A 56493-nucleotide genomic window follows, 5' to 3' on the forward strand; every position below is an offset into this window, starting at 1 on the left:
CGATCGTGTAGGTGGGGTCGCGCACGAGCCGCACGGCGAGCATGAGGGCGAAGGCGTGCGTCAGCACGAGTCCCACGGTCGTGACCCAGATGATGACGACGAGGTCGAACTTCGAGTGCGGCTCGTGGTCGTTGCCCGCCATGAGCGCGCCGAGCAGCGCCAGGCACACCGTGAGGCCCATGACGTCGACCTCGCGCCGCATGGCCGGCTGGCCGATGGTCTGCGTGAGCCGGGCCGGCGAGGTTCGCGGCACGAGCACCTCCCCGGAGTGCGTGGGCGTGCTGTCGGGTGGGCGCCGACTGCCCGCGAAGGGCGAGCACCATGGTCCGGCCTGGTTGATCTCTCCACTTCACCCCTGCCGGGTGAAGTGGCGGGAGCCCCCCGTGGCCGGACAATCACCCATGAGACGTCGCTCCGCCCTGCTCCTCGCCCTCGCCATCGCTGTGCCGGGCCTGGCGGCATGCAGCGGTGACGGCTCGATCACGCTCCCGACGGCGAGGCCCAGCATCAGCCTGCCCTCGACGATGCCGAGCGTCAGCGTCAGCGTGCCGTCGGTGCCCGCCATCACGCTGCCGACGGTCACGCGGTCGACCGAGCCGGAGGCGACGGTGACCGAGACGCCCGAGCCGCCGCCCACCCAGACGGTGACGCAGACCGAGACGGCCACCGCGACCGTGACCCAGACCGCGACCCCCGAGCCCCCGGCCCCCACCGTGACCGAGACGCCCGTCGAGACCCCGACCGAGCCGCCGACCGAGACGGTCACGCAGACCGAGACGGTCACCGAGACCGCGACCCCGACTGCCACCACGTCCGAGCCCGTGGAGGCCGCCCCCGAGACCACCCCGGCCGCGGGCGAGTCGACGACGTGGTGGCCGTGGCTGCTGCTCGCCCTGCTCGCCATCGCCGGACTCGTCTGGTGGCTGTTGCGCCGCCGCGCCGCCCAGCAGGTGCTCGACGAGTGGGACGCCAAGCTCGAGGAGAGCCGCCGTGAGGCGACCTGGGTCGAGGAGTCGCTCGTCACCCAGGTGCTCTCGATGCCGACGACGGCCGAGGCCACCCAGGTCTGGACCGCCGCCCGGCCGCGGCTGCTCGCGATGGACGAGGGCCTGCTGGCCCTCGAGGGCAGCGCCCCCGACGAGCGGCGGCTCGCCGCGGCGGCCGCCCTGCGGGTGCGACTCGCGCGGCTCGTCGAGGCGGTCGGGGCCGACACCGCTGCTGACCCGGACGCGGACCCCGACGACTTCAGGGCACGGCGCGCGGCGATCGACGCCGCACGCCGCGACCTGCGCGCCGTCCTCACCCCGACCTCGACGGCGGGCGCCACCCCGGACGCCGGGTCGGGCCCCGCCCCCGCCTGACGCGGCGGCACACCTCCTCCACAAAAGTCTGAAAGCGATGTCGATCGGGCGCCCTGCCGATCGTGGAGAGGTCACCAGCCACCAGACAGGAGAACTGACATGCGTTACATCGTCATCCTCAGGGGTGTGCGCCCCGCCGGACCCCCACCCGACGGGCTCATGGAGGCCGTCATGCAGCTCGGTGCGGACGCCACGGCAGCCGGTGCCCTGCTCGACAACGGCGGGCTCGCCCCGAGCGCGGCCGGGGCTCGCGTGTCCGTCGCCGGCGGCGAGCTGAGCGTCATGGACGGACCCTTCGCCGAGGCCAAGGAATACATCAGCTACGCCATCTACGACGTGCACGCCAAGCAGGAGGCGGTCGAGTGGGCGTCGCGCTTCATGCGGCTGCATGCCGACCGCTGGCCCGGGTGGGAGGGCGAGTCCGAGGTGGTCAAGATCTTCGGGCCGGAGGACTTCGCACCGCCCGCGTGACGCGATCGCGCACCGCTGACGCGGTCAGACGCAGCGGTATGCCGTCCGGCCCGCCGCCGCTAGGCATTGACCCTCCCCGACGTGGTCGGGGAGGGTCGGGCCTGTGACGGAGAGCGGGGCGGCCACGAGCGAGACCGAGGCGGCCCGCCGCGCCGTCGAGGCGGTGTGGCACATCGAGTCGGCACGCCTCGTGGCGGGACTCGCGCGGGTGACGCGCGATCTGGGCCTCGCGGAGGACATGGCCCAGGACGCCCTCGTTGCGGCGCTGGAGCAGTGGCCGGTCAGCGGCATCCCGCCGAACCCGGCCGGATGGCTCATGACGACGGCCAAGCGCCGGGCCATCGACGCCCACCGCCGCGACGAGACCTTCGAGCGCAAGGCGGCCCTGCTCGGAGCAGACGGTCCGTCCGGCCACGGGCGGGGAGGCGGGGTCGACTCCGACGAGGTGCTCGACGCGCTGGACGACCACATCGGTGACGACCTGCTGCGACTGGTCTTCACCTCGTGCCACCCGGCGTTGTCGCTCGAGTCGCGGGTCGCCCTCACGCTGCGGTGCCTCGCGGGGCTGTCGACCGACGAGATCGCCCGCGCCTTCCTCGTGCCCGAGGCGACGGCAGCCCAGCGCATCGTGCGGGCCAAGCGCACGTTCAAGGAGCGGGGCATCACCTTCGAGCTGCCCTCACCCGAGCAGCTGGCGGAGCGACTGTCGTCGGTGCTCGAGGTCGTCTACCTCGTCTTCAACGAGGGCTACTCCGCCACCGCGGGGGAGCAGTGGGTGCGGCCCGAGCTCTGCTCGGAGGCGATGCGGCTGGGACGGCTGCTGGCCGGTCTGGTGCCCGACGAGCCCGAGGTGCACGGCCTGCTCGCTCTCATGGAGCTGCAGGCCTCTCGCCTCCCGGCACGGGTCGGTCCGGCGGGTGAGGCCGTGCTGCTGCCAGACCAGGACCGGCGGCGCTGGGATCGCCTCCTCGTCCGTCGGGGGCTCGAGGCGCTGGCACGAGCGGAGTCACTGCCGGGCCCGATCGGCCCCTACACGCTGCAGGCCGGCATCGCTGCCTGCCACGCACGGGCGGGTCGGGCCGCGGACACCGACTGGGCTCGCATCGCCGGCCTCTATGCGGTGCTCGCTGGGGTGTGGATCTCGCCCGTCGTCGAGCTCAATCGTGCTGTGGCCGTGGGCTTCTCGGACGGACCCGAGGCCGGGTTGGCCGTCCTCGACACCGCTGCGGCGTCCGGCCAGCTCGACCGCTACCCGCACCTGCACAGCGTGCGCGGCGACCTGCTCGCGCGTGCGGGCCGAGCCGCCGAGGCCGCCGACGCCTTCGGGTTCGCCGCGGAGCTCACCCGCAACGAGAGCGAGCGGGACCTCTTCCTCGGCCGGGCGGCATACCTGCGCGGTGCGGCGAGCCCGTAGCGGCAGTCACGAGCCGTAGTCGTTGGGGTTGCGCCAGCGCCGCTCGAAGGGGAGGCGCCACGTGAAGGGCGCGACGAGCTGGTGGATCTGGTTGGGACCCCACGTGCCCGGGTCGTAGGGACGCACGGTGGGCGGGTTGTCGAGCAGCGGCTGCGAGATCTCCCACAGGCGCTCGATGCCGTCGGCCGAGGTGAAGAGCGTGCGGTCGCCGCGTGCGGCGTCGTAGATGAGGCGCTCGTAGGCCTCGAGGACGGCGCCGGCCCAGTTGGTCTCCTGCATGGAGAACTGCATCGAGAGCTTGTCGAGCTTCATGCCCGGCCCGGGCCGCTTGCCGTAGAAGGACAGCGACATGCGTGCCTTGTCGGCCAGGTCGAAGGTCAGGTGGTCGGGCCCGTTGTCGCCGACACCCGAGCCCAGGGGGAACATCGAGCGCGGCGGCTCCTTGAAGGCGATCGAGATGATGCGCGCGCCCTCCGCGAGCCGCTTGCCGGTGCGCAGGTAGAACGGCACCCCGGCCCATCGCCAGTTGTCGACGAAGCACTTGAGCGCGACGAAGGTCTCGGTCTGGCTCTCCGGCTTGACGCCCGGCTCGTCGCGGTAGCCGACGTACTGCCCGCGCACGACGTCGTGCGGCTCGATCGGCGACATCGAGCGGAAGACCTTGTTCTTCTCCTCACTGATGGCATAGGGCTCGAGGGCCGTCGGCGGCTCCATCGCGGTGAAGGCGAGCACCTGGAAGAGGTGGGTGACGACCATGTCGCGGTAGGCGCCGGTGCTCTCGTAGAAGTCGGCCCGTTGGGCGAGGCCGAGGGTCTCGGGCACGTCGATCTGGATGTGGTCGATGTGGTTGCGGTGCCAGATCGGCTCGAAGAGGCCGTTGGCGAAGCGGAAGGCGAGGATGTTCTGGGCCGCCTCCTTGCCGAGGAAGTGGTCGATGCGGAAGATCTGCTCCTCGGCGAAGACCTCGTGCAGCTCGGCGTTGAGGGCCCGGGCGCTCGCCAGGTCGGTGCCGAAGGGCTTCTCCATGATGATGCGGCTGCGCTCGACGAGCCCCGCCTCGGCGAGCTGGTGCACGACCGCGAGGGCGGCCTTGGGCGGCACCGACAGGTAGTGCAGTCGCCACGCGTCGGCGCCGAGGATCGCCTCGGACTCGGCGACGGCCTCGCGGATGCCGTGCGGTCCGGCGCTGCCGGGCACCCAGTGGATGCGCGACGCGAACTCCCGAAGGTCGTCGTCGCTGACCTCGTGGCTGCTGTGCTCGCGCACCGACGCGAACACGAGCTCGAGGAACTCCTCGCGGCTCAGGTCGTCGAGCGAGGTGGCCACGACGCGCAGCCCCTCGATGAGCTGCGACTCGTGCAGGTGCAGCAGGCCCGGCAGGAGCTTGCGCTTGGCGAGGTCACCGGTGGCACCGAAGAGGACGACGGTCGTGGCTGGCATGGGCCCAGCGTTGCGTAGATGAGGCCCGTCCGGAAGGAGCCCACGCAGCGGACGACGATCCGGCCGAGTCGGCGCGTCCGCGGCGTCGGTCGTGGGAGGCTCGACCCATGGCCCGCGGACCCGCCCCCGCCGATGGCACCGAGCCGCCGCACGGGTTGCTCGGCCGGATCGACCACGCCCGGGCTCGCGCCGAGGAGGCGGCGGCCCGCTACCGCGAGCTTGCGCGACGCGACCCCGTCTATGCCCTGCCGATCGTCGCGGTCACGACCTACGTCGCCCGCCAGGGGATGCTCCTGGCGAGCGCGATCGCCTTCCGCACCTTCCTCTGGTTGATGCCGCTCGCGTTGCTCAGCGCGGGACTGCTCACCGGCATCGGTCGCAGCTCGCCCTTCATCGCGGAACGCGCCCAGAGCACGACGGGCGTCACCGCGGTCGCGCGCCAACAGGTGGTCGCCGCGCTGCAGGACGGCGGGCAGTCCTGGTGGGTGGCCGTCGTCATCGGGCTGTTCGGCTTCCTCTGGACCACCCGAACCCTGATGCGCAACCTCATCCAGGCCACCGCCCACGTCTGGGACGCTCCCACCCGGCGTCAGCCCCAGCGCCAGGTGATCATCTCCTCGCTCGTCTTCGCCGGGGCCTGGCTGGCGCTGTTCTTCGCCGCCGGACTCGTCTCCGTGCTCGACGTCGTCCCTGCCGGGCTCGTTGCCACCTTCGCGATCCAGGTCACGCTGAGCACGCTCGTGTGGCTCGTCATCTCGCTCCGGTTGCCCGACCGGCGTCGGTCGTGGACGGACCTGCTGCCCGGCTGCCTCCTCTTCGGGCTCGGGCTCTCGCTCATGCAGCTCGTGGGTCGTATCTACCTGCCGGCCCGCTTCGAGCACTCGTCGGAGCTCTACGGCTCGCTCGGCGTGGCTGCGGTCATCCTCGTGTGGCTGCTCCTGCTGGGCCACCTGACGGTGATCTCGGCCCTCGTCAACCGGGTCTGGCTCGACTACCGCATCGACCGCGAGCAGCAGGCGGCAGCCGCGACACAGTCGTCGGACGTCGGCGGCGACGCGGTCACAGCGCCTGCACCGTCACCCGGCCCCGGTCGACCGACCACACCTGCGTGAGGCGTATGCCGTCGCGCAGGCTCGCGTCGTGAGTGACCACGAGCACCGTCCCCCCGAAGGCCGCCACCGCGGCCTCGAGCTGCTCGATCGCGGCGACGTCGAGGTGGTTGGTGGGCTCGTCGAGCACGAGCACGTTGACCTCGCGGCCCTGGAAGAGCGCCATCAGCGCGCGCGTGCGCTCGCCCATCGAGAGACTGCGGGCCGGGCGCGCGACGTGCTCGGAGCCCAGCCCGAACTTCGCGAGCAGGGTGCGAACGTCGGCGATCGGCCACTCGCGACCCGAGCCGGCGTCATGGCCCGGTGGAGGGCCGAGCTCGCGTCGCACGACGTCGAGCACCGGGTCGTCGACGTCGAGCAGTCGGCGCTGCTGGTCGACGACGCCCACCGACACGCGGCTGCCGAGAGAGTGCCGGCCCGAAGTCAGGGGCAGGTCCCCGAGCAGCGCGGCGAGCAGGGTCGTCTTGCCACTGCCGTTGTCACCGATGACGGCGATGCGCTCGCCGCGGCCCACGACGAGGCTCACCGGCCCGAGCCGGAAGTCCGCTCGCTCGACGACCGCCTCGGACAGCGTCGCGACGACGTCGGACGAGGGCCGTCCCTCGGTGATCGCGTAGCGCAGCTGCCACTCCTTGCGTGGTGCGTCGACGGCGTCGAGTCGTCCTGCCGCGCGCTCGAGGCGGGCGCCCTTGGCGGCCTGGCGGTCGGCGCGGGCCTTGTGCCTCTCGCGGAGGTGCTTGTCGGGCTCCTTGCCCATCGCGACGTTGCGCCGCCCCTTGGCGGCCCAGTCGCGGCGCTGCTGCGACTGGGCGAGCAGCGAGTCGCGCTCGGCGGCATATCCCTCGTAGGCCTCCCAGGCGTGGGCCCGCTCGAGCGTGCGCTGGTCGACGTAGTCGCTCCACGAGCCGGTGTAGTGCCCGATGCGGCCCTGGGCCAGGTCGAGCTCGACGACGCTGGTTGCGACGGTGTCGAGGAAGGCGCGGTCGTGGCTCGCGATGAGCACCGGCCCGTCGTGCGACCGCACGAAGTCGGCCATGAGGTCGAGCCCGCGCGCGTCGAGGTCGTTGGTCGGCTCGTCGAGCAGCAGCACGTCGTAGTGGCTGAGCAGCACGGCCACGAGGCTGGCCCGGGCCGCCTGACCCCCCGAGAGCGTGCCGATCGGTCGGGACGGGTGGACGTCCAGACCCACCCGGGCGGCGACCTCGGGCAGGCGCTCGTCGAGGTCGGCTGCTCCGAGTGCCAGCCACCGCTCGAGGGCGGCGGCGTAGCGGTCTTCGGCACCCGGCATACCGGAAGAGATTGCGGCAGAAGCGATCTCGAGCTCCACGTCGGCTGCCTCGACGCCGGTGCGGCGGCGGGCATAGACGAGCAGCGTCTCCGACGCGTCGGGCAGCACCTGCGGGAGCCAGGCGATCGTGGCGTCCTGTGGGGCGAGGCGGACCGAGCCGGCCTCGGCCGACAGCTCGCCGACGATGGTGCGCATCAGCGTCGACTTGCCCGAGCCGTTGGGCCCGACGACGGCGGTGACGTCGCCGTCGGACAGGGTCAGGTCGAGGCCGGTGAAGAGGCTGCGTGCGCCGAAGGCGACGCCGAGCCCGGTGATGGTGAGGGTGGAAGACACGAGGGGTCCTGGATGGTCGGCGGATCCGCGCGGGTGACGTCAGGCGTCAGCGGCGCGGGCGGGCACGAGGCATCAGGAGATCCACACGGTGACGAGGCTAGGCGGGCCACCGGGTGCTCGTCCACCCGATAAACCCGACACCCCTCGTGCGATCGAAAGAGCAATCCGTCCCCTGCGCGGGCACCCTGGCGTGGGTGGAGCGGGGGACGGATTGCTCTCTCGATCAGGTGGGCCTAGCTCAGAGCGGCGGACGCGTCGGCCACGGGGTGATGACCGCGTTGTTGTCGCCGAAGTAGGCGGTGTAGTCGACGTGCGGGATCTCCTCGTGCCAGATCATCCGGTCGGTGCTCCAGACCGAGCCGGTGGCCAGGCCCTGCAGCAGCTCGCTGGCACCGATGACGTTCTGGCGGATCGCCTTGCCGCGCGCCTTCTGCCCGATGCTGCCGGGGCTCGTGTTGCCCGAGGTCTCGAAGAAGACCATCGGGTGCGAGTGCCCGGTCGGGTTGAGGTTGCCCCAGTTGAGGCCGAGCATGACGGCCGACGAGACGCCGCCCTTGATGTCGATCTCGTAGGTGCCGACCTGGTAGCGGTCGACCTCGACGAAGCCGTAGCGCTGGAGCGAGGTGTAGACGAGCCCCTGCGCCTGACGGGTCTGCCGGTCGTAGAGGCCGCCCATCACCGTCGGCAGGGTCGGGCCGCTCGGGGCGAGCGAGATGCCGAGCGACATCGTGACGACGTCACCGTCGGTGTCACGCTTGAGACCCTGGTGGTGGATGTCGAGACCGAAGGCCGGCTTGACCTGCGTCCAGTAGGTGTACCAGGCCACGGACTCCGCGGCGACGAAGGCGGTCGGCGCCCAGTCGCGGTTGAGGTCGATGCGGCGCTCGGTGCCGTCCTGGAGCACGGTCTGACGGATGTTGAGCTCCGTGCCGTCGGGGTTGTACATCGGGATGACGTGCAGCGTCAGCGCCTCGCGGATCGCGCGGTAGCCCGCCGCGCCGTTCGAGCCGACCGCCGAGAGCAGCGTGAGCAGGGTGTCGACGCCGTAGGGCTCGTTGCCGTGGATGCGGCCCTGCAGCCACACGTGCTTCGGGCCGGTGCCGACGGTCGCGACGTAGAGGTCGCGCCCGGCCTCGGAGACGCCGGGCGAGATCCCGATCTCGCGCAGGGTCTTGACCGTGACCCCGTAGCGCGAGCTGCGCTCGATGCGACCCAGCTCGCGGATCATGTCGTCGTAGCCGATGGTGGCCTGGATCGGGACGTTCGGCCCCGGGTCGGGGAAGGTGCCCGCCGCCGACGCGGGTCGGCTGGCCAGCAGCGGCACGGCCGCGACGCCGGCGGCGAGCACGGCGCGTCTGGACAGGGCGGAGCGGGTGGACGGATTCATGTGAGTCTCCTGGCGTAGTCCTACGTGTCGGAGCTTTCGATCCTGCCAGCCGACGGCCTCCAGAAGCTCGAAGCGATAGGCCCTATTTGTGCCGTGGACAAACCGGTGCAGCGGGTCGGGTTGCGCGGGTCGCTCAGGGTCGCGACCCCGACTGACGTCAGGGTCGCGGGCGCCCGAGGTCGGGGTCGGAATCAGGCTCATGACGGATGTGCGCGACCCCCGCCGGACGGGAGGGTGTCACCCATGATCACTGTGGAGCGACTCACGAAGAAGTACGGCCCGTTCACGGCCGTCGACGACGTCTCGTTCGAGGCGAAGGCCGGGCTCGTCACCGGCTTCCTCGGACCCAACGGTGCCGGCAAGACGACCGCGATGCGGATCATGTCCGGCCTCACCCCCGCGACCTCGGGCACGGCAACCGTGCTCGGCAAGCCGTATGCCGCCCTGCCGAACCCGGGCCGCCACGTCGGCCTCCTGCTCGACGCCTCGGCGCAGCACGCGGGCCGCACGGGCCGTGAGGTGCTGACCCTCGGCGCGATCCTCATGGGCGTCGGCCGCCAGCGCGTCGACGAGATGATCGAGCTCGTCGGCCTCACCGACAAGGAGGCGGGGCGGCGGGTGCGCAACTACTCGCTCGGCATGCGCCAGCGGCTCGGCATCGCGCACGCCCTGCTCGGCGACCCGGAGGTGCTCATCCTCGACGAGCCGGCCAACGGCCTCGACCCGGCCGGCATCCGCTGGATGCGCGACCTGCTCCGCGGCTACGCCAACGAGGGCGGCACGGTGCTGCTCAGCTCGCACCTGCTCAACGAGATCGAGCGCGTCGCCGACGAGATCGTCGTCATCGGGCACGGGCGGATCGTCGCCCAGGGCACGAAGGACTCGCTCCTCGCCGGAGCCGGCACCCAGGTGCGCTCCACCGACGACGACGCGCTCGTGGCTGCGCTCGCGGCGGAGTCGATCGTCGCCGAGCGCACCCCCACCGGCGCGCTCACCGTCGAGGCCGAGCCGCTCGCTGTCGGCCGGGTCGCCGCGGCCCACCAGATCGTCCTGACCGAACTACGCGGCGGTGACAGCCGGGGTCTCGAGGAGATGTTCCTCAACCTCACGGCGAGCTCCGCCCGAGAGGAGGTGGCGGCATGACCGCCACGACCACGACCACGCCCCGACCGGGGCCGGTCTCGAAGTCCGCCGAGTCGGCCCTGCCGGCCCACGCCACGGTGCCGAACCGCATCCCCGGACCGCGCCCGACCGGTGGCGTGCCCTTCGGCCGCCTCGTCCACGTCGAGCTGCGCAAGATGCTCGACACCCGGGCGGGCCGCTGGCTGCTCATCGGCATCGCGGCCATCATCGCGATCGCCCTGACCATCATGTTCTTCGACAACGGCGGGGAGCACCCGTTCGGCATGTACCTCCAGGCCACGACGATGCCGATGGCCCTGATCCTGCCCGTCGTCGGCATCCTCGCCGTCACGTCGGAGTGGAGCCAGCGCACCGCGCTCGTGACGTTCGGGCTGGAGCCGCGTCGGCCGCGGGTCGCGTGGTCCAAGACGGTCGCAGCGCTGCTCATCGGCCTCGCTGCCTTCGCGCTGTCGCTCGTGCTGGCGGGCATCGCGCACCAGGCGGCGATCACCTTCCGCGGCATCACCGGCGACTGGACGATCGACGGCCTGGTCCTGCTCGGCGCCGGCGGCTACGTGCTGCTCGGCATGGCGCAGGGTCTGGCGTTCGGCATGCTGCTGAAGAACACCCCCGCCGCCATCGTGCTCTTCTTCATCCTGCCGACCGCGTGGTCGATCCTCGGCTCGATGGTCTCGTGGCTGCGCGACGCCGCCGTCTGGCTCGACATGAACCAGACGATGCAGCCGCTCTTCGAGGGCTCGCTGACGGGGGAGCAGTGGGCGCACCTCGGCACCTCGGTCGCCGTCTGGGTGGTCCTGCCGCTGGCGGTCGGCATCTGGCGCCTCAGCCGCTCCGAGGTGAAGTAGCCGCCCCACTCCCTCCCCCCGTCGAGTGGCCACACTTCGTCGTGTCGCCCAGGTCGAGGGGCCACAGTTCGTCGTGTCGCGCAGGTCGAGAGGCCATAGCGCCCGACAGGATGTGGCCTCTCGACCTGCCGAGAGCGGCACGGAGTGGCCTTTCGACGGTCCACAGACAGAGGTATGCCGTGTGCCTGACGGGGGCACACGGCATACCTCTGCGTCGTGCTGGGTGTGACCGGGTGGACCGGCGCAGCCGCGTCAGTGGGCGGCGTTGGTGACCGTCTCGCGGATGGGCTCCTTGACGACCTTGGCGTCGTCGGCGTCGCCGCCCGGGTTGGGGGCGCCGAGGCCCGCGCGCACGTGCTCCTCGATGGCCTGGCCGGTCGCCGCGTCGACGCTCTTCCAGTAGTCGAAGGCCCGCTCGAGCACCGGCGACTTCACGCCACCGAGCAGGTGGCCCGCGACGGTCTCGACGAACATCTCGCGCTGCGCGTCGTCCCAGACGTCGCGCACGAGGGCGCCGGCCTGGCTGAAGTCGTCGTCGTCGGGGCGCAGCGTGTATGCCTGCCGCACCATGGCGCCGTCGGTCTCCCAACCGTCCTCGACGTCACCGACCGTGTCGGCGTAGCCACGTCCCTCGCTGTTGGGGGCGTAGACGGGGGCGTCGCCGTTGTGGTCGTAGGCCATCGGGCCGTCCTGCGTGTAGGTGTTGAGACCCTCGACGCGGGGACGGTTGACCGGCAGCTGCAGGTAGTTCGGGCCGATGCGGTAGCGGTGCGTGTCGCTGTAGGCGAAGACGCGACCGAGCAGCATCTTGTCGGGCGAGAAGCCGATGCCCGGCACGACCGCCGACGGCTCGAAGGCAGCCTGCTCGACCTGCGCGAAGAAGTTGTCGGGGTTGCGGTTGAGGGTCATCGTGCCGACCTTGATCAGCGGGTAGTCGCTGTGCGGCCACACCTTCGTCAGGTCGAACGGGTTGAGGTGGTAGGTCTTCGCGTCCTCGTAGGGCATCGCCTGGATCGACAGGGTCCAGCTCGGGAAGTCGCCCGCGTCGATGGCGTCGTGCAGGTCGCGGCGGTGGTGGTCGGCGTCCTGGCCGGCGATGCGCTCGGCCTCGGCGCCGGTGAGTCCCTCGACGCCCTGGTTGGAGTGGAAGTGGTACTTGATCCAGTGCTTCTCACCGGCCTCGTTGATCCAGAGGAAGGTGTGGCTGCCGTAGCCGTTCATGTGGCGGAACGTCTTGGGGATGCCGCGGTCGCCCATGAGGTAGGTGACCTGGTGGGCCGACTCGGGGTTGAGGCTCCAGAAGTCCCACTGCATGTGGTTGTCGCGCAGGCCCGAGCCGCCGCGGCGCTTCTGGCTGCGGATGAAGTGCGGGAACTTCATCGTGTCGCGCACGAAGAAGACGGGCGTGTTGTTGCCGACGAGGTCGTAGTTGCCCTCGGTCGTGTAGAACTTCAGCGCGAAGCCGCGCGGGTCGCGCCACGTGTCGGGGCTGCCCTGCTCACCAGCGACCGTCGAGAAGCGCGCGAGCATCTCGGTCGAGACGCCCTGCTGGAAGAGCGCGGCCTTGGTGTAGCGCGACACGTCCTCGGTCGTCTCGAAGACACCGAAGGCGCCGGAGCCCTTGGCGTGCACGTTGCGCTCCGGGATGCGCTCGCGGTTGAAGTGCGCCATCTGGTTGAGGAAGTGGTGGTCGTGGAGCAGGATCGGCCCGTCGGGACCGATGGTGAGCGAGTTGCGGTCGCTCTGCGCAGGCGCACCGGTCTCGGTGTGCGAGCCGAGCTCGGCCTCCTTGCTCGGTGCGGTCTCGATGGACTGGGTGGTGTCCGTCATCTCTGCTCCTTCGTCGTCTTCGCTGGCGTCGTGCTCGTGCGCTTCGTCGTGCTCGTGGTGGGAAGGTCGAGGGGGTATGCCGCGTGGTCGGGACCGCGGCCTTCTCCAGTCCCCTACCCGCTTGCGGCCCAGGGTCCTCTCCAACCAAGCACTCAATCTGGAATGGGTCAAGGAAATGGCCGGCCGACCTGTCGCTGGGGTGCGGGGCGACCTAGGGTCGAGGAATGAGGTGGGGAGGCGTGGGCGCCGGCCTCGTCGTGGCGGCGGCCCTGGTCGGGTGCACGAGCAGCACGGGCGATGAGCCTGCGGCTGGCGCCGGCGGTGCGCCGGCGAGTGCGCCGGCGAGTGCGGCCGCGGAGGCCAGTGCTGCGGCGGGGGATCGGGGTGCAGAGGCCCTTGGGACGAGCGCTGCGGCGGCAGGCGCTGCAGCGGACCCGGCCGCGGTGCCGAGCGCGACCCTGACCCCGATCGACCCCGGACCGCCGCCGACGCTGACGGTGCCCCCGCGGATGCCGGGCGAGGTGGCTCGGGTCGTCGTCACGCGAAGCGGCGCGGGCAAGGCCTTCCGCAACGAGCGGGGTGAGCCGGCCGCCGAGGGCCGCACCTACACCGTGGAGGTCGCGTGCGCGGCGGGTCGGCCGTCGACGGGCACGAGCTATGCGGTCTACGACGCGGCGCCCGGCACGTGGGGTCATGGGGAGCCGCTCTACTCGCGGCCCTTCCCGTGCGACGGGCAGGTGCAGCGCACCGTCAACCTCGGCCTTCCCGCGGGGTCCGTGCAGATCGACGTGCGGGGGCTGCCCGCCGACGCCGTCGCGGCCTACGCCGTCATCCGCCCCGAGTAGTCGACCGGCCACGCCACCCGCCTCGAGTGGGGGGTCGCGGATCTCGGTCGTGGGCGGCGACGGGGCGCCGATAGGCTGACCGCGTGATCGACATCAAGCTCGTGCGCGACGAACCCGACCGGGTCCGCGCCTCGCAAACGGCCCGTGGAGAGGACCCGGGGATCGTCGACGCGATCCTCGCTGCCGACGAGCGCCGCCGATCGTCCCTCGGTGACTTCGAGGCCCTGCGCGCCGAGCAGAAGACCGTCAGCAAGGCGGTCGGCGCCGCGATGGGCGCCTTCCAGAAGGCGAAGAAGGCCGGTGCGCCCGACGCCGAGCACCTCGAGAAGGTGGCGCACGAGGCCCGCTCGCACGCGGGGACCCTCAGCGAGCAGGTCAAGTCGCTCGAGGCCGACGCCGACCAGGCCACGGCGGAGCTCGACCGTCTGCTGCGCACGGTCGGCAACGTCATCATCGACGGCGTGCCGGTCGGCGGCGAGGACGACTACGTCGTGCTCGAGACCGTCGGTGAGCCACGCGACTTCGCGGCCGAGGGCTTCGAGCCGCTCGACCACCTCGCTCTCGGTGAGCGACTCGGTGCCATCGACATGGAGCGCGGCGCCAAGGTCGGCGGCGCGCGCTTCTACTACCTGACCGGTGTCGGCGCGCTGCTCGAGCTCGCCCTGCTCAACATGGCGATCGCCCAGGCGACCGCCGCGGGCTTCACGCCGATGATCACGCCGACGCTGGCGCGCACCGAGATCATGGCTGGCGCTGGCTTCATCGATGCCCACGACGAAGAGGTCTACAAGCTCAAAGACGACGAGCTCTACCTCACCGGCACCTCGGAGGTGGCGCTCGCCGGCTTCCACGCCGACGAGATCATCGACCTGTCGGCCGGTCCCAAGAGGTATGCCGGGTGGTCGGCCTGCTATCGCCGCGAGGCCGGGTCGCACGGCAAGGACACCCGCGGCATCATCCGCGTGCACCAGTTCCACAAGGTCGAGATGTTCAGCTACTGCCGGCCCGAGGACGCCGAGGCCGAGCACCAGCGGCTCCTCGCCTGGGAGCGCGAGATGCTGGCCAAGATCGAGGTGCCCTACCGCATCATCGACACCGCAGCCGGCGACCTCGGCGGTCCCGCGGCGCGCAAGTTCGACTGCGAGGCCTGGGTGCCGACGCAGGGCAAGTATCGCGAGCTGACCTCGACGTCGAACTGCACGACCTACCAGGCGCGCCGACTGGGCACCCGCGAGCGCGACCCCAACGGCTCGGGCACCCGGGCCGTCGCCACACTCAACGGCACGCTCGGCACGACGCGCTGGCTCGTCGCCATCCTCGAGAACCACCAGCAGGCCGATGGCTCGGTGCGGGTCCCCGAGGCCCTGCGCCCCTTCCTCGGCCTCGACGTCCTGACGCCCCTGACCTGAGCTCCCACCCCCCGCCAATCGAAAGAGCAATCCGTCGCACTTCGCGGGGCCCGCTGGGTCGCTGGGACGGGCGACGGATTGCTCTTTCGATTGGCCCTGTGGCGTGCGTCAGGTGTGGCTGGGCACCCGGTCGTAGGTGACCCCGACCTGACGGGTGACCTCGTCGAGGGCGAGCATCGCCGTGACGACCGACTCGGGCGGGTGCAGCGGAGAGTTGAGCAGGCCGTCACCGATGCACCTCGCCGCCTCGAGCGCTGAGTGAAAGAGGGCTCCGTGGCCGATCGGCTCCGGATCGGTCCACGTCACGGCGCGAGACCCGTCGGCAGACCTCACGATCACGTCGCCCGGCTGGAAGAACGGCCCCGGCAGGGTCAGGGTCGCTGCTGTGCCGGCGATCGTCGCACTCGTCGGAGTGCGCGAGCGCAGCGTCGTGTGCAGCACGCTCGTCGCTCCGCCGGCATGGGTGAGGAGCATCGCTGTCTGTCCGTTGACGCCTGACTCGGTCATCTCACCCGATGCCTGCACCCGCGAGGCTGGACCGAGCACCCAGGTCGCGAGAGTCGTCAGATAGCTGCCGAGGTCGAGCAGCGCGCCGCCGGCCATCGAGGGCTCGAGGATGCGGTGCGGTGGGTCGAAGTGCTCGCCGTGATCGGCGAGGACGGTGCGCACGTCACCGAGCAGGCCCGCCTCGAGCACCTGCCGCACGACGTCGGCGCGCGGGAGGAAGAGTGTCCACATCGCCTCCATGCAGAAGACGCCAGCGGCTGAGGCAGCCTTCGAGATCGCTTGTGCCTCAGCAGCATTCATGCCCAAGGGCTTCTCGACGAGCACGTGCTTGCCCGACTCGATGGCAAGGAGCGCACTGGCGAGGTGCACGTGGTGCGGGGTTGCGACGTAGACGATGTCGACCTCAGGGTCCGCGACCAGCGCCTCGTGGGTCCCGTGTGCGTGCTCGGGGCCGGCGCTCGCAGCGAACCTCCGAGCCGAGGCCTCCGATCGTGACCCCACGGCGACGACCCGCTGCGTGGTCGACGCCTGGAGGGCAGCGACGAAGCGCTCGGCGATCCATCCCGTGCCGAGCACCCCCCACCGAAGGCTCGGCACCGAGTCGGGGGACGGACGGCGCGGCGCTGGGAGGGCGTCGGGCAGCAGCAGGGACGACACGGCATACCTCCTCGGTGGGTGAGGTCGTTGGCAGGTCCGCAATCGAAAGAGCAATCCGTCGCACTCTCCTGGGCCCGCAGGGTCGCTGGGAGGGGCGGCGGACGGATTGCTCTTTCGATGGGGGTGGGGTGCGACGAACTGCTCTCTCGATTGGTGGGTCGGTCAGCGCTCGTCGAGCATGACCTCGATGGAGTAGTCCTGGGCGCGGTAGCAGTGGTCGCCGTACTCGACCGCCCCGCCGACGGCGTCGAACGCCACCCGCGTCATCGTGAGCACCGGCTGCGACGGCGTGAGCACGAGGTGCTTGCGCTCGCTCGCCGACGGCGGACGGGCACCGATGCGCTGGTGGGCGACGACGGGCTTGCCGCCCTTGGCGCGCAGCAGCGCATAGAGTCCGTCGCTCTCGAGCTGCTCGCGGGTGATGTCGGAGTAGGCCGGCGGCAGCCAGTTCTGCAGGATCGCGAGGGGGCGGTCACCGTCGCGGCGCAGCCGCAGGAGACGGAGCAGCGGGGTGTCGAGGGGCAGCCCCATCGCGGCCGCGGCCACCTCGTCGGTGACGATCTCGTGAGCCAGCACCTCGGTGTGCGGGTCGCCCGAGCCCTCGCGCCGCAGGTCGTCATAGAGGCTCGTGAGCTCGGCGCGACGGTGGATCTGCCGCCCCGCGACCCGGGTGCCGAGACCCCGGCGTCGCAGCAGCAGTCCCTGCGCGACGAGCTCCTGGATGGCGCGTCGCACCGTCGGCCGGGAGAGGCCGAGCCGGTCGGCCATCGCGACCTCGTTCTCGAACGCGTCTCCCGGCTGCAGGTCGCCCCGCGCGATCGCCGCACTCAGCTGCTCGGCCAGCTGGTGGTAGAGCGGGACGGGGGTCTCCCGGTCGATGCGGACGTCAACGGGGCTGGGCATGGCCGCAGACTAACGACTCCGTCGAGGCGTGACAGGACATTCGGTTGTCAGCACACCTCGATGTGATCATCTCGGGCTCTTGACGACGAGCACCGGCACGTCGGCGTCGAGGATGACGTTCTGCGCGACGCTGCCGAGGAAGGCCTTGCCCATCGGCGAGCGCCGGCGGGCCCCGATGACGAGCAGCGCCGGATCGAGCTCCTTGACGGCTCCGAGCAGGGCCTCCGACACCTGCGAGATCTCGCGCCCGCCCGCGACGAGACGCACGTCCCAGCGCAGGTCGGGCAGCTCGGTCGCCGCGAGGGCGCCCTCGACGGCATCGGAGATGCCGGCCTTGTTGGCCTCGGCGATGTCGTTGTCGAGCGAGTCGACGACGTGGATGACCACGAGGTCGGTGCCCCGGTATGCCGCCTGGCGGGCTCCCTCGGCCAACGCGAGGTCGCTCGAGCTGCGGGTGTGGTGTGCGACGGCGACGCTCATGAGGTCATCACCGCTCAGCCCTGCAGCTCGTGCGACAGCTCCGCCAGCTCGTCGCCGCCGGCCATCTGCCGGGTCAGCTCGTCGAGCTCCACCTCGGAGCGCTTCTTGTCGAGCACCGCCTGGCCGAGCTTGAGGATGACGAAGTGGTTGCCGACGAGGTAGGCGTGGTGCGGGTTGTGGGTGATGAAGACGACGCCGAGGCCGGCGTCGCGGGCGGCAGCCGTGTACTTCAGCACGACTCCCGACTGCTTGACGCCGAGCGCTGCCGTCGGCTCGTCGAGGATGAGCACGCGCGCGCCGAAGTAGACGGCCCGGGCGATCGCGACACACTGGCGCTGGCCACCGGAGAGGGTGCCGATGGGCTGGTTGATGTCCTTGACGACGACCCCCATCTTGCGCAGCTCCTCGTCGGCGATGCGCTTCATGTCGGCGATCCTGAGGGTCGCGAACGGGCCTCTGCCGCTGGTCAGCTCGGAGCCGAGGAAGAAGTTGCGCCACACCTCCATGAGGCTGACGACCGCCAGGTCCTGGTAGACCGTCGCGATGCCGTGGTCGAGCGACTCACGGGGCGAGGAGAAGTGCACCTCCTTGCCGTCGACCTTCATGACACCTTCGTTGTGCGGGTGCAGGCCGGCCATGATCTTGATCAGGGTCGACTTGCCGGCGCCGTTGTCACCGAGCACGCAGGTGACCTCTCCGGCACGCACGGTGAGGTTGACGCCCTTGAGCGCGCGGATCGCGCCGTAGGCCTTGCCGACGTCGCTCATCTGGATGAGCGGCTCTCCCCGGTTGAGGTCCGGGTCGGCGTGTTCTGCGAGGGTGTCGGTCATGTCAGCCCACCTTTCGTGATGTCGAGAGCTTCTTGACGTAGAGGTTGACCATCACGGCGAGCAGGAGCATCACGCCGAGGAAGGCGCGGAACCAGTTGGGGTCCCAGCCGGCATAGACGATGCAGAGGCTCGTCATGCCGAAGATGAAGGCGCCGATGGCCACACCGATGGCGTTGCCGAAGCCGCCGGTGAGCAGGGTGCCACCCACGACGGCCGCGATGATGTAGAGGAACTCGTTGCCGATGCCGTTGCCGGCCTGGAGCGTGTCGAACTTGTAGAGCGTGTGCATGCCGATGAACCAGCCGAGGAACGACACCGTCATGAAGAGGCCGATCTTGACCGCACGGACGGGCACACCGACTGCGCGGGCGGAGTCGGCGTTGCCGCCGACGGCATAGATCCAGTTGCCGATGCGGGTGCGCTGGAGGATGAAGGCCGAGAGGGCGACGAAGAGGAACCACCAGATGACGGTGATCTCGATTGTGACCGTGCCGACCTTGAAGCTCGAGGCGAAGATGGCGTCGAGGGTCTGGTAGCCGTCCATCTGGTTGATGTTCGGCGTCGACACCGATCCGGTGACGAGCTTGGTGACGCCCAGGTTGGCACCCTGCAGCACGAAGAACGTGCCCAGGGTTATGAGGAAGCTCGGTATGCCGGTCCTCACCACCAGATAGCCGTTGAGGAAGCCGATGACGAGGGCGAAGACGAGGCCCAGGATCGCGCCGACCCAGAGGTTGATGCCGAGCTGGTAGCAGAACATCGCGTTGACGAGGCCCGCTGTCGTGACGATGACTCCGGCCGAGAGGTCGAACTCACCGCCGATCATCAGCATGCCCACACCGACGGCGACGATGCCGATGGTGGAGCTCTGGTAGAGCACGGTGAAGAACGACGCCGGCGAGCGGAAGGCGGGGGCGACGATGAGGAAGAAGATGAAGATGACGATGGCTGCGACGAGGGCCCCGACCTCGGGACGTGCGAGCAGCCGGTTCGACCAGCCGAGCGTGACCCGATTCGATGCCTCTGTCGGCGCCGCGGGCGGCGTCGTGACGGTTTGACTCATGGACCTCTCCGATCCGTTGACGTGCGGTCAGTGAAAGCGATGAGGCGGCCGGCCCGTGGGGGTCCGGCCGCCTCGACGGGTCAGCGTGTGTTGTTCTTCGCGAAGGGGAGGATCGCGGCGATGTTCGTCGAATCGACGAACGACGGTCCGGTCAGCACGGCCCGGCCACCACCGATGTCGTTGCCGTTCTTCTTGTTGAGATAGAGCGACTGGATCGCGAGGTAGCCCTGCACGTAGGGCTGCTGGTCGACGGAGAACTGGATCTTGCCGTCCTGGATCGCCTGCGCTGCGTCGACGTTGAGGTCGAAGGTGGCGAGCTTGGCAGAGCTGCCGGCCGCGTCCATCGCCTTGATGGCGTCGAGGGCGATCGGGGCGCCGAGGGTGACGATCCAGTCGATCGAGCTGTCCTGGGCCAGCTTGGCCTGAAGGGCCGAGACGACCGACGGGTCGTCGGCGCCGTTGACCTGGATGTTCTCCGTGGTGGGGATGCCCTTCTTGACACCGGCGCAGCGGGCCTCGAGCGCAACGGAGCCGGCGGCCTGGATGACGCAGAGCACCTTCTTGCCACCTGCTTCGGCGATGCGCTTGCCGGTCGCCTCACCGGCGAGGTTCTCGTCGGAGCCGAAGTACATCTTCGCGCCGACCTGGGTGTACTGGTCGATGCCGGAGTTGAAGGCGACGACGGGGATCGTGGCGTCGTTGGCCGACTTCACTGCGCCGGCGAGGGCGTCAGGCGTGGCCAGCGTCGTGGCGATGCCGTCGACCTTGGAGTCGACCGCGTTCTGGATGAGCGTCGCCTGCTTGCCCGGGTCGGGGTCGTTGGAGTACTTCAGCGTGATGCCGTTGTTTTGCGCGGCCTGGTTGGCGCCGGCCTTGATCTTGTCCCAGAAGGTGTCGCCGGGCGTCTCGTGGGTGACCATGGCGAAGGTGTAGCCGGAGTTGTCGCCGGCCCCACCGCCTCCGCCACCGGTGGAGGTCGACGCCGGGGCGCCGCCACCGCTGCAGGCGCCGAGGGCGAGAGCGGCGGCACTGGCCACGGCGGCGGCGACGGTCAAACTCTTGCGAGTCCGAGTCGGAGTCATCGTTGATTCCTTTCGTTGCGTCGCGGTGGCCCGGTCGCCGGAGTGGCGCGACGTTGCTGTGACGGCGATTCCGTCGATCAGGGAGGGGCCCGACCGGGCTGGCCGGGTGCGGCCCCGGAGGGCGCTGTCGGAGGAAGGTCTGCGGGTGGCGCGTCCGGTGCGGACGGTGTGGGGCGAGATCGGTCGCCCTGGCGGGACTGCGGCGAGCTCCGGCGACAGGTCGTGGCCGTCGCTCGCACTGGCTCCTCCGTCGCGGGCGGACATCGTGTCGGATGTCTGCCGGTCCCGGCGTCGGTGCCAGCGTTTGGAGAATGGACCCATCCGCCCCGTCCTGTCAAGAGATTGATCAAACATCAGAATGTCCTGACATTTGCTTGACACGGCATGGGGTGAGGTTGGAGCATCGGTGTCGTCAGGACGGCGCGTCGCAGGGCTCGTCGTCCAGCCCCGGCAGGCCCCTCACGGCGTCCGCCGCCCCGATCTCACCCAAGGGAGTGTGCGCATGCGCATCGGACTGGCCGGCGTCGGACGCATCGGCGCGTTCCACGCGGAGACCCTCCGCAGCCTCAGCGACGTCGACGAGCTGGTGGTCAGCGATCTCGACGCCGACGCCGCCCGGGCCCTCTCCGAGCGGCTCGACGTGGGCTTCGCCCCCTCGCCCGCCGAGATGCTCGCCGAGGGTGTCGACGGCTTCGTCATCGCCACGGCCACTCCGGGCCACGCACCACTGCTGCGGCTCGGCATCGAGGCCGGCGTGCCGACCTTCTGCGAGAAGCCGGTGGCCGCCACGCTCGAGGAGACGATGGAGCTCGCCAAGATCGTCGCCCAGACGAGCACCCCCGTGCACGTCGGCTTCCAGCGTCGCTTCGACCGGGGCTACCAGCGCGCGCAGCAGGCCGTCGCGGCCGGCGAACTCGGCTTCCTGCACAGCATCCGGGCCCAGACCCACGACCAGGCCCCGCCGCACGCTGCCTACATTCCGACGAGCGGCGGCCTCTTCCGTGACTGCTCGATCCACGACTTCGACATCATCCGCTTCGTCACCGGCCGCGAGGTGGCCTCGGTCTATGCGACCGGAGCCAACAAGGGCGCCGACTTCTTCAGCGAGGCCGGCGACGTCGACACGGCGGCCGCGGTCCTCACCCTCGACGACGGCACCCTCGTGCTGGCGTCGGCGACGCGCTACAACGGTGCGGGCCACGACGTGCGCATGGAGGTGCTCGGCAGCGAGGGCACGCTCGGGGTGGGCTACGACGAGTCGCTCGCCGTCACCTCGGCCGAGCCTCGCGCGACCTACCCGTCCGGCCCCAGGCACTGGTCCTTCATGGAGCGCTTCCTGCCCGCCTACCGCGCCGAGCTGACCGCGTTCGCGGCGGTCGCCCGTGGCGTGCTGCCCTCGCCCTGCACCGTCGACGACGCCCTCCAGGCCTTCCGGGTCGCCGAGGCGTGCGAGCTGTCCCGCCACGAGGGCCGACCGGTCTCCCTCGACGAGATCCCGAGTCTGTGAGAGGTGTGGACGGGATGACCACCACGACCACCGAAGCCCTCCCCACGGCATACGACATCGTCGCCATCGGGCGCACGGGCGTCGACATCTATCCGCTCCAGCACGGCGTCGGCCTCGAGAAGGTGCGCACCTTCGAGAAGTTCCTCGGCGGCAGCGCGACCAACGTCGCCGTCGCGGCAGCCCGCCACGGCCACCGCACCGCCCTCATCACGCGCACCGGGCGCGACGCGTTCGGCCGCTACATCCACGAGGCGCTGCGCGACTTCGGGGTCGATGACCGCTTCGTCTCCGCGGTCGACGGCCCGCCGACGCCGGTGACCTTCTGCGAGGTCTTCCCGCCCGACGACTTCCCGCTCTACTTCTACCGCTACCCGATCGCGCCCGACCTGCTCATCGACCCCGACGAGATGCCGCTCGACGCGATCCGCGACGCCGGCCTCTACTGGTCCACCGTGACCGGCCTGTCGCAGGAGCCGAGCCGGGCCGCACACTTCCGCGCCTTCGAGGCTCGCGGCCGCCGCACCCACACGATCCTCGACCTCGACTACCGCCCGATGTTCTGGGCCGACCCGTCCGAGGCCAGCGCTCAGGTCGGGCGCGCCCTCGAGCACGTCACGGTCGCCGTGGGCAACCGTGAGGAGTGCGAGGTCGCCGTCGGCGAGACCGAGCCGCGGCGGGCGGCCGACGCGCTGCTCGAGCGCGGCGTCGAGCTCGCGGTCGTCAAGCAGGGACCCAAGGGCGTGCTCGCCGCCACCCGTGACGAGCGCGTCGAGGTGCCGCCCTACCCCGTCGAGGTCGTCAACGGACTGGGCGCGGGTGACGCCTTCGGTGGGGCCTTGTGCCACGGCCTGCTCGAGGGCTGGGACCTGCGCCGCATCCTCGAGTTCGCCAACGTCGCCGGCGCGATCGTCGCGAGCAAGCTCGAGTGCTCGACCGCGATGCCGACGTCGGCCGAGGTCGAGGAACGCCTCGCTGCAGCCCGATCCGACTCTGCCGCAGCATCATTCGCCCCCGTTGCCGAGGAGGCACGATGACCACCACGCACACGACCAGCTCCACTCGACTCTCGGTCGCCGACCTGACCGAGGTCCGGGTGCGCGAGCCCGGTCGCATCGCGGCCGGGTGGGCCGCTCGTGAGCGCCGCCCTCTCGTCGGTGACGACGGCCGCATGCTCCTCGTCGCAGCCGACCACCCCGCGCGTGGCGCCCTCGGCGTCCGTGGCGCCGGCACCGCCATGGCGAGCCGCAGCGACCTGCTCGCCCGCCTCGTCACCGCCCTCGACCGACCCGGCGTCGACGGCGTGCTCGGCACCCCCGACATCCTCGACGACCTCCTGCTCCTCGGTGCCCTCGAGGACAAGGTCGTCATCGGCTCGATGAACCGCGGAGGCCTGCAGGGCGCGAGCTTCGAGCTCGACGACCGCTTCACGGCCTACACCGCAGCCGAGATCGCGGCCCGCGGCATCGACGGCGGCAAGATGCTGACGCGCATCTGCCTCGAGGACGCCGGCACGGCCGCCACGCTCGAGGCCAGCGCGCAGGCCGTCACGCAGCTCGCCGACCTCGGCATCATGGCGATGGTCGAGCCCTTCCTCTCCACGCGTGAGGGTGGCCGCGTCGTCAACCAGCTGGACCCCGACTCCACGATCAAGTCGATCCACATCGCCGCCGGCCTCGGTGCCTCGAGCGCGCACACCTGGCTCAAGCTCCCCGTCGTCGACGAGCTCGAGCGCGTCATGGACGCGACGACGCTGCCGACGCTCCTGCTCGGCGGCGACCCCCAGGGCGACCCGCACGACACGTATGCGTCGTGGGGCCGGTCGCTCGAGCTGCCTGCCGTGCGTGGCCTCGTCGTCGGGCGCGCGCTCCTCTTCCCCCCCGACGGTGACGTCGCCGCCGCCGTCGACATCGCCGCCGACCTCGTGCACGGGAGTGGGGTGGGCGCATGAGCGACAACGCCCGCTGGGTGCGTCCGCTCGGGTCGGCCTCCGCCGACGGGTGGGACGTCGCCATCGACGACACCGTCGACGGCTGGTCGCACACGAGCCTGTATGCCGTGACGCTGGCTGCCGGTGAGAGCCGCACCCTCGCGGCAGCCGAGTGGGAGCACGTCGTCGTGCCGCTCAGCGGCTCCGTTTCGGTCACGGTCGCCGACCCCGAGGGGCTCTCGCACGACTGCGTGCTCGCAGGCCGCGCTTCGGTCTTCGCCGGGCCCAGCGACGTCGCCTACGCGACCCGCGACTGCGAGCTGACGGTGACCGCCGAGGGCGGCGCCGCCACGGTCGCCGTCTGCGGCGCCCGCGCGGCCCGGCGGCACACGCCGCCGCTGCGCCACGTGGGCGTCGCAGACGTGCCCGTCGAGCTCCGCGGGGCGGGCATCGCCTCACGCGAGGTACGCAACTTCGGCACGCCCGGCGTGCTCGACGCCGACTCGATCATCGCCTGCGAGGTGATCACCCCCGCGGGCAACTGGAGCTCCTACCCGCCGCACAAGCACGACGAGGACCGCCCAGGCGTCGAGGCCGAGCTCGAGGAGATCTACTACTTCAAGGTTGCGCCCGAAGTGGGGTCACCGGCAGCCGCTGACGCGGATCCGGTGGCTTATCAGCGCGTCTACGGCACCGACGAGCGTCCCATCGACGTGCTCGCCGAGGTGCGCTCTGGTGACGTCGTGCTCGTGCCGCACGGCTGGCACGGCCCGGCGATGGCCGCCCCCGGCTACGACCTCTACTACCTCAACGTCATGGCAGGCCCCGGCGACGAGCGGGCCTGGCTCATCTGCGACGACCCCGCCCACGGCTGGGTGCGCGACACCTGGGCGACCCAGCAGGTCGACCCCCGACTCCCCCTTGGAGGTGCTCAGTGACGAGCGCGACCCAGCAGCCCGAGACCACCGACACGGTCCGCCTCACCGTGGCCCAGGCCGTGGTGCGCTTCCTCGCCAACCAGTGGAGCGAGCGCGACGGCGAGCGGCAGAAGCTCTTCGCCGGCTGCTTCGGCATCTTCGGCCATGGCAACGTCGCGGGCATCGGGCAGGCGCTGCTGCAGAACGAGCTCGCCGATGGTCATGACTCCGCGGAGCACCTCCCTTACGTGCTCGCTCGCAACGAGCAGGCGATGGTGCACACCTCCGTCGCCTACGCCCGCCAGAAGGACCGCCTCCAGACGTGGGTCTGCACCGCCTCGGTCGGCCCCGGCTCGACCAACATGCTCACCGGCGCGGCCCTCGCGACCATCAACCGGCTCCCGGTCCTCCTCCTGCCGTCGGGCACCTTCGCGACGCGGGCCAGCTCCCCGGTGCTCCAGGAGCTCGAGGCGCCGTATGCCGCTGACGTGACGGTCAACGACGCCTTCCGCCCGCTCTCGCGCTTCTTCGACCGGGTGACCCGTCCGGAGCAGCTGCCGTCGGCGCTCATCTCCGCAATGCGTGTCCTCACCGACCCGGTGGAGACCGGCGCCGTGACGATCGCGCTGCCACAGGACGTGCAGGCCGAGGCCCACGACTGGCCCGTCGAGCTCTTCGCGCCGCGCACGTGGCGGGTCGCCCGGCCGCTGCCCGAGGCGGTCGACATCGCCGACGCGGCCGCGGTCATCCGCTCCGCGAAGCGGCCGCTCATCGTCGCCGGAGGCGGCGTGCACTACTCCGGCGCCGAGGACGCGCTGCGGGCACTGTGCGAGCAGACCGGCATTCCGGTCGGTGAGAGCCAGGCGGGCAAGGGGTCGCTACCGCACGGGCACCCGCAGGAGATGGGCGCGATCGGATCGACCGGCACGACCGCTGCGAACGCGCTGGCGGCCGAGGCCGACGTCGTCATCGGGGTGGGCACGCGCTGGAGCGACTTCACGACCGCCTCGCGGACCGCCTTCCAGCGCAATGGAGTCCGCTTCGTCAACATCAACATCGCGCGCTTCGACGCGGGCAAGCACTCGGGGTTGTCGGTCGTCTCCGACGCACGCGAGGCGATGACCGCACTCGCGGGCGCCCTCGAGGGGTATGCCGTCCCCGACGACCACCGGTCGCGCCAGGCCACGCTGTGGTCCGAGTGGGACAACCAGGTCGAAGCGGCCTACCACCCGTCCGCCGACGTCACCGACCGGCTCGCCGAGGGCCTGCTCACGCAGGGTCAGGTGCTCGGGGCCGTCAACGAGCTCACCGACCCCCGCGACGTCGTGCTGTGCGCGGCGGGCTCGATGCCCGGCGACCTGCACAAGCTGTGGCGGGTGCGTGACCGCAAGGCGTACCACGTCGAATACGGCTACTCCTGCATGGGTTACGAGGTGCCGGCGTCGATCGGCATCCGCCTGGCCGACGAGACGCGCGACGTCTTCGCGATGGTCGGCGACGGCGGCTACCTCATGATGCCGACGGAGCTCGTCACCGCGGTGCAGGAGCGCATCAAGGTCATCGTCGTGCTCGTGCAGAACCACGGCTTCCACTCGATCGGGTCGCTGTCGGAGTCTCTCGGCTCGCAGCGCTTCGGAACGAGCTATCGCTTCCGCGGCGAGTCGTCCGGCCGGCTCGACGGTGACGTCCTGCCGGTCGACCTGGCCGCCAACGCCCGGTCGCTCGGGGCGCACGTCATCGAGGTGCACTCGCTCGACGAGCTCGAACGGGCGATCAAGGAGGCCAAGGCTGCTCCCGCCGACGGCGGACCGATCGTCATCCACGTCGAGACCGACCCGTTGGTGCACGCCCCCGACAGCGCGTCGTGGTGGGACGTGCCGGTGAGCGCGGTGTCGGAGCTCGACTCGACCCGGAACGCCTTCGGCGACTACCTCGACCACAAGGCGACGCAGCGGCCCTTCGTCGCCCCGACCACCCCGGAGTCCGCATCATGAAGCTCGCTCTCGACCCCTACATGTTCCGCGAGACGCCGCTGCTCGAGCTGCCCGCGCTCGTCGCAGAGCTGGGCTTCGAGTGGATCGAGCTGTCGCCGCGCGACGACTTCACGCCGTTCTTCAACCACCCGCGGGTGGACGACGCCGGCGTGGCCGCCTTCAAGTCTGCCCTGTCGGCGGCAGGGGTCGGGGTGTCGTCGGTGCTCCCGCTCTACACGTGGTCCGGCCCCGACGAGGACGAGCGCCAGGCGGCGGTGCGCTACTGGAGGCGCGCCATCCAGATCGCGTCCGACCTCGGCGTCGACACGATGAACTCCGAGTTCAACGGCAACCCGCGCCAGGCGGCGGTCTGCGAGCGGATGTTCTGGCGGTCGATGGAGGAACTGCTGCCCGTCTTCGAGCGGGAGGGCATCCGGCTCGTGCTCGAGCCCCACCCCGACGACTGGGAGGAGGACGGCAAGCGGGCGGTCGACCTCATCAGGGGGATCAACTCGCCCAACGTCTCCTTCCTCTACTGCGCGCCGCACACCTTCCACCAGGGCAACGACTGCGACGGCATCATGGACAAGGCCGGCGACCTGCTGACGATGGTCCACGTCGCCGACGCCTACGACCACACGGCGTCGTCGGGGCTGCGCTACATCGTCAACCCGCCCGGCTCGCAGGTCACGGTGCACCAGCACCTCGACATCGGCCAGGGCGAGGTCGACTTCGACCAGTTCTTCGCGGGCCTCGAGCGCATCGGCTTCGACGGCATTGTCACCTCCTGCGTCTTCGCGTGGGAGGACCGGGCCCGCGAGTCGACCGGCTACATGCGCGACACGATCCGCTCCTACCTCGACACATGGGCCACCGCGCCCACGTTCGTCTCCCCCTGAAGCCCGCCCTGCGGCACACCCCTGAATCAGTCTGCAAGAGAAGGAAACTCCCATGAGCACGCCAACGCGCATCACCCACCTCATCGGCGGCCAGTCGTGGACCGGCACGGCCGAGCGCACGTCACCCGTCTTCAACCCGGCCACCGGTGAGCAGACCGGCGTGCTCGACCTCGCGTCGGCGTCGCTCGTCGACGAGGTCGTCAAGGGCGCGGCCAGCGCCTGGGAGGAGTGGGCCGACGCCTCGCTCGCCAAGCGGACCGGAGTGCTCTTCGCCTTCCGCGAGCTGCTCAACGAGCGCAAGGGCGACATCGCCGCGCTCATCACGGCCGAGCACGGCAAGGTGCTCTCCGACGCGCTCGGCGAGGTGACCCGCGGCCTCGAGGTCGCCGAGTTCGCCTGTGGCATCCCGTCGCTCATGCGCGGCGGCTTCTCCGAGAACGCCTCGACCAACGTGGACGTCTACTCGATCCGCCAGCCGCTCGGCGTCGTCGCGGTCATCTCACCCTTCAACTTCCCGGCCATGGTGCCGATGTGGTTCATCCCCGTCGCCATAGCGACCGGCAACGCGGTCGTGCTCAAGCCCTCGGAGAAGGACCCGTCGGCTGCCCTCGCGATCGCGGCGCTCTGGAAGGAGGCCGGGCTGCCAGACGGCGTCATGCAGGTCGTCAACGGCGACAAGGAGGCCGTCGACGCCCTGCTCACGCACCCCGACGTCAAGTCGGTGTCGTTCGTCGGCTCGACCCCGATCGCGAAGTACGTCTACGAGACGGGCACGGCCCACGGCAAGCGGGTCCAGGCCCTCGGCGGCGCGAAGAACCACATGCTCGTGCTGCCCGACGCCGACCTCGACCTCGCCGCCGACGCCGCGGTCAACGCCGGCTTCGGCTCGGCGGGAGAGCGGTGCATGGCGATCTCGGCCCTCGTGGCCGTCGAGCCGATCGCCGACGAGCTGATCTCCAAGATCAAGGACCGCATGGGCAAGCTCGTCACCGGCGACGGCACGCGCGCCTGCGACATGGGCCCGCTCGTCACCTCGCAGCACCGCGACAAGGTGACGTCCTACCTCGACGCCGGCGTGTCCGAGGGTGCGACGCTCGTCGTCGACGGCCGCCAGGACACCTACGACTCGGACGGCGAGGGCTACTTCCTCGCGCCGACGCTCTTCGACAACGTCAAGCCGGGCATGTCGCTCTACGACGACGAGATCTTCGGCCCCGTGCTGTCGGTCGTGCGCGTGCACTCCTACGACGAGGGGCTGGCGCTCATCAACAGCAACCCCTATGGCAACGGCACGGCCATCTTCACCAACGATGGTGGAGCCGCCCGCAAGTTCCAGCGCAACGTCGAGGTCGGCATGGTCGGCGTCAACGTGCCGATCCCCGTGCCGGTCGCCTACTACTCCTTCGGCGGGTGGAAGAACTCGCTCTTCGGCGACACCCATGCGCACGGCATGGAGGGCGTCCACTTCTTCACCCGCGGCAAGGTCGTCACCTCGCGCTGGCTCGACCCCAGCCACGGCGGCCTCAACCTCGGCTTCCCCCAGAACGACTGAGCCCGCTCGGCCACGCGGCCCAGCCCACGCATACCCGCTCGGCCACACGGCCCAGCCCCACGCATACCCCCGCCTTTTCACCCTGACCCGAGAGGAACGACCGACGATGGCCGAGTCCAAGGCCCGCAACACCGATGCCCGCTACAGCAAGCTGACGATCGGTGTCTGTCCTGACCAGTGGGGTGTCTGGTTCCCGGACGACGACAAGCAGATCCATTGGGAGACAGCGCTCGACGAGATGGCCGAGGCGGGCTTCTCGGTGATGGAGACGGGCCCGTTCGGCTACTTCCCCAAGGACCCGAAGCGGCTCCAGAAGGAGATGGACAAGCGCGGCTTCCGCGTCGTCGCGGGCACCGGCTGGGGCATCCTGCACAAGCCGGAGGCGTGGGCCGACACGGAGAGGACCTTCCGCGAGATCGCGGCGACGCACGCTGCCGTCGGCGCGGAGTACATCGTGCACCTGCCCCCGATGTTCCGCGACGAGAAGACGTGGGAGTACACCGACGACCGCGTGCTCTCGACTGCAGCGTGGAACGCCTACATCGCCAACGCCGACAAGCTCGGGCGGATCATGAAGGAGGACTACGGCCTCAAGATGGTGCTGCATCCCCACGGTGACAGCCACATCGAGACGCCGGAGGACATAGACCGCGTCTTCCAGGCGACCGATCCCGACTACGTCGGCTTCTGCCTCGACACGGGGCACATCGTCTACGGCGGGGGCGACCCGGTCGAGCTGTGCCGCAAGTACCCCGAGCGCATCTCCTACGTCCACATCAAGGCGATGGACGAGGCCCTTGTCGAGCAGGCGCACGAGGAGGACTGGCCCTTCGGTCTCGCCGTCGCCAAGGGTTGCTCGGTCAAGCCGCCAGCCGGAGCACCCGACATGCCCCCGCTCATCGAGGCCCTCGCCGACCTCGACAAGGAGCTCTACGTGGTGTGCGAGCAGGACATGTATCCCTGCGACCCGTCCTACCCCCTGCCCAACGCCATCCAGACCCGCGAGTACCTCGCGTCCGTCGGCCTCGGCCAGCTCTGAGCCTGCTGGGCTCGAGCGTCCTGGCGGACCCTCAGCATCCTCATCACGAAGGAGTGACACCAATGACCGTGCGCATCGGCATGATCGGCCCCGGCGGCATGGGGCAGGCCCACATCGACCGCATCCACACCGTCATCGCGGGAGGGCGTGTCGTCGCCGTCTCCGACGTCGACGAGGTGCGGGCCAAGGAGGTCGCCGCGCGGAACGGTGCGACGGCCTACTCCGACTCGGCGAGCCTCATCGCGGCCGACGAGGTCGACGCCGTCATGATCTGCAGCTACGGCCCGGCCCACGAGGTCGACGTGCTCGCGTGCATCGCGGCCGGCAAGCCGGTCCTCTGCGAGAAGCCGCTGACGCCGACGGCCGCGGCGGCGCTGCGCATCATGGAGGCGGAGCAGGCCGGCGGGCGGCGTCTGGTGACAGTGGGATTCATGCGGCGCTTCGACCGGAGCTACCGCGAGATGAAGGCGTTGCTCGACTCCGGACAGCTCGGCGAGACCCTGATGGTCCACTGCGCACACCGCAACCCGACCGTGCCCGAGCACTACACGTGGGACATGGCGATCAACGACACGGCGATCCACGAGGTCGACACGATGCGCTGGCTCCTCGGCGAGGAGTTCGTGACGGCGCGCGTGGACAAGCCGAAGAAGACGTCGCTGCGCTTCGAGCACCTCCAGGACCCGCTCGTGCTCATCCTCGAGACCGAGTCGGGCGTGCGGGTCGACGACGAGATCTTCGTCAACTGCCAGTTCGGCTACGACATCCGCTGCGAGGCCGTGGCCGAGATGGGCACCGTGTCGTTGGGCGACCAGAACGCCATCGTCGTGCGAGACGGCGTCGGCGTGCGCAACGCCATCGCCCGCGACCACAACGACCGCTTCTGGGGCGCCTTCGTCACGGAGGTGCAGGAGTGGATCAACGGGGTCGCCGTGGGCGAGCACACCGGGTCGACGTCGTGGGACGGGTATGCCGCCGCGTGCGTCTGCGATGCCGGCGTCAGGGCGCTCACGAACGACGGTGTCGTCGCGGTCGAGATGATCGCGAAGCCTGCGTTCTACGCCTGATCTGTGTGGAGTCAGAGAGCGACGCCGGTCGGCCCTCGTCGGGGCCGGCCGGCGTCGCTCGTCGTCGAGCGGGAGGTCTGCAGCCGGAATGGTAGCGGGTCAGGCGGGGACCGAGAGCCCCTGCAGCCAGGCGTGCCAGGCCGGCTCCTCGCGCCGCACGTAGTCCGCCGCGTCGGCGGAGAAGAGGTAGGCCCGCACGCCCGCGGTCGCCGTGTCGTCACCTTCGCCGTAGGGGTAGGCAAAGATGCTGAGCATGCCGGGGACCGGCGCGGTGAGCCGGACCAGTGCCTGCCGCTCGCCGACGCGCTCGACCGTTCCGGTGGCGCCGCGCACCTCGACCGTCGAGCCCTCCTCGCCCAGCCCGAGCGCGTCGCGCAAGGTCGACCAGAGCGCCTCGGCGTCGCCGGTGAAGGACTCGGTGACCTCGAGCTGCGTGGCCTCCTGGCCGGGGAAGTGTGCGAGGTAGAGGCGCAGGTTGTCGAAGAACGGCATCCAGTTGACGCCCATGTCGTCCCAGAACTCCGACTCCCAGTCGGCGCCGGTGCCGAAGCCGCTGCTGGTGACGCGCACGACGCAGGTGCCGCCGGACTGCGCCTCGACGAGGAACTCCGAGGTGAGCGGGCTGAGGGCACCCGGGTCCTTGCCCATGAGGGCGGCCCAGTCCTCCTCGTAGACGATGCGGCGCGGCGGCTCCCAGCGGGTGACGCGGCCGTCCGAGCCCATCTCGGGGCCCATGCTGAAGTGCAGCTCGCCGCCCTCGCGCTCCTCCATCTCGGTCGGCAGGAACCAGGCGCTCATGCCCTTGGCCGTGGCGATGGCCTGCCAGACCTGCTCGGGGGTGCCCGGGACCTCGACGCTGAACTCCAGGCGGTAGGGGACGTTCGTTGACGTGCTCATGCGCTCTCCTCAGGAAGGGGGTGGGCGGCGACGAGCAGCCGGTGCGGGCGCCCGTCGTCGTGGTGGTAGCGAGCGGCCAGGTCCACCACGGCGGCGGTCAGGTCGTCCGCGAAGGCGGCTCGGTCGGCGGCCGACCGGAAGCCGATCTGCGTGTCGATGGTCAGTGTCGGCAGACGCTTGCCCGAGGCTCCTGCCCGGCGTGCGAGCGTGCCGACCTCGCGCACCAACCGGCCGGCCAGCGCGACGAGGTAGCCCGCCGACAGGTGGTCGGCGTTGGCGTCCGGGTCGGCCGCGGAGGCGCTGACGGCTGACGGCGACACGACGTAGGACGCCGCCGACGCCTGCAGCACCCGCTCGGTGATGCCCCCGTGGTGGCGCTCCTCCGACAGCTCCACCAGGCCGTGCGCCTCGAGCGCCTTGAGGTGGTAGTTGATCTTCTGGCGGGTGATGCCGACCCGCGTGGCGAGCCCGGCGGCGGAGGCCGGGACGGCCAGCTCGCCGAGCAGTCGGGCCCGGACCGGATCCAGTGCAGCGGCCGCAGCCTCCGCGCTCTCGATGACCTCGACGTCGTGCATGGCTCCACCGTGCACCTTGACAAACATTCTTGTCAAGGGCTGGGTGGGGACGATCGCTGGGCGCACCGGCACCGGTGCTGTGTCGCACGGCACGGGATCGGCCGTATCGGCACGCACACCCGACCGTGGGTCCTACATTGCAGTCATGGCTGACATCATTCTGGGCATCTTCGCGATCCTCGCCGGCGGCGTCATGCTCTTTGCCGGGCAGTTCGTGCTGCGGCTCGTGCTCCCGATCTGGGGCTTCTTTGCCGGATTCGCTTTTGGGGCAGGGCTCTTCGCGGAGCTCGCCAACGAGCGCTTCCTCGGCACGGTGCTCGGGTGGGTCACCGGGTTCGTCTTCGCCCTGATCTTCGCGGTGTTCGCCTACCTCTACTACGCGGTGGCGGTCATCATCGCCATGGCGGCGATCGGCTTCGCGATCGGCTCGGGCCTCGTCGTCGCGCTGGGGATCGACTGGAACTGGGTCGCCGTCCTCGTGGGCCTGGTGATCGGCGCGCTGCTGGGCCTCGTCTCGATCCTCAGCAACATGCCGATGATCGTGCTCGCCGTCTTCGGCTCGATCGCCGGTGCGGTCAGCGTGGTCGCCGGTCTGATGCTGCTGGTGGGCGCCCTGAACTCCGAGGACTTCATGCGAGGCGACTTCACCGACACGGTGCAGGCGAACTGGGGCTGGTCTCTGGCGCTCCTGGCCCTGGCGCTCATCGGGATCATCGCCCAGGCCCGGCAGCGGGAAGCGATGCGCCGCAGTGTCCACGAGACCTGGTACGTCGAGAGTCGCTGATCCACGACAGGGCTGGCCGGAGCGTGTCTTCGGGTTGTCCCGCCTCGCCCTCCCAAGCCCGGTGCGCGACGATCTGACGCCCTGATGGTCAGACCGGTTGGATAATCGGCCTGTGGGCGGCGATCGCGTGCCGAAGCAGGGTGAGGGACCCGGTGACTACGAGGGGTTCCTGCGCATGGTGCCCCTCTTTGCCGACCTCGACGCCGCCGACCTGACGCAGCTGTGCCAGATGGTGCAGGAGGTGGATCTGGCTGCGGGGGCGGTGCTCTTCCACGAGGGCGCCCTCGCCGACCGCGCGTTCGTGCTGCATCAGGGCGAGATCGAGATCGTCAAGGTCGTCGACGGGCATGAGGTCCACATCGACTCTCACGATGAGCCCGGGACGGTCATCGGCGAGATGGCACTGCTCGAGCAGACGACGCGTCTGGCCACGGTTCGCGCCACGCGCGACTCGCACCTGCTCGCTCTCGACCATGAGCAGGTCGTCTCGCTCCTGCACACCAGCCCGAGCGCCGCGAGAGTCATCCTGCACACGTTGACGCGGCGGTGGCGCTCCCTCGAGGCCCACGTCCACCACAACGAACGGATGGCCCAGCTGGGCACCCTGGCCGCGGGCATCGCCCACGAGCTCAACAACCCCGTGGCCGCAGTGGTCCGCGGAGCCGAGCAGCTGACCGAGTCCCTCGATCGATCGATGGCGGCGCGCCTCGAGCTCGAGCGCTCGGATCCGTCCGTCGCCCAGCAGTCGACGATGACGGCCCTGGCGGAGCAGATCGAGCAGGCGGGCCGCCAACCGGTGGGCACCGGCACGGGAACGGGAGCGCTGAGCCGCGCTGACCTCGAGGACGAGGTGGGGGCGTGGCTCGAGCGTCGCGGCATCGCCGACGCCTGGCAGGTGGCTCCCGGACTTGCTGCTCTGGGAATGGGGCCCGAAGGACTGGGCCGGCTGGCCGCGGACTTCGGGCCGCTCCGGATGCCGGCGCTCGTCCACTGGCTGGCGTCGGCCGTCACGGTGCGCTCGTTGCTCGTCGAGATCGGTCACGGGGCCACGCGCGTCTCCGAGACCGTGCAGGCCCTCAAGTCCTACGTGCACCTCGACCAGGCGATCGTCCAGAACGTCGACGTGCACCAGGGGCTCGACGACACGCTGCTGTTCCTGCGCCACCGGATGCCGCCCGGCATCCGGGTCGAACGCACCTACGCCGCAGACCTGCCTCGCGTCGGCAGCTATGCCAGCGAGCTCAACCAGGTCTGGACCAACCTCATCGACAACGCCGTCGACGCCGTGGCCGGCCACGGGACCATCCGGGTGCGCACGTCGCTGGACGATGGTCAGGTCGTCGTGGAGATCGAGGACGACGGAGCAGGGATCGCGCGCTCCGACCTGGCCCGCGTCTTCGACCCCTTCTTCACCACCAAGCCACCGGGACGCGGCGCCGGCCTCGGGCTGGTCACCTGCCACCACGTCATCGAGCGTCACCACGGCCGGATCACGGTCGAGTCGCGGCCCGGTCGAACGGTCTTCCGGGTGGAGCTGCCGGTCGGCCTCGACGTGCCGTCGACCGCGGTTCCACCCGACCGGTCTGCAAGCACGCCAGACGCGTAGGCGACGTGCTCGCGCGAGCCCGCAGGACGGCATACGGCGGCGTCTCGGTCGCGACTCCCGGTGCAGCGCGAAGGCTGGCGATGGCTGCGGGAGTGGCGTCAGGGCGCTCCGGGGCCTGCGCCCGGCGCAGGTTGATCGGGCGTCGGGGAGTGGCGCATCAGCCATGCATCGACCACCTGTTGTTGCTGTGTCGACGTGGGCCCGGTGAGCTCGAGGGTGTCGTTGCCCAGCGTGATGGAGACCGTGCGTGCCTTGTCGCGCTGGGTGAAGGCGTGGATCGCGGCGACGAGCGCGGGCAGCCCACCCGAGAGGGAGACGGCCAGCTGCGCCCACGGGAGGGCGTCGCCCTTGCTGCCGGGGGGCGCATCATCTGCCGTCGGCCGTCGCACGTCGAAGCCCGTGTCGTGCAGCTCGTGCCGCAGTTGCCCGGCGAGGTCATCGGCGTCGCCGACGTCCCCTCCCCGCGACGAGACCACGATCCGTGCCATCTGCTCGTCGGCCATGTCCGGGTCCTCCGCGTCTCCTGGTGATGCTCAGTCTGACGTCGGACGCCAGTGGCATCAATGGTTTTGGCTTTGCGCTCCCCCGCCGGTCAGGTGTCGCTGACCGTGACGGGGCACGGCACGTTGGACAGGTAGACGCTGGAGCGGGCACCGGCGTCCAGCTGTTGGGTCGGTTGCTGCCGCGTGACTGGAGCCGAGTCCAGGGTCGTTCCCGTGGCGGCGTCGTGAAGGACGAACAGGCATGGTTCGGTGACGAACCCAGCTTCGTCGACGTGGACGGTGACGGTGCCCGACGGGTTGAACGCCTCGGAGTCACCCCGGATGACGTGCAGCGGCAGGAGCCCATCGCCGGCGCCGTCTTCGGCGTCGACCTCGCAGCCGGTCTGGCTGGGCTCGAGCCGGAAGCGTCCCGTGGCCTGCATCTGCCACGTCGACAGGTTGTAGGCAGCGACTCGGGGGACGGTTGACGTGGTGTCGTGGTCGAGGTCGGTGATGGCGACGGTGCAGCCGTTGGGAGAGCTGGCATCGCTCGAGATGTAGAGGCGCCACGGGCCGCTGGCCTCGACGACGTTGCCCGTGTGGTTGAAGGCCGAGGTCCGGGAGGAGAAGACGTTGTAGGCCGAGACTGCTGCGATGGCGGCGAGGGCCAAGGCTCCGGCCACTGCGGCGATCCGCCGCCAGTGCTCGCGAAGGGTGGACCGCGTGGGGTGGACCTCGGGGAGCGCGCCGCGACTGTCGTGACGGGTGTCTTGGTCGTGCCTGCGCGGTGGCGCCTGACCGGTCGGCCCGGTCCGGGGCATCGGACCGCTTGCCGTCCCGGCAGTGGGGTTGCGGGCCAGGACGATGCCCCCTTCAGCCCCGTAGAGCCATCGCTGCGGTGTCTGTTGGGCGCCGGCCGCGCGCATCTCGCCGAAGGCGTAGGCGTACGCGTCGTCGACGGTGATCCAGCCGTCGTTGTCGCTGTCGGCGGCTCCGGTGCGGATCCCGGTCGCGAGGGCGCTGGTGAACACCGAGCCGGGCATCGCCGAGTGCGGCGTCGGGCTTCCCTCGAACGAGTACTCGGTGGCGCGCGACGCCGTGAGGATCACGCGGCCGCGGCCTTGGCCGAGGAACCGGTCGCCGAGCCCGAGGTCGCTGTCACCCTTCGAGCCGAAGGCGAAGGCTCCGGAGAAGCAGCAGTCCAGGATTATGACCTGGCGTCGTGCTCGGCACTCCTCGAGCTGGTCGAGCAGCCACCGGGCCTCGATGCCCGTGGCGGCGAGCCGGACATTGAGGGTGTCAGTGGCCGCGAAGTAGAGGCGGCGCCGGGCGTCCATGAGGCCGTGGCAGGAGAGATAGACCAGCGACAGGTCGCCTGGCTGCTGCCCGGAGAGGAACTCCTCGACGGCGATGCGGATCTCGTGGGCGCTGCCGTCCGTGACGGTGGTGACGAGGAAGTCGCCGAGCTCCGGGTCGCCGAGCACGGTCCCGAGGGCGGCCGCGTCAGCGGCCGGGGCGCGCAGCTGTCGAAGCGTCGGGTCCGCATAGCGCGAGACCGCGACGACGAGCGCCCTGCGGGTTTCGTCGCCCGGCGACTGTGTGCTGTCCTCGGCCATCGCTGCCTCCGCCGATCAGGTGCTGCGGCCATCCCCTGGGCTCGACCCACCGATGATGCGCGGTGTCAGACGGTGTGACTGCGAGGGCACGGGCGACGGCCGCCACCTGAACTCCTCAAAATCGTACGCTCGCCAGGATCGTGCGGTGGGGGGTTTGCTCCGGGCGGTCGGACGCGGGGAGGGGCGCGACCTCGTGCCACGAGCGGCAGCGCGAGTCGTTCCTTCCAATGGCATGCCCACGCCGTGGTTGACTCGTTGTGGAGCACCTCACCGAGGGAGCGAGGATGACATGGCGTCGATGACACAGAGGCTCTGGAAGGCTGGCAACGCCGTGGCCGTGTGGCTCTACCGGCGGACCGGCGGGAAGGTCGGTGGCAGGGCCAAGGGCGGCAGCAGCGTGCTCCTGCTCACCGTGGCGGGACGCAAGTCCGGGATGCTGCACACGGTGCCAGTGGCATACGTCGAGCGCGACGGCGCGTACTACCTCGCGGCGACCGCCGGTGGCCAGCCGAAGGAACCGCAGTGGGTGCGCAACCTGCGCGCGGCGTCGAGAGCGACCATCGAGGTCGGTCGCGAGCGAAGCACGGTGTCGGTCGAGGTGCTGGCGGGTGCCGAGACCGAAGCGGCGTGGAAGGACGTCATCGTCGCGACCTACCCCTCCTTCGCCCCGTACGAGGCGAAGTCGGGTCGCAAGATCGCGGTCGCGAAGCTGACTCCGACGGCGTGAGTCGCGCTGGCGATGCCCGGTGGCCGAGGGGATCATCGAAACATGGCCGCAGCGTCGGGTGGATCGGTGTCGATGGTCTTCACCGACATCGAGAGTTCGACGCAGTTGCTGCTGAGCCTTCGCGAGCGGTACGTGGAGGCTCTCGAGCTGCATCGCCGGGTTCTTCGTCGGGCGTGGACGGCATACGAGGGCAAGGAGATGGGAACCGAGGGCGATAGCTTCTTCGTCGTCTTCGACGATCCGTCAGCCGCCGTGCACGCGTGCCTGCAGGCCCAGCGTGAGCTGGCGACCCAAGAATGGCCTGCGCGCCGACCGGTACGTGTGCGGATGGGGGTGCACACCGGCAATCCGATGCCTCACGGGGACGGGTTCGTCGGGGCCGACGTGGATCTGGCCGCCCGTGTGTCGGCCGCGGCGCACGGTGGCCAGATCGTCCTCACCAGAGCGTCGTTCGAGCCGGTCGCGCCTCTACCCGAGGTGCGCGGTCGCGGCACCGACCTCGGTTGGCATCGGTTGCGGGGGTTCCCGGATCCTGTTCACCTCTACCAGCTGAGCGTTCCCGGGCAGAAGTCGCAGTTCCCCCCGCTGAAGACCCTCGGGGCGAGGGCCTCGCTGCCCGTTGACGCCGGGCCGCTGCTGGGGCGGGATGCCGACCTGGAGGCGTTGGCTGCCCTGATCTCGGAGCCCTTGACGTGTCTGACGCTGACCGGGCCGGGAGGTGTGGGCAAGACGCGGCTTGCGGTTGCACTGGCAGCCAGGGTGTCGATCGAGTTCCCTGACGGCGTCTTCTTTCTGCCGTTGGCCACCGTCGCCACTGCCGACGGGTTGTGGCGGGGCCTCATCGAGGCCCTGGGTGTTCCAGGCGAGCCGACGACAAGATCTGGCTTCCTCGAGCGGTTGGCACAACAACGGGCCCTTGTCGTGCTCGACAACCTCGAGCAGATCGTTGACGGTCCGGAGGCCGTGAGCGGTCTGCTTGCAGGGGCGCCCTCTCTTGGCGTGATCGCCACATCGCGCCGCCGACTCCACGTGCGCGGGGAACGCGAGTACGTCGTGGCGCCATTGGGCGTTCCCGCGGGCGACGATGCAGAGACGCTGAACGCCTCGCCGGCCGTTGAGCTCTTCTGCCAACACGCGAGAACGGCCCGTGCCGGGTTCACGCTCACTGATGAGAACGCGTCGGACGTTGCTGAGATCTGCCGTCGGTTGGACGGACTCCCTCTCGCGATAGAGATCGTCGCCCGGCGCAGCCGGGTCATGTCCTCGGGGGTGCTGCTCCGACAGGTGACCGATGCCTTGGATGTCGTCGACCCGCTTGTAGGCAGGCCCCTTCGGCAGCAGACGCTTCGCCGGGCCGTCGGGTGGAGCTACGACCTGCTCACGCCACGCGAGCAGGCGACCTTCCGTTGTCTTGCCGTCTTGGTCGCGGGCGGCTCGGTTGAGGCGTGCTCGGCGGTGGCCGGTGTCGACGATCCTCAGGATGTGTTCGCCGATGTCGAGTCGCTGGTGGAGGCCAGTCTGGTTCTCGTCGACGACGACGCCCTGGGCGAGCCGAGAGTGCACATGCTCCAGACCGTGCGCGCGTTCGCAGGCTCCTTGCTCGAGGGCAGCGGGGAGGCCGACGGGGCCAGACGGCGGCAGGCGGAGTACCTCCTCCGCCTGGCCACGGACTTCTGGTCCAGCAGGGGCACCCCCGACACGCCTGCGAAGCGCCAACGCCTGCAGATGGAGTCAGCCAACCTGCGCGCCACCCTCGCGTGGGCCCTCGATCCTGCCTCCGCCACGCGGTCTGCGCAGGACGCCCGACTCGGGGTTCGGCTCGCAGCGCATCTGGGCTCGTTCTGGTTCGGCATTGGGGCTTTTGCGGAGGGGCGCGCATGGCTGCTGCGTGCCCTTGACGTAGACACGGGGGAGCCCACACCCGAACGAGCGGCTCTCTTGTGCAGCGCATCCGAGTTCCTCGGCCCGGCCGACGACCAGCGTCGCCCTGCACTCGAGGAGGCGGTTGCGATCAGTTGCGCCCTGGGCGATCCGAGACTCGAGTCAGAGGCTCTGGCCGCACTGGCCCGGCAGGCCACCGATGCCCACGAGTTCGATCGAGCCGACCAGTTGGCCCGCGAGTCCGCCACGCTGGCCTCAGCCCATCGCGACTGGAACCGCCTCTGGGGTGCGCTCCAGGCGGAGACTTTTCTGGAGCTCGAACGAGGTGACTACTCGAAGGCCCTGGCCGTCCTGACGAGAGCGCGGACGGTCGCCGGGAATGCTGGCAACGAGCTGGGTTTCATTGTGGCGGAGGCATGGTCCGTCATGTGCCTCGCTTACCTGGATCGCGTCGCCGAGGCCACGGATCGGCTCGTCGACATGGTGCGTGCTGCGCCCGCCGTGGAGCAACCCTTGTGGATGCTCAACGTCCTGTGTGCGGGTGCGCATGTCTGCGCACTTCTGCACGATCACGCCCGGGCAGCGAGGCTGGCGGGCGCGTACTGGGCCGCATTGAAACGCGCGGGTGATGTCCTCGATGCGGATGCGGAGGAGGAGTGGCTCCGCGAGACCTCGCTAGCCACAGCCAGGACTGCGCTGGGGTCCCAGCGGTGGGCCGCCGCTGCCGCAGAAGGTGAACGACTCACCACCACGGACGCCTTGGCCGAGGCAGCCCTCGCCGGCACGGGCGACGCTGGCCGACACGGCAGAACGTGATTGACGTTTGCGTTGGTAAGGACGTCGGCTCGCCTGCACCTCGATGGCGTCAACCGGCCGTGCCGCCCGCCTGTGCCTCGAGACTGCGCACCCGTGAGACCAGGCCCTTGAGGAGCAGCAGGGCAGTGCGCGGGTGCTGATCGATGAGGTTGGTGAACGCGGCCGGTGAGAGCCGAAACGCACTCATGCCCTCAGGCCCGCTCGTGACGGTGGCCGTGCGGTCCGACCCGTCGATCAGAGACATCTCGCCGAAGTAGTCACCCCTCGACAGTGAACCGACGGCACGACCGTCGACATCGACGTCAGCCGAGCCGTCGATCAGCATCACCATGCCGGCGGCGCGGTCTCCCTGCTTGACGACCGGGACGCCGGGGCCGACCTTGACCGTGGAGCCGCGCGCGATCACCTCTTCGATCAGTTCGTCAGGCAACTCGCAGAAGAGCTCGACAGCGCACAGAGAGTCCTTCAGCGTCATGCTCGCCTCCAAACCGGGCCCGACACGGGCCCTTCCTACGGACGGTAGCCCTCTCGAGGGGGCGCTGAACGGCTTTCGATGAAGGTCGCGCACCTGACGAGGTGAAGCGAGCGGCTCACCGGATGGAGCCGAGGATCTTTCGCACGTGGTCTACCTCGCCGAGAGGCGCCCCCAGCTCGAGGTAGCGGCGGAGGTGGTCGCCGACCTCGCGCAGTGACTCGCGGTCGATCAGTGCCTTGATCGCCTGGGCCAGATGGAAGGACGTGCGTGCCTCGTCCGGACTTGCCTGATGCGCAGCCCGCAAGGCGGCGACTGACTCGTTGAGGTCGCCGCCCTGTTGGTAGAGGATCCGGCCCAGGTGGTAGCACGCCCAGGCACGCCACTCGTCGGCCATCGGGTCGGTCGTCGGGGCACGCCCGGTCGAGCCGGACCCGGTATCCGACAGGTTCCGAGCGGCGCGAAGCAGCGGAAGCGCCGAGGCGTGGTCGCCGAGCGCGTCGTGCGCGAGCCCGGCTTCGAGGTATGCGCGGGGCTCGGACTCGGATCGGGCCTCGGCTTCGGTCATCAGTTCCGTGGCGATCGTGAGGGTGGCGCGCGCTGGCCGAAGCTCGAGCTCGCGCAGCGCCGAGTCGGCGGACGCTGTTGCCGTGCGGTGCCGGAACGACGGTTCGGCAGCTGCCGGCCCGGCGACGGAGGCGCGTCCTCGCAGTCCGGTTCTCTGGATGATCCCTTGGTACGTCATCGGTTCGCGGGGGTGGCGCACGTGATGCTGCTGCTCGAGTGCGTTCTCCACACCGGTCGTCAGTCGTCCGCGCGGAGGACCGTGTGGTGTGGCCTGCAGCTCGAGGGAGGAGTTCTTGGACCGTCGGGGGGCCTTCGCGAGCACGGTGACCGCCCCGACGACCGGATCGTCCCCTGCGGAGGTGAGCAGACTGTCGGGGTAGTACTCAGCGGACGGGTTGGCGGTGCGCGAGCCTGGTGCCGGCGGCGCGAATCGGCCATCGGCGTCTCGGGTCGGCGGGGGAGCAGCCGGGCTGCCGGCGTCGATGATGGCGACGAGGTTCGGCGAGCTCGCCGCACGGGTTGCGAGCTCGGCCAGCGCGATCCAGGCGCTCGGGCTCGACCCGGGTACGGTTCCGGCGTCGGCGGTGAGCAGCGTCGGTCCGGAGGCCGCCCAGGAGCCGACACCGGCGAAGTGGAAGACGGCGAGCTGGTCGGCGCCGTGCTCAGCCAGCGCGCCGAACTCGGCAAGGATGCGCTCTCGAGTCGCATCCGCGTCGAGCAGGAGCACGATGTCGTCTGCCGCGACGAGGCCACAGCGCGCGAGCGTCGCGGCGAAGGACTCCGCGTCGGCACGGGCGCCCGAGGGAGCGGGGACTGCCGGGTCGCCGTACTCGTCGATGCCGACCACGAGGGCGCGCGCGCGACAGGCCGCGAGTTCGGCCACAGCGGCGGCGGCCTGTGCGAAGCCCTCGGGCCACTTCGACGGCAGGGCCGGGTTCTCGGAGAGCGACGCTGCCGTGTCGGCGACTCGGCCCAGTGCGAGGAGCGCGCGGGCTCGGTCGATCTCCAAGGCGGCGATGGAGCTTCCCAGTTGCCGCCGCGCCGCGTCGATCGACCTCAGTGCCTCGCCGGGTGCTCCGGCCCTGAGATCCTGCCGGGCCTGCGCCCACTTGCCGTGCCCGTATGCCGTCACCGCCGGACCCGCGACCTCGAGCTCGTGCGCCTTCGCGTCCGATGTCGAGCGGTCTCGCGCGAGCCACCACAGCCGCGGCGCGCCGACCGGAGGCGCGGGGGTGAGTGCCGCATTGGCGCCCAGGGCCACGAGGGCGGTGTCGAAGTCGCGCTCTCGGAGCCACTGACGGGCGTGCTTGGTGAAGTCCCGGACCGTCACCCCGGGGTGCAGCGGCCAGTTGTCGAGCAGGGACCTGGTGATGGCGCCGTACATGACGTCGCCGAAGGACACGTCGCTGACGTTGGCGGTGGACGTGAGGGTGACCCAGTCAGCCTGTCCGTTCATCCGTTCCCCGAATGCGGGGGTCACCTGACAGTCGAGGATCAGCAGGCGGGTCGCTCCGGCGATGCGTGCGATGAGCTTGGCCAGTTCCTCGCCGCTGATGCCGTCCCGCCAGGCGCCCTCCACCGCGTGGGTGTCGTACGTGATGAAGTAGGCGTCACCTGGATCGGTTCTGGCCGACGTGGCGTGGCCGCTGAAGGAGACGACGACGGTGTCGCCCGGAGCGGACCTCTCGGCAAGCCGGTTCAGCCCGGTCACGATCTCCGCGCGTGATGCATAGCGGTCTGTCAGCGTCATGACGTTGGACGACGGGAAGCCGAGCCTGTTGACCAGGTGGTCGGCCAGGGCCGCCACGTCGTTGCTGGGACCCCGCAGGTTTGCCGAGTCGGGCAGCGAGGCCACGGTCCCTGCCCCGATGAGCAGTGCATGGCTGGTGCCCGTGCTCACTTTCTCGAGGGCAGCGGCGTAATCACCCGCCCACCGCGCCTCCTCGTTCCCGGGCGACCCCGCGGCATACCGCCTCAAAGCGACTGCCGCCGCATCGGGAGCTCCGCTCTGAGCGAGGGCCACACCTCGAATCAGGTCGTTGGCAGGAGACTCTCCCGGGGCGGCCTGCGGGCCGAGAGCCACGACGGCCTCGGCCGCCCGTCCGGTCGCGAGGAGAGCCTCGGCCAGCAGCCCCTTGCCGGCGGGTAGGGGCGTCCCCGTCAGGGCCGCCAGGCCGTCGGCCACCGCTGTCTCGCGCGCGGCGCAGGCGAAGGCCGCTGGGTCATCGGTGAGCCAGCCCAGCTCGATGAGGTGGCGGGCCAGCGAGAGATGCCGCTGCGTGTCGAGGTCACCGGTGACGGCCATGGGGAGGTTGCGGTCGAATGGCGACGCGCCGACGCTGGGATGCTGCTGACCCTCCGTGTCAGCCCGGACGCGTTCGCGGACGTACTCGAACAACTCGCCCACGCTCACGATGCCGTCGCGTTCTCGTCCCCCGAACCCATCGGCGGCACCGCGCATGCCCTCGAGCAGATGCCAGGTGAAGACCCCGTGGCCGCCGCCCCACCGACCGTCCTCCTGTGAGGATTCCGCGGACTCGCAGGACGTGAGCAGCGCCACTCCTGGCTTCGAGTCCGCGAGCCGGTTCAGATACCTGTTGGTCGCCTCGGCGCTGGCGACGGATCGTCGTCCGGCGCCGCCCAGGTCGCCGCTGTGGCAGGTGTCCGCGATGACGACGACCCGCTCGGACAGGAGCGAGCCCCGCAGGGCGCCGTCGATCTCGTCCATGGGGACGGCCGTGCCGGCGATGTCCGCGTACTCCGTGTCGTGGGTCAGCAGATACAACGGTCCGGTCGGGCGGCGCGGGTCGGGCCCACCGTGGCAGGCCAGATAGATCAGAACGAGGTCCTCCGTGGCGGGACGCGTGAGGAAGCTCCTCAGCGCGCGGGTGACCTCTCTGGATGTCGCACGGCGGTCCGTCAGGAGCAGCACGTTCTCGTCGGGAAAGGCACCACCGTTAGGCGTCTTGATCAGGGCTGCCAGATCTTCGGCGTCCTGGGCTGCATAGCGCAGGTTGAGACGTGGGTCGTGATATTCGGACACGCCGATGACCACGGCCCATCGTGAGCCCGCGGGCGGCAACTGCACCGCGACCGGCCGGGCCCTGCGCAGCCCCCGTTGGTCATCGCCCACGCACCCAGTGTCCCGGCGTGCGGGGCGTTACGTGCGGAAAGCGCGGTTCCCGCAGTCGTCCGACTTTCGCTCATGTATCCGATGGCGCTCGCCGGCGAGGTGAGGCCGGCGCTGCGCGGCGTACCGATGGCGTCGGCCGTTGGACCAGCGGCGCCATCCCGACGAACGACCCACTGGGCACGGTTTTCGAACGAGAAGACTGCACATAGTCATTGGTCCAGTCGGTGCCTCAGCTTCTGGGGTGCGCAGAACCGGTAGCTCTCGGTCACCAGCTCGGCGACCTCGTCCCAGCCGGTGTCGTCGTCGAGCACCATGCCGACGACGGTGGGCGACCACGGCGGCTGGTAGAACGGCGGCCCGGCGTTGGCCAGAGCCAACAGCTCGTCTCCGGACGACCGGAAGGTCAGCACCGTGGTTGGTTCGGTCACCCCGGTCAGGTCGCGGTACGCCGAGGTGTAACCCTCTTGGGCGACCAGGACGTGGGCGAAGGTCTTGTTCCGGACCCTCCACCGCACTCCGGTCCAAGCGTCCTCCTCGTACGCGTCCGGCAATGCCAGGGCAGTGGATGCGATCCGCGCGACGACGTCGCCGGAGGGCTCGATCCGCGGCGGCCTTGACATGCCCCGAGTCTGCCAGCGCATGCGACGGTGGTCGCAGGAATGCTCGGCTGAGCAGCGCGGTCCCGGCAGGAACGCGGCGGCCTTGTGGCCGCGCGGCCGGCGCCTGGATGGCCCGGGGGTGGATCAGACCTCGTCGTTGGCGACGGTCTCGATCCAGTCGACCGCGTCGTCGGTCAGCTGTGTCTCGCCCTCCGCAGAGGGGCCCGTCCACCACTGCGCGTTCCGTTCGCCTCCGGTGATGCGGAGGATCTCCGTGATGAGGTCGTCCGGGAGGGGCTCCCCGTTGTGCTCCACGAGCCACGAGCGACTGGAGTTGCTCAGGAGCGGCCAAATCTGCGGGAAGTCCATGAGGCCATGATGGCGCGGAGGTGACCGATGGGTCGGCCTATCGCACCATGCGTATCTCAACCAGCCCGTCGAGATGTGGATCGACCTGCTCGGTCCCGTCGGACGTGAATCCGTTCTTCTCGTAGAACCGTCGAGCCCGCGCGTTCTCCTTGGCCACCCACAGTTGGGCGGGCCGCTGGCTGAGAGCCTGGTCAAGGAGAGCTTGACCGACACCGTGGCCGTAACAGGTGGACAGCACGTAGAGCGCGTACAGCTGCTCATCGCGCTCCGGCGGGTGCCCTTGGTGGTCGGCGGCCGGACCGTGCGCGACAAACCCCACGATTCGGCCTTTGCGCCGGGCGACTCGGAACCGCTCCGCGGCAGCCTCCTCTGAGAGCAGACCCGACCACATCACCTGCCGACTCTCGCGTGCGGCGTCATCGTAGAAGTGCTCTGGGAGCAGCTCTCTGTAGGCTTCCCGCCACGCCTGAACGTGGACGGCGGCCAGTTCCTCAGCGTCAGCGAGGTGCGGCACCACCACCTCAAAATCTGTCGACACGGCCACTCACATCCTCACCGGTGACTCACGAGATGCGTCGCTCCGACAGTGAAGAACAGTATCCCCAGTTCCGCACCGGATGGATGCCGAGGGGACCGTATCGCGGGAGGTGTGACGCACCTCGTCGACGTACTCATCGCGGCATGAACATGCGTGAGGCGACCCAGGCTGCGCTCCGTCCTGGCGGCTACTCAGTCCAACCAGGTCCGCAGAGCGCTCGAGCTTCCGACGTACGCGACGAGCAGCACCGTCGACAACGCGATGGTGCTCCAATGCAAACGCCGGGCCCGCACCGTCAGGGTCGATCTGCGAACCCGAAGCACCGAGCCACTGACGAATGCCGCCAGCCCAGCGGCCACCGGAGCGAGGAAGGCGCCGACCAGGAACCCCAGCGACCATAGGCCTTCGAGCGCGGCAGGGACTTCCACCCGGTCCCCGTGGATCGGCACTGCAACGAACGCCAGGAAGGCCAGGCTGCACACCGTGGCGACGGCGCAGGCGAGCACCGCGTCGCGCTCTGCCTGTCGCGGTGTCAAAGCCTGCTCGCCGGGCATGGCACCAGCGTGGCACCCGGGGTCGAGGTCTGACCAGCCCGGATGGCGCACAAGGAAGTGCGCTGAGGACTGCCTTCTCTGGTCGCGTTGGACGAGAGCGACGAGCACTCGTGAGTCGAGCCGCCCATTCCCTCTCTCATGTCGCTCGACGCGTCCCTGCTCGCACGGCTCAGGCCAACCAGCCACCACCTTCTGACGCGCACCGCAAAGGCACACCCCGGAGCCTGGTCGGTTCGGGACCCTCGGAGCGTGCTCCCGGTGTGGGTCCGGAACCCGGTGACGAGGTCTGGCTACAGTCACGTGTGGCTACCTTCGTTCTCATCCCGGGCGCCGGTGGGTCGGCGTGGGTCTGGAGTCGAGTCACCAGGCTCCTGCTCGAGGCCGGCCACGAAGCGATCGCGGTCGATCTGCCCGGCGACGACGAAGCCGCCGGGCTGCCTCGCTACACCGAGCTGGTGGTAGACGCGATCGGTTCACGCTCCGAGGTCGTGCTCGTTGCAGGGTCGCTCGGAGGCTTCACCGCGCCCATGGTGTGCGAGCGGGTGCCCGTGCGCGAGTTGGTGCTGGTCAACGCGATGATCCCTGATCCTGGTGAGAGGGCACGCGACTGGTGGGCCCACACCGGTGCAGTCGAAGCCCAGGAAGCGGCAGCCCAAGCGGGTGGCTACGGTCCCTTCGATGTGACGACCTACTTTCTATACGACGTCGACGCCGATGTCACGGCCGAGGGCGAGTCGTATCAGCGCGCGGAGGCCGACGCCGTCTTCGAGTCGGTGTGTGACTTCACGGCGTGGCCGGCAATCACGATCCGCGTCCTGGCGGGCGCTGACGATCGCTTCTTCCCGGTCGGCCTGCAGCGCCGTGTGGCTCGTGAGCGGCTCGGCGTCGAGGCCGACGTGCTTCCGGGTGGGCACCTGCTGCCCCTCGTGAAGCCGCGGCTGGTGGCCGACTACTTGCTGCGGATGACCCGCTTGGGCGAGGCCTGCTAAGTCGTTCCCCGTGTCTCTCTGGCGTCCCTGACCAAGGCGATCCGGCCGATGCCGTCGTCGCAGCCCCAGCCCACTCGCCAATGGCACACGTCCGCTCACCAGCGGGAAGGCCGTCACCGCCCTCTCGCTCAGGTAGGTCGGCAGGCGGCGGCGTGACGCAGGTTGTCAGCGCGCTCTCATCGCGTCAGAGTCGGGCGGTCCGGGTGTCTCAATTAGCGCTGTCGATCTGGTCGAGGGAGCCAAGCTGCAGCCCGACCCGTTGAAGGAGCTGCCGGTTGTAGCGATTGACTGGGACAGCGCGGTCGTCAACGTCGAACCACCTCAGTGCGAGCGTCTCGATGCCGTCCGCTGTGAGAGCGCCCGTCGTCTCGGTCGCCTCGTAGGTAGCGCCCACGACGTAAGCAGAGAAGCCGTCTGGGTAGGACACTACGAACTCCGGTCCGGAGTACACATCGAGCAGGACTAGCGGCCCTGCCTCAAGTCCAGTCTCTTCCAGCAACTCTCGTCGGGCCGCTTGTTCCAGAGTCTCGCCGGGGTTCAGGCCACCGCCTGGCAGGCCCCAAGAGCCATCGTCGCCGCGCTGTTGAAGGAGGACCTGATCACCGCAGCGAACAAGAACACCAGCGGCCACCAAGACGGGCAGATTGTCGCCGACCTCGACTTCCATGCTCACAACTTGCCACACCGTTGCGATACCCGTTCGCATCTCGTGGTGGGGGGCCGCGGTGCGCCCGACTCTCGGCATGTGGGCGAGACGCACGCGCCTGGCAGGCGGTGGTGCGACGCGGATCGTCGACGGGCTCATCGCGGCAAGAGCGCGGACGTCACCGTCCTGTGTCGCGTGACCGGTGGGCCGCCAAGATCCCCTGGTCGCGGAGTATCCAACCGGAGAGGAACACCACGCTCACGGCGGGACTTACGGCCCTCCCAATGCGTGGACTGACAGAGAAGGCTTGAACTGGAAGCGGGAGAGATCCCCCGTGTCCCGGCATCGGAACCGCCGCTCCGAACAGCCTTTGGGAGGCCATCATGTCCACCCCCACCCGATACCAGGACTACTGGATCAACCCGCGCGTCAAGACCGCCGCACTATGGGCCTCCATGCTGTTCATCTTCGTCTACGTGGACTTGTTCAGCCTGTTCCGTGCCGATGTACGTGCCGACATCGAAGCCGGCAAGATCTTCGCCTTCACCATCGGACAAGGCGTCTTGCTGGGCATGATCATCTACGTCCTGGTTCCCAGCCTGATGGTGTTCCTCAGCCTCGTCCTGCCGGTGAGGGTCACACGGATGTCGAACCTCGTCTTGGCAGTCCTCTACGCCCTCACGGTCGCGGGGGGCGCTATCGGCGAGTGGAACTACTACATCCTCGGCAGCGCGGTCGAGGTCGTCCTGATCGCGGGCATCGCCTACTACGCGTGGACGTGGCCGAAGGCAACCGACGCTGTTACCGCACCAGCAGACCAGTCCCAGGCCAGCACCCGAGCGCACTCTCCGCTGCAGGTGCGCGAGTAGCCCGAACACCCGGTGCTGAGCCTCAAGAGACGTCGAGGCTCATACAGGAGACGGCGGCAGTCGTGGAAGCAGGAACCCCGAACTCCTATGGCACGTCGGAGGCCGAGTGACGCACCTCGCCATTTAGCGGTATGACGGATCACCACCCGATTGAGGCTCGGGCGGCGTGCAGCCTGTGCGGCCATGCGGCATCTTCAGGGCACGGCTACATCACTGATGTGGCGGGAACTGCTCTGTCGCGTGTGGCGCAGACCAGTCACGCTCGGACTAGCTGATCTGACCGCGGATCTCGCCACCTGGGAAGTCGCCCGGCCCCGTGTTCGCCGGGGCTACGCCGTCGTTAGTGTGCACGTTGACGTAGGCGTTCCCTGCCTCGATGGCCGTGATCAGAGCCGTGAGTTCCGTGCCGGCGAGCGGTCCGATCAGGTCGGTAGCGGTGATCGTGCCGGTCGCCAGTACGCCGTTGGCCGAGCCGCTGCCGGCGGGTGCGTTCCCGTAGAGGAAGGCGACGACGGGCCCGTTGACGCCCTCGGGCGCGAGATGGATGTGTGACGCGGTGACGTTGTCGATGTTGGCGACGATGAGCCGGTAGTTGAGTTCGGTGCCGTCGGCGGACAGTTGGAAGACGGCTTGCCCTCGGGCCTTGCTTTCATTCGTCGGCACCTCTTGGGCGGCGCTGAGTCGTGCGGTGTGCGTGGTAGTTGCGTGGGCGGGACCGACGAGCCCGAGACTCGTCAGGGCCAGGACGATTACCGCAACGTGACGCTTTGTTCTCACAACGACCTCCCGTGGTGTCCTGCCGGGGTTCGGGATGAGCGCCGACCTCCTTGTGATGGTCGACCGGTCCTGGGTGTGGTGTCAATGGCCCGGTCGTCGACTTGCGGCGAAAGGGTGCAGGTGCGCAGCGGGTTCTACGACAGCGGGCGCCACCTTCGCCATCATGACGACGACGCCGCACCGGGGTCCTGCCCACGCTGGCACGCCCTGAGGAGGCCCTGCCAGCGCGGTCAGCCGGCCGAGCAGTCGCTCATGAGAGGGCAGTTCACGGGTCCGCCAGCTCGTAAGCCTCCCGCAACCACTCGCATACCTCGTCGTCGACCTGATCCGGGGCGCTCAGCTCGAGGTGGTGCATCCACACCCGCCGCGACGGGTGCGCGACGGCTTTGAACCTCACTGACGCGATCTCGTAGGGCAGCGCGATGGACAGCACCGCGGGCACGTCGCTCTGCACGTACTGCCCAGGACGCCAGACGAAGGCGAAGCCCCTTCGGCGGCGGAACGCGATCTGGCTCTTGGTCACTGCGACCGCAGCGTCGCCGATCGCGTGGATGGCGCGCTCGACCGCACCGTAGACAGCGAGCCCCTCGGGGTGGCCATGGAAGAGCTCCTCAGGCGAGTGCTCCGCCCTCCCGCCCTCCGCGCCACGGTCCATTGCAGCCACGTCTAACCGTTGCGCGGCACGGCGAAGGGCCCCGCGCAGAGCAGGTCGTCGTCGAAGGCGATGGTCATCCCGCCGGGAGGGTCTCCCTCCACGACGAACGCATCCCCGTCCTCCCGGCGAAGCGCGGCGATCGAGCCCGCAGGCAATGTCGTCTCGCGACGCACCGGTGAGACGTTGTCGACCATCTGTCTCCCGGCGCATGCCACGAATCGTTCGCCGCCGCGCAGCAGGCCCAGTTGAGCTCCCGGCACGGAGAAGGTGCTGCTCCCCGCGGCCAGCAGCTCGGTCGCGCGCGCGGTGTCCACAATCGGACGCTACTCCGGACGAGCCGGGCGTGAAGGTGGCATGCAAGAGCCTCCGCGCCACACGGCATACCTCGATGGCTCGCCCGGATGACGCGCGTGGCGCCATTGCCTCACGAACGGCAGCAACCCGTGGCAGTCTCGTCGTCAGGACTCGGGCCCAGCACCGCGCGGACCCCTTTCCGCAGCCGGTCCCGACGTCAGGAGTGCTCATGTCCAACCCCGCCGTTCCGCTCCCCGCCACGGGCACCCACGTGGTGGTGGCTGGCGACACCCTTGGCGCGATTGCGCAGAAGCACGGGGTCACACTCAAGGACTTGCTGCGGTGGAACGCCATCAGCAACCCCGACCTGATCCAGATTGGCGACACCATCAACCTGGCCGACCCCGGGGTCGACATGACCTACGTCGTGGTCAAGGGCGACACCGTCTCGGAGATCGCTGAGCGCTTCGGCAAGCGCTGGGTCGACATCGCCGCGGTCAACAAGCTCGAGGACGTGAATCTCATCCACGTGGGTCAGAAGCTGACCATCCCCGCCCAGGGCGTCGCTCGCGGCTGACGCCCTCCCGGGCTGCCTCAGCCGCCCATCGCCACGGTGCCGTCCGACAGCGCCGGCGACATGAGCCCGAAGATGTTGCCGTCCGGGTCGAGGAGATAGCCGCCCCGACCGACGCCCTCCATGTCCTCGAGGGCGACTGCCTCGGTGGCGCCGAGGTCCAGTGCCGTCTGGAAGAGACCGTCGACATCGCCCTCGACGCCGACGACGAAGTTGCACCCGTTGATCGGAGCGCCGCGCTCGGGAGCCGGGCCCTCCCGCTGGGTGAGCCCGCCGTTGATGCCCTGGCCGGGGGAGTCGACGCCGATCGCACCCTCGCCGGTGTCGATGACCCAGTAGGGCGCGTCGCCGAACCGGGTGAAGCCCCACCCCAGCAGCTCGCCATAGAAGTCGATGAGCCGTTGCGGCTCGGACGCGTGGATCTCGAAGTGGACGACGAGGTTCGCCATGACGCCTCCCTTTGGCCTTGCCGGTGACGCTACGCCGGGCTGCGCTGCACCGTCCAGCATTTCCGTGGCTGTGAGGTGGGCTGCGGGGCTACGTTTGCAGGGTGGACCAGCTGCCCGACGAGGTCGCTCGAGTCGCCCAGGAGCACGGCTTCGACGGCGTGGTCCGTGTTGACCGTCGCGACCGTCCTCAGTTCGCAAGGGCATTCGGGCTCGCGGAGCGCGGGTTCGGCGTCCCCAACACCCTCGAGACGCAGTTCGGCCTCGCCAGCGCGACCAAGGGACTCACCGCCCTCACGGTGATGAGCCTGATCAACGAGGGCCGGCTCATGCTGGACACCACGGCCCGCTCGCTCCTGGGTGACGACCTGCCCGAGATCGACGACGAGGCCACCGTCGAGCACCTCCTCGCGCACCGGTCGGGCATCGGCGACTACGTCGACGAGGACGGCGGCTTCGAGGCCACCGACTACGTCATGACCGTGCCGCTCCACGAGCTGGCGACCACCGAGGGCTACCTCACGGCGCTGTCCGGGCGGCCGGCGAAGTCCGCCCCCGGCGAGACCTTCGCCTACAACAACAGCGGTTACGTCATCCTCGCGATCCTGACGGAGCGCGTCACCGGCTCGTCCTTCCACGAACTCGTCGGTCAGCGCGTCTGCAGGCCGGCGAGTATGCGCGACACGGCCTTCCTCCGGTCGGACGAGCTGCCGGCCCGCGCCGCTCGCGGCTACCTCGCGGCTGACGGTCTACGCACCAACGTGCTCCACCTCCCGGTATGCGGCACGGGGGACGGCGGTGTCTACGCGACGGTCGCCGACGTGCACCGTCTCTGGCACGCCCTCTTCCACGGGCGCATCGTCGCCCCGCCCTGGGTCGAGGAGATGGTGCGGCCGCGCAGCGACGTGCCCGCCGAGCACCGCCGCTACGGTCTCGGGTTCTGGCTCCACCAGGGCGGGGACGCCGTGCTGCTGGAGGGCTACGACGCCGGGGTGTCGTTCCGCAGCCTCCACGACCGAGCTGCCGGGCTGACCTTCACCGTCGTCTCCAACACCACCGAAGGCGCCTGGCCCGTCGCGGGCTTCCTCGAGGACCACCTCCTGGGGTGACGGTGCCCTAGGACCCGGCCGGCCAGCCCCCGTCCGCCACGGGTCAGAGCGCCTTCTCGGCCTCGAGGAGGGTGTTGGCGGCGAAGCGCAGACCCTCCATCTGGTCGAGCTCCTGGTCCTCGTGCTCGATGTTGACGGGCATGTCGGGGTCGACCTTGTGCAAGGCCCGCAGGAACTCGGTCCAGTAGGCCGTGTCGTGCCCGCGCCCTACGGCGACGAAGTCCCACGAGGGGTTCTTCGGCCAGCCACTGAGGGTCGAGCCACCACCGAGCGGGAGGTAGCCCGGCTCGCCCTCGGCGACGCGATAGAAGCTGTCGTCGATGACGCCATTGACCTTGGCGGCCTCGTTGATGCGGGTGTCCTTGGCGGCCGCGATGTAGACGAGCTCGCCCAGGTCGGCGACCGCCAGCACCGGGTCGATCCCCTGCCAGAAGAGGTGGCTCGGGTCCATCTCGGCACCGATGTGCGTCGCGTTGGTCTCCTCCACGAGGCGGTGCATCGTGCGCGGGTTGAAGACAATGTTGCCGGGGTGCATCTCGATGGCGACCTTGACGTCGGCGGCCGCGGCACGGGCCTCGATGTCCTTCCAGTAGGGCACGGCGACGCTCCACTGGTGGTCCTGCACGTCGAGGAAGGGGCTCCACCACGGCAGCGGGTTCCACACGGGCACAAACGTGCCCGGCTCGCCGCCCGGCGTCCCCGACATCGTGATGACGCGCTTGACGCCGAGCAGCGACGCGAGCTCGATCGAGTCGATGAGGTCCTGCGAGTGGGGGAAGCCGGCGGCCGGGTGCAGCGGGTTGCCGTTGCAGTTGAGCGCCGTCAGGGTGAGGCCGCGTGAGCTGAACTCGCCGAGGTAGTCCTGGCGGGCACCCTCGCTCGCGCGGAGGTCGTCGACCGGCAGGTGGATGGGGGGCAGGAAGCCACCCGAGTTGATCTCGGCACTGGTGAGCCCGAGGCTCGCGATCATGTCGAGGGCCTCGCCGAGGGGCTTGTCGCCGAGGCAGGCGTTGTAGGCGCCGATGAGCATGGTGGTCCTTCCGGGAAGTGTTGGGGTGGTGGGGGATTCAGCTGACCGAGACGGTCGCGCCACCGGCGGCGGCCGAGCGGGCGACGGCGTCGATGATGGTGAGGTCACGCAGGCCGTCGCCGAAGGGTGCGACCTTGGGCAGGCCGCCCTCGATGCCGGCGACCTGCTCGAGGAACGCGCGGGCCTGGTAGCCGAAGAGGTCGCCGACGCCGTAGGAGCAGCCGGGGAAGTCCATCGGCAGCCCGCCCTTGACGTAGGGGTGGTCAGGGCCGGCGAGCACCTGGTTGTAGCCGTCAAAGCCGTCGCCGCGCAGCTGGCGGATGACGGAGAACTCCGCGGGCCGGTCCATGTCCCACTTCGCGGCGCCGTTCTCGGCCATGAGGTCGAAGGCGAGCGAGTTGGCGTGACCCGGTGCGATGCGCGAGATCGAGAAGGTGCCGACGGCGCCGGACTCGAAGTGCGCGGTGAAGGTCGCGACGTCGTCGTTCTCGACCGGCTCGCGCACGTCGCTCAGCTGCGCCTTGGCGTGGCCGTAGGTCGTGCCGAGCGGCACGGCCCGCTCCTTGACCTTCGTCGTGAAGGCGCCGCCGCTGACCGATGTCATGCGGCCACAGACGAACTCGGCCAGGTCGATGAGGTGGCTGCCGATGTCGGCGAGCGCGCCCGTGCCGGGGCCGCCCTTGTAGCGCCAGGCCATCGGCGTCTCGGAGCTGCGCGCGTAGTCGCACCAGTATCGGCCGTTGAAGTGCGACACCTCGCCGAGCTCGCTGGTCAGCAGGTCACGGATAGCGGCGACGGCCGGCTGGCGACGATAGACGAAGCCGACGCCGCTCACGAGGTCGGGGTGCGCCTCGGCGGCGGCGACCATGGCGGTCGCGTCCTCGAGGCTCGCCGCGAGGGGCTTCTCGCACAGCACGTGCTTGCCGGCGGCGAGCAGCGCCTCGACGATCTCGCGATGGAGGTGGTTGGCGACGACGACGCTGACGACCTGCACGTCGTCCGCCTCGAGCAGCTCACGCCAGTCGGTGCCGTAGCGCTCGTAGCCGTAGCGCTCGGCGGCGTGCTTGGCAACGCCCTCGTTCGCGTCGATCACGGCGGCATACCGGATGGGTGGCAGCGGTGGGTCGAAAAGCGTTGGGGCCGTGCGGTATCCGGCACAGTGCGCGCGGCCGGCCATGCCGGCGCCGATGACGGCGACGCCGATCGGTGAAGTGGTCATGATGTGCCTCTCTGAACATCACAGGCGGAGCGGCGGCTCCTGCGCTCTTAAAGCGCTTTAAGATGTGGTGAGATCAGTGTGCAGACACGCCTGCCGACGTGTCAACACTTTGTCCTGACAAACTCGTGCCAGCCCCCACCCACGCCAGCAAGGAGCTCGTATGCCGCCCCGCCCGCGTCTCGAGGACGTCGCCGCTCGCGCTGGTGTCTCGACCGCCTCGGCCTCGCTCGTGCTGCGCGGCAAGCCCGGGCCCGGAGCCGCGACGCGTGAGGCCGTGCTCGACGCCGCCCGCGCGATCGGCTATCGCCCCGACGCGGCCGCGAGCCTGCTGGCGAGGCACCGCACCCAGCTGCTCGGCGTGACCATGGATGTCAGCAACCCCTTCCACGCGGAGCTGCTCGAGGAGATCCAGGCAGCCGCCGATGCGCGCGGCTACGACGTCGTCGTCAGCCCCCTGACGCGCACGCGCGGCGAGCGGCGCGCGGTCGAGTCGCTGCTCGACTTCCGCTGCGAGGGGCTGCTGCTGCTCGGGCCCTCGATGACCGCGGCCGAGCTCGCGGAGCTGGGGGAGCGGCAGGCTGTCGTGGCGATCGGTCGTCGTCTCACCTCACCCGGCGTCGACGTCGTGCGAGCGGCCGACGACGTGGGCGTCGGGCTCGCCGTCGAGCACCTGGCCGGTCTCGGGCACCGGGCGATCACCTTCGTCGACGGACCGCGCGGCGCCATCACGACGCTGCGCCGTCAGGGCTATCGCGCGGCGATGAGGCGACTCCCCGGCATGTTCGAGCCGCGCACGCTCGCGGGCGGCGACACCGAGGCCGCGGGGGCTGCCGCCGCGACGCACCTTCGCGACGACCCGGCCACGGCCGTGATCGCCTTCAACGACCGCTGCGCCCTCGGCCTGCTCGACCGGCTCCGCCGCGACGGCCGCGACGTGCCCGGTGACGTGTCGGTCGTCGGCTATGACGACAGTCCCGTGGCCCGCCTCGCC

54 protein-coding genes (2 of these 54 running past the window's edge) are annotated in these 56493 nt (G+C 70.0%); 26 read left to right on the forward strand and 28 right to left on the reverse strand.

Annotated features, from left to right (window positions below; all coding sequences use genetic code 11):
- Positions 1-253, reverse strand: the 5' end (the start) of a protein-coding gene (locus LG278_RS02605) for a hypothetical protein (RefSeq protein ID WP_404390643.1). It extends 257 nt beyond the left edge of the window; only the first 253 of its 510 coding nucleotides appear in the window; the start codon lies at positions 251-253; its stop codon lies beyond the left edge, outside the window.
- Positions 254-401: 148 nt separating this feature from the next.
- On the opposite strand from LG278_RS02605, the gene LG278_RS02610 reads away from it, so the two are divergent.
- The 3 genes from LG278_RS02610 (at position 402) to LG278_RS02620 (ending at position 3246) form a co-directional block, all read left to right on the forward strand.
- Complete coding sequence (locus tag LG278_RS02610) at positions 402-1361, forward strand: hypothetical protein (protein WP_404390645.1); 960 nt, start codon at positions 402-404, stop codon at positions 1359-1361.
- Between the two features lie 99 nt (positions 1362-1460).
- Entirely contained in the window at positions 1461-1832 is a 372-nt protein-coding gene (locus LG278_RS02615) for a YciI family protein (protein ID WP_404390647.1), read from the forward strand.
- A 103-nt stretch (positions 1833-1935) separates the two neighbouring features.
- The gene (locus tag LG278_RS02620; RefSeq protein ID WP_404390649.1) at positions 1936-3246 is read left to right on the forward strand and encodes an RNA polymerase sigma factor; all 1311 of its coding nucleotides are present in this window, start codon (positions 1936-1938) and stop codon (positions 3244-3246) included.
- A gap of 6 nt (positions 3247-3252) precedes the next feature.
- Here the strand turns inward: LG278_RS02620 and zwf are convergent, their stop codons facing one another.
- Positions 3253-4686, reverse strand: a complete 1434-nt coding sequence (gene zwf / locus LG278_RS02625; RefSeq protein ID WP_404390651.1) for a glucose-6-phosphate dehydrogenase — start codon at positions 4684-4686, stop codon at positions 3253-3255.
- A gap of 107 nt (positions 4687-4793) precedes the next feature.
- On the opposite strand from zwf, the gene LG278_RS02630 reads away from it, so the two are divergent.
- Entirely contained in the window at positions 4794-5798 is a 1005-nt protein-coding gene (locus LG278_RS02630) for a YihY/virulence factor BrkB family protein (RefSeq protein ID WP_404390653.1), read from the forward strand.
- Here the strand turns inward: LG278_RS02630 and LG278_RS02635 are convergent.
- A complete protein-coding gene (locus LG278_RS02635) occupies positions 5746-7416 on the reverse strand; it encodes an ABC-F family ATP-binding cassette domain-containing protein (protein WP_404390654.1) in 1671 nt (556 codons plus the stop codon). The two genes, LG278_RS02630 and LG278_RS02635, sit on opposite strands and share 53 nt — an antisense overlap.
- 238 nt (positions 7417-7654) lie before the next feature.
- The gene (locus tag LG278_RS02640; RefSeq protein WP_404390656.1) at positions 7655-8803 is read right to left on the reverse strand and encodes a M14 family zinc carboxypeptidase; all 1149 of its coding nucleotides are present in this window, start codon (positions 8801-8803) and stop codon (positions 7655-7657) included.
- 243 nt (positions 8804-9046) lie between these two features.
- Here LG278_RS02640 and LG278_RS02645 point away from each other — a divergent pair, with 243 nt between their 5' ends.
- Both LG278_RS02645 and LG278_RS02650 read left to right on the forward strand, forming a co-directional pair.
- Entirely contained in the window at positions 9047-9946 is a 900-nt protein-coding gene (locus LG278_RS02645; RefSeq protein WP_404390658.1) for an ABC transporter ATP-binding protein, read from the forward strand.
- The gene (locus LG278_RS02650; RefSeq protein ID WP_404390660.1) at positions 9943-10791 is read left to right on the forward strand and encodes an ABC transporter permease; all 849 of its coding nucleotides are present in this window, start codon (positions 9943-9945) and stop codon (positions 10789-10791) included. The genes LG278_RS02645 and LG278_RS02650 overlap by 4 nt, the downstream gene beginning before the upstream one ends.
- Before the next feature lie 252 nt (positions 10792-11043).
- Here the strand turns inward: LG278_RS02650 and LG278_RS02655 are convergent, their stop codons facing one another.
- Positions 11044-12621 (reverse strand): catalase, encoded by a 1578-nt coding sequence (locus tag LG278_RS02655; protein WP_404390662.1) that lies wholly within the window; start codon positions 12619-12621, stop codon positions 11044-11046.
- Positions 12622-12845: 224 nt separating this feature from the next.
- On the opposite strand from LG278_RS02655, the gene LG278_RS02660 reads away from it, so the two are divergent.
- Together LG278_RS02660 and serS are read left to right on the forward strand one after the other, a co-directional pair.
- The gene (locus tag LG278_RS02660) at positions 12846-13466 is read left to right on the forward strand and encodes a hypothetical protein (protein ID WP_404390664.1); all 621 of its coding nucleotides are present in this window, start codon (positions 12846-12848) and stop codon (positions 13464-13466) included.
- Between the two features lie 83 nt (positions 13467-13549).
- Complete coding sequence (serS, locus tag LG278_RS02665) at positions 13550-14875, forward strand: serine--tRNA ligase (RefSeq protein ID WP_404390666.1); 1326 nt, start codon at positions 13550-13552, stop codon at positions 14873-14875.
- A 108-nt stretch (positions 14876-14983) separates the two neighbouring features.
- Here the strand turns inward: serS and LG278_RS02670 are convergent, their stop codons facing one another.
- From LG278_RS02670 to LG278_RS02695, 6 genes are all read right to left on the reverse strand, one after another.
- Entirely contained in the window at positions 14984-16039 is a 1056-nt protein-coding gene (locus LG278_RS02670; RefSeq protein WP_404390668.1) for a Gfo/Idh/MocA family protein, read from the reverse strand.
- A 162-nt stretch (positions 16040-16201) separates the two neighbouring features.
- Complete coding sequence (locus LG278_RS02675) at positions 16202-16942, reverse strand: GntR family transcriptional regulator (protein WP_404390670.1); 741 nt, start codon at positions 16940-16942, stop codon at positions 16202-16204.
- 66 nt (positions 16943-17008) lie between these two features.
- Positions 17009-17422 (reverse strand): universal stress protein, encoded by a 414-nt coding sequence (locus LG278_RS02680; protein WP_404390672.1) that lies wholly within the window; start codon positions 17420-17422, stop codon positions 17009-17011.
- A 14-nt stretch (positions 17423-17436) separates the two neighbouring features.
- Positions 17437-18252: an ATP-binding cassette domain-containing protein gene (locus tag LG278_RS02685; protein ID WP_404390674.1), complete on the reverse strand. Its 816-nt coding sequence runs from the start codon at positions 18250-18252 to the stop codon at positions 17437-17439.
- Position 18253: 1 nt separating this feature from the next.
- Positions 18254-19315: an ABC transporter permease gene (locus LG278_RS02690; RefSeq protein WP_404390676.1), complete on the reverse strand. Its 1062-nt coding sequence runs from the start codon at positions 19313-19315 to the stop codon at positions 18254-18256.
- A gap of 80 nt (positions 19316-19395) precedes the next feature.
- Positions 19396-20397 (reverse strand): substrate-binding domain-containing protein, encoded by a 1002-nt coding sequence (locus tag LG278_RS02695; protein ID WP_404390678.1) that lies wholly within the window; start codon positions 20395-20397, stop codon positions 19396-19398.
- A 502-nt stretch (positions 20398-20899) separates the two neighbouring features.
- On the opposite strand from LG278_RS02695, the gene LG278_RS02700 reads away from it, so the two are divergent.
- The 9 genes from LG278_RS02700 to LG278_RS02740 all read left to right on the forward strand — a co-directional run bounded on the left by LG278_RS02700 (position 20900) and on the right by LG278_RS02740 (position 31278).
- Positions 20900-21904, forward strand: a complete 1005-nt coding sequence (locus tag LG278_RS02700; RefSeq protein WP_404390680.1) for a Gfo/Idh/MocA family oxidoreductase — start codon at positions 20900-20902, stop codon at positions 21902-21904.
- A gap of 14 nt (positions 21905-21918) precedes the next feature.
- Entirely contained in the window at positions 21919-22938 is a 1020-nt protein-coding gene (iolC, locus tag LG278_RS02705; RefSeq protein WP_404390682.1) for a 5-dehydro-2-deoxygluconokinase, read from the forward strand.
- Positions 22935-23852, forward strand: a complete 918-nt coding sequence (locus LG278_RS02710) for a deoxyribose-phosphate aldolase (RefSeq protein WP_404390684.1) — start codon at positions 22935-22937, stop codon at positions 23850-23852. The genes iolC and LG278_RS02710 overlap by 4 nt, the downstream gene beginning before the upstream one ends.
- Positions 23849-24769 carry a 5-deoxy-glucuronate isomerase gene (iolB, locus tag LG278_RS02715; RefSeq protein WP_404390685.1) on the forward strand — a complete coding sequence of 307 codons (921 nt, stop codon included), beginning with the start codon at positions 23849-23851 and terminating at the stop codon, positions 24767-24769. The genes LG278_RS02710 and iolB overlap by 4 nt, the downstream gene beginning before the upstream one ends.
- Positions 24766-26742, forward strand: a complete 1977-nt coding sequence (iolD, locus tag LG278_RS02720; RefSeq protein ID WP_404390687.1) for a 3D-(3,5/4)-trihydroxycyclohexane-1,2-dione acylhydrolase (decyclizing) — start codon at positions 24766-24768, stop codon at positions 26740-26742. The genes iolB and iolD overlap by 4 nt, the downstream gene beginning before the upstream one ends.
- On the forward strand, positions 26739-27620 hold the full coding sequence (locus LG278_RS02725; protein ID WP_404390689.1) for a sugar phosphate isomerase/epimerase family protein: 882 nt from the start codon (positions 26739-26741) through the stop codon (positions 27618-27620). Before iolD ends, LG278_RS02725 begins: the two co-directional genes overlap by 4 nt.
- A gap of 52 nt (positions 27621-27672) precedes the next feature.
- Positions 27673-29172 (forward strand): CoA-acylating methylmalonate-semialdehyde dehydrogenase, encoded by a 1500-nt coding sequence (locus LG278_RS02730; protein WP_404390691.1) that lies wholly within the window; start codon positions 27673-27675, stop codon positions 29170-29172.
- A gap of 106 nt (positions 29173-29278) precedes the next feature.
- Positions 29279-30211: a TIM barrel protein gene (locus LG278_RS02735; RefSeq protein ID WP_404390693.1), complete on the forward strand. Its 933-nt coding sequence runs from the start codon at positions 29279-29281 to the stop codon at positions 30209-30211.
- Between the two features lie 62 nt (positions 30212-30273).
- The gene (locus LG278_RS02740; RefSeq protein ID WP_404390695.1) at positions 30274-31278 is read left to right on the forward strand and encodes a Gfo/Idh/MocA family protein; all 1005 of its coding nucleotides are present in this window, start codon (positions 30274-30276) and stop codon (positions 31276-31278) included.
- Positions 31279-31377: 99 nt separating this feature from the next.
- Here the strand turns inward: LG278_RS02740 and LG278_RS02745 are convergent, their stop codons facing one another.
- Positions 31378-32175, reverse strand: a complete 798-nt coding sequence (locus LG278_RS02745; RefSeq protein WP_404390697.1) for an SRPBCC domain-containing protein — start codon at positions 32173-32175, stop codon at positions 31378-31380.
- Entirely contained in the window at positions 32172-32750 is a 579-nt protein-coding gene (locus LG278_RS02750) for an ArsR/SmtB family transcription factor (protein WP_404390699.1), read from the reverse strand. Before LG278_RS02750 ends, LG278_RS02745 begins: the two co-directional genes overlap by 4 nt.
- Positions 32751-32895: 145 nt before the next feature.
- Between LG278_RS02750 and LG278_RS02755 the strand changes: the two genes are divergently transcribed.
- A complete protein-coding gene (locus LG278_RS02755) occupies positions 32896-33534 on the forward strand; it encodes a DUF4203 domain-containing protein (protein WP_404390701.1) in 639 nt (212 codons plus the stop codon).
- Between the two features lie 112 nt (positions 33535-33646).
- Entirely contained in the window at positions 33647-35140 is a 1494-nt protein-coding gene (locus tag LG278_RS02760; protein WP_404390703.1) for a sensor histidine kinase, read from the forward strand.
- Between the two features lie 98 nt (positions 35141-35238).
- Here the strand turns inward: LG278_RS02760 and LG278_RS02765 are convergent, their stop codons facing one another.
- The gene (locus LG278_RS02765) at positions 35239-35643 is read right to left on the reverse strand and encodes a hypothetical protein (protein ID WP_404390705.1); all 405 of its coding nucleotides are present in this window, start codon (positions 35641-35643) and stop codon (positions 35239-35241) included.
- Between the two features lie 89 nt (positions 35644-35732).
- A complete protein-coding gene (locus tag LG278_RS02770; RefSeq protein WP_404390707.1) occupies positions 35733-37238 on the reverse strand; it encodes a caspase domain-containing protein in 1506 nt (501 codons plus the stop codon).
- 298 nt (positions 37239-37536) lie between these two features.
- Here LG278_RS02770 and LG278_RS02775 point away from each other — a divergent pair, with 298 nt between their 5' ends.
- Positions 37537-37965 (forward strand): nitroreductase/quinone reductase family protein, encoded by a 429-nt coding sequence (locus LG278_RS02775; protein WP_404390709.1) that lies wholly within the window; start codon positions 37537-37539, stop codon positions 37963-37965.
- Positions 37966-38007: 42 nt separating this feature from the next.
- Positions 38008-40662, forward strand: a complete 2655-nt coding sequence (locus LG278_RS02780) for an ATP-binding protein (protein ID WP_404390711.1) — start codon at positions 38008-38010, stop codon at positions 40660-40662.
- A gap of 49 nt (positions 40663-40711) precedes the next feature.
- Here the strand turns inward: LG278_RS02780 and LG278_RS02785 are convergent, their stop codons facing one another.
- The 6 genes from LG278_RS02785 to LG278_RS02810 all read right to left on the reverse strand — a co-directional run bounded on the left by LG278_RS02785 (position 40712) and on the right by LG278_RS02810 (position 46894).
- Positions 40712-41137, reverse strand: coding sequence for a Crp/Fnr family transcriptional regulator (locus LG278_RS02785; protein WP_404390713.1), 426 nt, complete (start codon positions 41135-41137; stop codon positions 40712-40714).
- A 115-nt stretch (positions 41138-41252) separates the two neighbouring features.
- Positions 41253-44834 (reverse strand): caspase family protein, encoded by a 3582-nt coding sequence (locus tag LG278_RS02790; RefSeq protein ID WP_404390715.1) that lies wholly within the window; start codon positions 44832-44834, stop codon positions 41253-41255.
- A 209-nt stretch (positions 44835-45043) separates the two neighbouring features.
- Positions 45044-45454 carry an MmcQ/YjbR family DNA-binding protein gene (locus tag LG278_RS02795; RefSeq protein ID WP_404390717.1) on the reverse strand — a complete coding sequence of 137 codons (411 nt, stop codon included), beginning with the start codon at positions 45452-45454 and terminating at the stop codon, positions 45044-45046.
- A 123-nt stretch (positions 45455-45577) separates the two neighbouring features.
- Positions 45578-45802: a hypothetical protein gene (locus LG278_RS02800; RefSeq protein WP_404390719.1), complete on the reverse strand. Its 225-nt coding sequence runs from the start codon at positions 45800-45802 to the stop codon at positions 45578-45580.
- A 37-nt stretch (positions 45803-45839) separates the two neighbouring features.
- The gene (locus LG278_RS02805; RefSeq protein WP_404390721.1) at positions 45840-46346 is read right to left on the reverse strand and encodes a GNAT family N-acetyltransferase; all 507 of its coding nucleotides are present in this window, start codon (positions 46344-46346) and stop codon (positions 45840-45842) included.
- A 185-nt stretch (positions 46347-46531) separates the two neighbouring features.
- Positions 46532-46894 carry a hypothetical protein gene (locus LG278_RS02810; protein WP_404390723.1) on the reverse strand — a complete coding sequence of 121 codons (363 nt, stop codon included), beginning with the start codon at positions 46892-46894 and terminating at the stop codon, positions 46532-46534.
- A 260-nt stretch (positions 46895-47154) separates the two neighbouring features.
- Between LG278_RS02810 and LG278_RS02815 the strand changes: the two genes are divergently transcribed.
- Entirely contained in the window at positions 47155-47883 is a 729-nt protein-coding gene (locus LG278_RS02815; RefSeq protein ID WP_404390725.1) for an alpha/beta fold hydrolase, read from the forward strand.
- A gap of 208 nt (positions 47884-48091) precedes the next feature.
- Here LG278_RS02815 and LG278_RS02820 read toward each other — a convergent pair whose 3' ends face one another.
- A complete protein-coding gene (locus tag LG278_RS02820; RefSeq protein ID WP_404390727.1) occupies positions 48092-48550 on the reverse strand; it encodes an NUDIX domain-containing protein in 459 nt (152 codons plus the stop codon).
- 362 nt (positions 48551-48912) lie between these two features.
- Between LG278_RS02820 and LG278_RS02825 the strand changes: the two genes are divergently transcribed.
- The gene (locus LG278_RS02825) at positions 48913-49398 is read left to right on the forward strand and encodes a DUF6326 family protein (protein WP_404390729.1); all 486 of its coding nucleotides are present in this window, start codon (positions 48913-48915) and stop codon (positions 49396-49398) included.
- A 267-nt stretch (positions 49399-49665) separates the two neighbouring features.
- On the opposite strand, the gene LG278_RS02830 is transcribed toward LG278_RS02825, so the two are convergent.
- The 3 genes from LG278_RS02830 to LG278_RS02840 form a co-directional block, all read right to left on the reverse strand.
- Positions 49666-50061 carry a CHRD domain-containing protein gene (locus tag LG278_RS02830; RefSeq protein WP_404390731.1) on the reverse strand — a complete coding sequence of 132 codons (396 nt, stop codon included), beginning with the start codon at positions 50059-50061 and terminating at the stop codon, positions 49666-49668.
- 379 nt (positions 50062-50440) lie between these two features.
- Positions 50441-50830: a DUF5655 domain-containing protein gene (locus tag LG278_RS02835; protein ID WP_404393518.1), complete on the reverse strand. Its 390-nt coding sequence runs from the start codon at positions 50828-50830 to the stop codon at positions 50441-50443.
- Positions 50831-50841: 11 nt separating this feature from the next.
- Positions 50842-51144 (reverse strand): hypothetical protein, encoded by a 303-nt coding sequence (locus LG278_RS02840; protein ID WP_404390733.1) that lies wholly within the window; start codon positions 51142-51144, stop codon positions 50842-50844.
- A 209-nt stretch (positions 51145-51353) separates the two neighbouring features.
- On the opposite strand from LG278_RS02840, the gene LG278_RS02845 reads away from it, so the two are divergent.
- Positions 51354-51701, forward strand: coding sequence for a LysM peptidoglycan-binding domain-containing protein (locus LG278_RS02845; protein WP_404390735.1), 348 nt, complete (start codon positions 51354-51356; stop codon positions 51699-51701).
- A gap of 17 nt (positions 51702-51718) precedes the next feature.
- On the opposite strand, the gene LG278_RS02850 is transcribed toward LG278_RS02845, so the two are convergent.
- Positions 51719-52147, reverse strand: a complete 429-nt coding sequence (locus LG278_RS02850; RefSeq protein ID WP_404390737.1) for a VOC family protein — start codon at positions 52145-52147, stop codon at positions 51719-51721.
- Between the two features lie 101 nt (positions 52148-52248).
- On the opposite strand from LG278_RS02850, the gene LG278_RS02855 reads away from it, so the two are divergent.
- A complete protein-coding gene (locus LG278_RS02855; RefSeq protein WP_404390738.1) occupies positions 52249-53253 on the forward strand; it encodes a serine hydrolase domain-containing protein in 1005 nt (334 codons plus the stop codon).
- Between the two features lie 43 nt (positions 53254-53296).
- Here the strand turns inward: LG278_RS02855 and LG278_RS02860 are convergent, their stop codons facing one another.
- Both LG278_RS02860 and LG278_RS02865 read right to left on the reverse strand, forming a co-directional pair.
- Positions 53297-54283 carry a sugar phosphate isomerase/epimerase family protein gene (locus tag LG278_RS02860; protein ID WP_404390740.1) on the reverse strand — a complete coding sequence of 329 codons (987 nt, stop codon included), beginning with the start codon at positions 54281-54283 and terminating at the stop codon, positions 53297-53299.
- Positions 54284-54320: 37 nt separating this feature from the next.
- Positions 54321-55502, reverse strand: coding sequence for a Gfo/Idh/MocA family protein (locus LG278_RS02865; protein ID WP_404390742.1), 1182 nt, complete (start codon positions 55500-55502; stop codon positions 54321-54323).
- A gap of 160 nt (positions 55503-55662) precedes the next feature.
- On the opposite strand from LG278_RS02865, the gene LG278_RS02870 reads away from it, so the two are divergent.
- Positions 55663-56493, forward strand: partial view of a LacI family DNA-binding transcriptional regulator gene (locus LG278_RS02870; protein ID WP_404390744.1) — the 5' portion only. Its footprint extends 171 nt past the window's final position; the window shows 831 of its 1002 coding nt (coding positions 1-831); it begins with the start codon at positions 55663-55665; its stop codon lies beyond the right edge, outside the window.

Origin of the sequence: Humibacillus xanthopallidus (assembly GCF_044793955.1) — a bacterium.
Taxonomy (GTDB): Bacteria; Actinomycetota; Actinomycetes; order Actinomycetales; family Dermatophilaceae; genus Humibacillus; species Humibacillus xanthopallidus_C.

Excerpts from the sequence above, each read along its gene's own strand:
- LG278_RS02610 (WP_404390645.1), top strand. The coding sequence starts at position 402 with ATGAGACGTCGCTCCGCCCTGCTCCTCGCCCTCGCCATCGCTGTGCCG.
- LG278_RS02615 (WP_404390647.1), top strand. The coding sequence starts at position 1,461 with ATGCGTTACATCGTCATCCTCAGGGGTGTGCGCCCCGCCGGACCCCCA.
- zwf (WP_404390651.1), bottom strand. The coding sequence starts at position 4,686 with ATGCCAGCCACGACCGTCGTCCTCTTCGGTGCCACCGGTGACCTCGCC.
- LG278_RS02630 (WP_404390653.1), top strand. The coding sequence starts at position 4,794 with ATGGCCCGCGGACCCGCCCCCGCCGATGGCACCGAGCCGCCGCACGGG.
- LG278_RS02640 (WP_404390656.1), bottom strand. The coding sequence starts at position 8,803 with ATGAATCCGTCCACCCGCTCCGCCCTGTCCAGACGCGCCGTGCTCGCC.
- LG278_RS02645 (WP_404390658.1), top strand. The coding sequence starts at position 9,047 with ATGATCACTGTGGAGCGACTCACGAAGAAGTACGGCCCGTTCACGGCC.
- LG278_RS02650 (WP_404390660.1), top strand. The coding sequence starts at position 9,943 with ATGACCGCCACGACCACGACCACGCCCCGACCGGGGCCGGTCTCGAAG.
- LG278_RS02655 (WP_404390662.1), bottom strand. The coding sequence starts at position 12,621 with ATGACGGACACCACCCAGTCCATCGAGACCGCACCGAGCAAGGAGGCC.
- LG278_RS02660 (WP_404390664.1), top strand. The coding sequence starts at position 12,846 with ATGAGGTGGGGAGGCGTGGGCGCCGGCCTCGTCGTGGCGGCGGCCCTG.
- LG278_RS02675 (WP_404390670.1), bottom strand. The coding sequence starts at position 16,942 with ATGCCCAGCCCCGTTGACGTCCGCATCGACCGGGAGACCCCCGTCCCG.
- LG278_RS02680 (WP_404390672.1), bottom strand. The coding sequence starts at position 17,422 with ATGAGCGTCGCCGTCGCACACCACACCCGCAGCTCGAGCGACCTCGCG.
- LG278_RS02685 (WP_404390674.1), bottom strand. The coding sequence starts at position 18,252 with ATGACCGACACCCTCGCAGAACACGCCGACCCGGACCTCAACCGGGGA.
- LG278_RS02690 (WP_404390676.1), bottom strand. The coding sequence starts at position 19,315 with ATGAGTCAAACCGTCACGACGCCGCCCGCGGCGCCGACAGAGGCATCG.
- LG278_RS02695 (WP_404390678.1), bottom strand. The coding sequence starts at position 20,397 with ATGACTCCGACTCGGACTCGCAAGAGTTTGACCGTCGCCGCCGCCGTG.
- LG278_RS02700 (WP_404390680.1), top strand. The coding sequence starts at position 20,900 with ATGCGCATCGGACTGGCCGGCGTCGGACGCATCGGCGCGTTCCACGCG.
- iolC (WP_404390682.1), top strand. The coding sequence starts at position 21,919 with ATGACCACCACGACCACCGAAGCCCTCCCCACGGCATACGACATCGTC.
- LG278_RS02710 (WP_404390684.1), top strand. The coding sequence starts at position 22,935 with ATGACCACCACGCACACGACCAGCTCCACTCGACTCTCGGTCGCCGAC.
- iolB (WP_404390685.1), top strand. The coding sequence starts at position 23,849 with ATGAGCGACAACGCCCGCTGGGTGCGTCCGCTCGGGTCGGCCTCCGCC.
- LG278_RS02725 (WP_404390689.1), top strand. The coding sequence starts at position 26,739 with ATGAAGCTCGCTCTCGACCCCTACATGTTCCGCGAGACGCCGCTGCTC.
- LG278_RS02730 (WP_404390691.1), top strand. The coding sequence starts at position 27,673 with ATGAGCACGCCAACGCGCATCACCCACCTCATCGGCGGCCAGTCGTGG.
- LG278_RS02735 (WP_404390693.1), top strand. The coding sequence starts at position 29,279 with ATGGCCGAGTCCAAGGCCCGCAACACCGATGCCCGCTACAGCAAGCTG.
- LG278_RS02740 (WP_404390695.1), top strand. The coding sequence starts at position 30,274 with ATGACCGTGCGCATCGGCATGATCGGCCCCGGCGGCATGGGGCAGGCC.
- LG278_RS02745 (WP_404390697.1), bottom strand. The coding sequence starts at position 32,175 with ATGAGCACGTCAACGAACGTCCCCTACCGCCTGGAGTTCAGCGTCGAG.
- LG278_RS02750 (WP_404390699.1), bottom strand. The coding sequence starts at position 32,750 with ATGCACGACGTCGAGGTCATCGAGAGCGCGGAGGCTGCGGCCGCTGCA.
- LG278_RS02755 (WP_404390701.1), top strand. The coding sequence starts at position 32,896 with ATGGCTGACATCATTCTGGGCATCTTCGCGATCCTCGCCGGCGGCGTC.
- LG278_RS02765 (WP_404390705.1), bottom strand. The coding sequence starts at position 35,643 with ATGGCCGACGAGCAGATGGCACGGATCGTGGTCTCGTCGCGGGGAGGG.
- LG278_RS02770 (WP_404390707.1), bottom strand. The coding sequence starts at position 37,238 with ATGGCCGAGGACAGCACACAGTCGCCGGGCGACGAAACCCGCAGGGCG.
- LG278_RS02775 (WP_404390709.1), top strand. The coding sequence starts at position 37,537 with ATGACACAGAGGCTCTGGAAGGCTGGCAACGCCGTGGCCGTGTGGCTC.
- LG278_RS02780 (WP_404390711.1), top strand. The coding sequence starts at position 38,008 with ATGGCCGCAGCGTCGGGTGGATCGGTGTCGATGGTCTTCACCGACATC.
- LG278_RS02785 (WP_404390713.1), bottom strand. The coding sequence starts at position 41,137 with ATGACGCTGAAGGACTCTCTGTGCGCTGTCGAGCTCTTCTGCGAGTTG.
- LG278_RS02795 (WP_404390717.1), bottom strand. The coding sequence starts at position 45,454 with ATGTCAAGGCCGCCGCGGATCGAGCCCTCCGGCGACGTCGTCGCGCGG.
- LG278_RS02800 (WP_404390719.1), bottom strand. The coding sequence starts at position 45,802 with ATGGACTTCCCGCAGATTTGGCCGCTCCTGAGCAACTCCAGTCGCTCG.
- LG278_RS02810 (WP_404390723.1), bottom strand. The coding sequence starts at position 46,894 with ATGCCCGGCGAGCAGGCTTTGACACCGCGACAGGCAGAGCGCGACGCG.
- LG278_RS02820 (WP_404390727.1), bottom strand. The coding sequence starts at position 48,550 with ATGGAAGTCGAGGTCGGCGACAATCTGCCCGTCTTGGTGGCCGCTGGT.
- LG278_RS02825 (WP_404390729.1), top strand. The coding sequence starts at position 48,913 with ATGTCCACCCCCACCCGATACCAGGACTACTGGATCAACCCGCGCGTC.
- LG278_RS02835 (WP_404393518.1), bottom strand. The coding sequence starts at position 50,830 with ATGGACCGTGGCGCGGAGGGCGGGAGGGCGGAGCACTCGCCTGAGGAG.
- LG278_RS02845 (WP_404390735.1), top strand. The coding sequence starts at position 51,354 with ATGTCCAACCCCGCCGTTCCGCTCCCCGCCACGGGCACCCACGTGGTG.
- LG278_RS02850 (WP_404390737.1), bottom strand. The coding sequence starts at position 52,147 with ATGGCGAACCTCGTCGTCCACTTCGAGATCCACGCGTCCGAGCCGCAA.
- LG278_RS02860 (WP_404390740.1), bottom strand. The coding sequence starts at position 54,283 with ATGCTCATCGGCGCCTACAACGCCTGCCTCGGCGACAAGCCCCTCGGC.
- LG278_RS02865 (WP_404390742.1), bottom strand. The coding sequence starts at position 55,502 with ATGACCACTTCACCGATCGGCGTCGCCGTCATCGGCGCCGGCATGGCC.